This is a genomic window from Mucilaginibacter sp. 22184 (genome assembly GCF_052045695.1).
In the GTDB taxonomy this organism is placed as follows: Bacteria; Bacteroidota; Bacteroidia; order Sphingobacteriales; family Sphingobacteriaceae; genus Mucilaginibacter.
In genome coordinates this window covers 1-57671 of sequence record NZ_JBQEPI010000010.1, presented here as the reverse complement: position 1 = coordinate 57671, position 57671 = coordinate 1, and the positions used below count along the sequence as shown (strand labels likewise).

45 protein-coding genes and 1 riboswitch (1 of these 46 running past the window's edge) are annotated in these 57671 nt (G+C 43.2%); of the genes, 13 read left to right on the top strand and 32 right to left on the bottom strand.

Going from position 1 to position 57671, the window contains the following annotated elements; translation table 11 throughout:
- Positions 1 to 489, top strand: the 3' end of a protein-coding gene (locus ACTJKG_RS21675) for a DUF885 domain-containing protein (protein WP_440740402.1). Its footprint begins 1305 nt before the window's first position; the window shows 489 of its 1794 coding nt (coding positions 1306-1794); the start codon falls outside the window, past its left edge; its stop codon occupies positions 487 to 489.
- 218 nt (positions 490 to 707) lie between these two features.
- Here ACTJKG_RS21675 and ACTJKG_RS21670 read toward each other — a convergent pair whose 3' ends face one another.
- Positions 708 to 965, bottom strand: coding sequence for a hypothetical protein (locus ACTJKG_RS21670; protein WP_172336482.1), 258 nt, complete (start codon positions 963 to 965; stop codon positions 708 to 710).
- A gap of 142 nt (positions 966 to 1107) precedes the next feature.
- Here ACTJKG_RS21670 and ACTJKG_RS21665 point away from each other — a divergent pair, with 142 nt between their 5' ends.
- Positions 1108 to 2028, top strand: a complete 921-nt coding sequence (locus ACTJKG_RS21665; protein ID WP_440740401.1) for a DUF6263 family protein — start codon at positions 1108 to 1110, stop codon at positions 2026 to 2028.
- Between the two features lie 204 nt (positions 2029 to 2232).
- Here the strand turns inward: ACTJKG_RS21665 and ACTJKG_RS21660 are convergent, their stop codons facing one another.
- Both ACTJKG_RS21660 and ACTJKG_RS21655 read right to left on the bottom strand, forming a co-directional pair.
- Positions 2233 to 2592 (bottom strand): hypothetical protein, encoded by a 360-nt coding sequence (locus tag ACTJKG_RS21660; protein WP_172336484.1) that lies wholly within the window; start codon positions 2590 to 2592, stop codon positions 2233 to 2235.
- An 8-nt stretch (positions 2593 to 2600) separates the two neighbouring features.
- Entirely contained in the window at positions 2601 to 3215 is a 615-nt protein-coding gene (locus ACTJKG_RS21655) for a TNT domain-containing protein (protein ID WP_172336485.1), read from the bottom strand.
- 418 nt (positions 3216 to 3633) lie between these two features.
- On the opposite strand from ACTJKG_RS21655, the gene ligA reads away from it, so the two are divergent.
- From ligA to dapA, 4 genes are all read left to right on the top strand, one after another.
- Positions 3634 to 5649, top strand: a complete 2016-nt coding sequence (gene ligA, locus ACTJKG_RS21650) for an NAD-dependent DNA ligase LigA (protein WP_172336486.1) — start codon at positions 3634 to 3636, stop codon at positions 5647 to 5649.
- Between the two features lie 138 nt (positions 5650 to 5787).
- On the top strand, positions 5788 to 6015 hold the full coding sequence (locus ACTJKG_RS21645) for a hypothetical protein (RefSeq protein WP_440740400.1): 228 nt from the start codon (positions 5788 to 5790) through the stop codon (positions 6013 to 6015).
- Between the two features lie 121 nt (positions 6016 to 6136).
- Positions 6137 to 8590, top strand: a complete 2454-nt coding sequence (locus ACTJKG_RS21640) for a DUF5686 and carboxypeptidase regulatory-like domain-containing protein (RefSeq protein WP_172336488.1) — start codon at positions 6137 to 6139, stop codon at positions 8588 to 8590.
- A 582-nt stretch (positions 8591 to 9172) separates the two neighbouring features.
- Positions 9173 to 10051 carry a 4-hydroxy-tetrahydrodipicolinate synthase gene (dapA, locus tag ACTJKG_RS21635; RefSeq protein ID WP_172336489.1) on the top strand — a complete coding sequence of 293 codons (879 nt, stop codon included), beginning with the start codon at positions 9173 to 9175 and terminating at the stop codon, positions 10049 to 10051.
- Positions 10052 to 10120: 69 nt separating this feature from the next.
- On the opposite strand, the gene ACTJKG_RS21630 is transcribed toward dapA, so the two are convergent.
- The 4 genes from ACTJKG_RS21630 to ACTJKG_RS21615 all read right to left on the bottom strand — a co-directional run bounded on the left by ACTJKG_RS21630 (position 10121) and on the right by ACTJKG_RS21615 (position 15061).
- Positions 10121 to 10303 carry a histone H1 gene (locus ACTJKG_RS21630; RefSeq protein WP_172336490.1) on the bottom strand — a complete coding sequence of 61 codons (183 nt, stop codon included), beginning with the start codon at positions 10301 to 10303 and terminating at the stop codon, positions 10121 to 10123.
- 311 nt (positions 10304 to 10614) lie between these two features.
- Positions 10615 to 12048: a glycoside hydrolase family 125 protein gene (locus ACTJKG_RS21625; protein WP_172336491.1), complete on the bottom strand. Its 1434-nt coding sequence runs from the start codon at positions 12046 to 12048 to the stop codon at positions 10615 to 10617.
- Between the two features lie 263 nt (positions 12049 to 12311).
- Entirely contained in the window at positions 12312 to 14048 is a 1737-nt protein-coding gene (locus ACTJKG_RS21620; RefSeq protein ID WP_172336492.1) for a phospho-sugar mutase, read from the bottom strand.
- Positions 14049 to 14281: 233 nt separating this feature from the next.
- Complete coding sequence (locus ACTJKG_RS21615; protein ID WP_172336493.1) at positions 14282 to 15061, bottom strand: heparin lyase I family protein; 780 nt, start codon at positions 15059 to 15061, stop codon at positions 14282 to 14284.
- Between the two features lie 174 nt (positions 15062 to 15235).
- Between ACTJKG_RS21615 and ACTJKG_RS21610 the strand changes: the two genes are divergently transcribed.
- Entirely contained in the window at positions 15236 to 16279 is a 1044-nt protein-coding gene (locus ACTJKG_RS21610) for a LacI family DNA-binding transcriptional regulator (protein ID WP_440740399.1), read from the top strand.
- A 183-nt stretch (positions 16280 to 16462) separates the two neighbouring features.
- On the opposite strand, the gene ACTJKG_RS21605 is transcribed toward ACTJKG_RS21610, so the two are convergent.
- The 17 genes from ACTJKG_RS21605 to ACTJKG_RS21525 all read right to left on the bottom strand — a co-directional run bounded on the left by ACTJKG_RS21605 (position 16463) and on the right by ACTJKG_RS21525 (position 40133).
- Entirely contained in the window at positions 16463 to 17707 is a 1245-nt protein-coding gene (locus ACTJKG_RS21605) for an aminotransferase class I/II-fold pyridoxal phosphate-dependent enzyme (protein ID WP_172336495.1), read from the bottom strand.
- 260 nt (positions 17708 to 17967) lie between these two features.
- Positions 17968 to 19572: a cell division protein FtsZ gene (gene ftsZ / locus ACTJKG_RS21600; RefSeq protein ID WP_440740398.1), complete on the bottom strand. Its 1605-nt coding sequence runs from the start codon at positions 19570 to 19572 to the stop codon at positions 17968 to 17970.
- A 215-nt stretch (positions 19573 to 19787) separates the two neighbouring features.
- A complete protein-coding gene (gene ftsA / locus ACTJKG_RS21595; RefSeq protein WP_172336497.1) occupies positions 19788 to 21128 on the bottom strand; it encodes a cell division protein FtsA in 1341 nt (446 codons plus the stop codon).
- Between the two features lie 4 nt (positions 21129 to 21132).
- Positions 21133 to 21999, bottom strand: coding sequence for a cell division protein FtsQ/DivIB (locus tag ACTJKG_RS21590; RefSeq protein ID WP_440740397.1), 867 nt, complete (start codon positions 21997 to 21999; stop codon positions 21133 to 21135).
- Entirely contained in the window at positions 21992 to 23350 is a 1359-nt protein-coding gene (gene murC / locus ACTJKG_RS21585) for a UDP-N-acetylmuramate--L-alanine ligase (protein ID WP_172336499.1), read from the bottom strand. Before murC ends, ACTJKG_RS21590 begins: the two co-directional genes overlap by 8 nt.
- Positions 23351 to 23404: 54 nt before the next feature.
- Positions 23405 to 24514: an undecaprenyldiphospho-muramoylpentapeptide beta-N-acetylglucosaminyltransferase gene (gene murG / locus ACTJKG_RS21580; RefSeq protein ID WP_172336500.1), complete on the bottom strand. Its 1110-nt coding sequence runs from the start codon at positions 24512 to 24514 to the stop codon at positions 23405 to 23407.
- 80 nt (positions 24515 to 24594) lie between these two features.
- Positions 24595 to 25740, bottom strand: a complete 1146-nt coding sequence (locus tag ACTJKG_RS21575; RefSeq protein ID WP_440740396.1) for an FtsW/RodA/SpoVE family cell cycle protein — start codon at positions 25738 to 25740, stop codon at positions 24595 to 24597.
- Between the two features lie 102 nt (positions 25741 to 25842).
- Entirely contained in the window at positions 25843 to 27219 is a 1377-nt protein-coding gene (murD, locus tag ACTJKG_RS21570; protein ID WP_172336502.1) for a UDP-N-acetylmuramoyl-L-alanine--D-glutamate ligase, read from the bottom strand.
- A gap of 59 nt (positions 27220 to 27278) precedes the next feature.
- A complete protein-coding gene (gene mraY, locus ACTJKG_RS21565) occupies positions 27279 to 28520 on the bottom strand; it encodes a phospho-N-acetylmuramoyl-pentapeptide-transferase (RefSeq protein WP_172336503.1) in 1242 nt (413 codons plus the stop codon).
- Positions 28521 to 28694: 174 nt separating this feature from the next.
- Positions 28695 to 30155 (bottom strand): UDP-N-acetylmuramoyl-L-alanyl-D-glutamate--2,6-diaminopimelate ligase, encoded by a 1461-nt coding sequence (locus tag ACTJKG_RS21560; RefSeq protein ID WP_172336504.1) that lies wholly within the window; start codon positions 30153 to 30155, stop codon positions 28695 to 28697.
- Positions 30152 to 32263 carry a penicillin-binding protein gene (locus ACTJKG_RS21555; protein ID WP_172336505.1) on the bottom strand — a complete coding sequence of 704 codons (2112 nt, stop codon included), beginning with the start codon at positions 32261 to 32263 and terminating at the stop codon, positions 30152 to 30154. Before ACTJKG_RS21555 ends, ACTJKG_RS21560 begins: the two co-directional genes overlap by 4 nt.
- Positions 32253 to 32666 carry an FtsL-like putative cell division protein gene (locus tag ACTJKG_RS21550; RefSeq protein WP_172336506.1) on the bottom strand — a complete coding sequence of 138 codons (414 nt, stop codon included), beginning with the start codon at positions 32664 to 32666 and terminating at the stop codon, positions 32253 to 32255. Before ACTJKG_RS21550 ends, ACTJKG_RS21555 begins: the two co-directional genes overlap by 11 nt.
- Positions 32663 to 33565, bottom strand: coding sequence for a 16S rRNA (cytosine(1402)-N(4))-methyltransferase RsmH (rsmH, locus tag ACTJKG_RS21545; RefSeq protein WP_172336507.1), 903 nt, complete (start codon positions 33563 to 33565; stop codon positions 32663 to 32665). The genes ACTJKG_RS21550 and rsmH overlap by 4 nt, the downstream gene beginning before the upstream one ends.
- The gene (gene mraZ / locus ACTJKG_RS21540) at positions 33558 to 34022 is read right to left on the bottom strand and encodes a division/cell wall cluster transcriptional repressor MraZ (protein WP_166090265.1); all 465 of its coding nucleotides are present in this window, start codon (positions 34020 to 34022) and stop codon (positions 33558 to 33560) included. The genes rsmH and mraZ overlap by 8 nt, the downstream gene beginning before the upstream one ends.
- Before the next feature lie 219 nt (positions 34023 to 34241).
- Positions 34242 to 35900 carry a vitamin K epoxide reductase family protein gene (locus ACTJKG_RS21535; RefSeq protein WP_440740395.1) on the bottom strand — a complete coding sequence of 553 codons (1659 nt, stop codon included), beginning with the start codon at positions 35898 to 35900 and terminating at the stop codon, positions 34242 to 34244.
- A gap of 472 nt (positions 35901 to 36372) precedes the next feature.
- Positions 36373 to 37590, bottom strand: a complete 1218-nt coding sequence (locus ACTJKG_RS21530) for a PepSY-associated TM helix domain-containing protein (protein WP_440740394.1) — start codon at positions 37588 to 37590, stop codon at positions 36373 to 36375.
- Between the two features lie 74 nt (positions 37591 to 37664).
- Positions 37665 to 40133, bottom strand: coding sequence for a TonB-dependent siderophore receptor (locus tag ACTJKG_RS21525; protein WP_440740393.1), 2469 nt, complete (start codon positions 40131 to 40133; stop codon positions 37665 to 37667).
- A gap of 186 nt (positions 40134 to 40319) precedes the next feature.
- Here ACTJKG_RS21525 and ACTJKG_RS21520 point away from each other — a divergent pair, with 186 nt between their 5' ends.
- Positions 40320 to 41633, top strand: coding sequence for a polysaccharide deacetylase family protein (locus ACTJKG_RS21520; protein WP_440740392.1), 1314 nt, complete (start codon positions 40320 to 40322; stop codon positions 41631 to 41633).
- On the opposite strand, the gene ACTJKG_RS21515 is transcribed toward ACTJKG_RS21520, so the two are convergent.
- The 5 genes from ACTJKG_RS21515 to thiD all read right to left on the bottom strand — a co-directional run bounded on the left by ACTJKG_RS21515 (position 41634) and on the right by thiD (position 47286).
- A complete protein-coding gene (locus ACTJKG_RS21515; RefSeq protein WP_172336512.1) occupies positions 41634 to 42056 on the bottom strand; it encodes a hypothetical protein in 423 nt (140 codons plus the stop codon). It lies immediately after the preceding gene.
- A gap of 51 nt (positions 42057 to 42107) precedes the next feature.
- Positions 42108 to 42563 carry a DUF2314 domain-containing protein gene (locus tag ACTJKG_RS21510; RefSeq protein ID WP_440740391.1) on the bottom strand — a complete coding sequence of 152 codons (456 nt, stop codon included), beginning with the start codon at positions 42561 to 42563 and terminating at the stop codon, positions 42108 to 42110.
- A 417-nt stretch (positions 42564 to 42980) separates the two neighbouring features.
- Positions 42981 to 43319, bottom strand: coding sequence for a cupin domain-containing protein (locus ACTJKG_RS21505; protein ID WP_172336514.1), 339 nt, complete (start codon positions 43317 to 43319; stop codon positions 42981 to 42983).
- A 442-nt stretch (positions 43320 to 43761) separates the two neighbouring features.
- Entirely contained in the window at positions 43762 to 45627 is a 1866-nt protein-coding gene (locus ACTJKG_RS21500) for a CocE/NonD family hydrolase (RefSeq protein WP_440740390.1), read from the bottom strand.
- Between the two features lie 825 nt (positions 45628 to 46452).
- Positions 46453 to 47286 carry a bifunctional hydroxymethylpyrimidine kinase/phosphomethylpyrimidine kinase gene (thiD, locus tag ACTJKG_RS21495; RefSeq protein ID WP_440740389.1) on the bottom strand — a complete coding sequence of 278 codons (834 nt, stop codon included), beginning with the start codon at positions 47284 to 47286 and terminating at the stop codon, positions 46453 to 46455.
- A 58-nt stretch (positions 47287 to 47344) separates the two neighbouring features.
- A riboswitch (TPP riboswitch) is annotated at positions 47345 to 47437 on the bottom strand.
- 409 nt (positions 47438 to 47846) lie between these two features.
- Between thiD and ACTJKG_RS21490 the strand changes: the two genes are divergently transcribed.
- The 5 genes from ACTJKG_RS21490 (at position 47847) to ACTJKG_RS21470 (ending at position 54286) form a co-directional block, all read left to right on the top strand.
- Positions 47847 to 48794 carry an endo-beta-N-acetylglucosaminidase H gene (locus ACTJKG_RS21490; protein ID WP_172336517.1) on the top strand — a complete coding sequence of 316 codons (948 nt, stop codon included), beginning with the start codon at positions 47847 to 47849 and terminating at the stop codon, positions 48792 to 48794.
- Between the two features lie 31 nt (positions 48795 to 48825).
- Entirely contained in the window at positions 48826 to 50058 is a 1233-nt protein-coding gene (locus ACTJKG_RS21485; RefSeq protein ID WP_440740388.1) for an endo-beta-N-acetylglucosaminidase H, read from the top strand.
- Positions 50059 to 50193: 135 nt separating this feature from the next.
- Positions 50194 to 51525, top strand: coding sequence for a glycoside hydrolase family 18 (locus ACTJKG_RS21480; protein WP_172336519.1), 1332 nt, complete (start codon positions 50194 to 50196; stop codon positions 51523 to 51525).
- Positions 51526 to 51872: 347 nt separating this feature from the next.
- Positions 51873 to 53177: an EndoS/ChiA family endoglycosidase gene (locus tag ACTJKG_RS21475; RefSeq protein ID WP_440740387.1), complete on the top strand. Its 1305-nt coding sequence runs from the start codon at positions 51873 to 51875 to the stop codon at positions 53175 to 53177.
- A 140-nt stretch (positions 53178 to 53317) separates the two neighbouring features.
- Positions 53318 to 54286 carry an EndoS/ChiA family endoglycosidase gene (locus ACTJKG_RS21470; protein ID WP_440740386.1) on the top strand — a complete coding sequence of 323 codons (969 nt, stop codon included), beginning with the start codon at positions 53318 to 53320 and terminating at the stop codon, positions 54284 to 54286.
- 257 nt (positions 54287 to 54543) lie between these two features.
- Here ACTJKG_RS21470 and ACTJKG_RS21465 read toward each other — a convergent pair whose 3' ends face one another.
- The 3 genes from ACTJKG_RS21465 to gap all read right to left on the bottom strand — a co-directional run bounded on the left by ACTJKG_RS21465 (position 54544) and on the right by gap (position 57391).
- A complete protein-coding gene (locus tag ACTJKG_RS21465; protein WP_440740385.1) occupies positions 54544 to 55734 on the bottom strand; it encodes a phosphoglycerate kinase in 1191 nt (396 codons plus the stop codon).
- Positions 55735 to 55835: 101 nt separating this feature from the next.
- The gene (locus tag ACTJKG_RS21460) at positions 55836 to 56270 is read right to left on the bottom strand and encodes a GNAT family N-acetyltransferase (RefSeq protein WP_440740384.1); all 435 of its coding nucleotides are present in this window, start codon (positions 56268 to 56270) and stop codon (positions 55836 to 55838) included.
- Between the two features lie 116 nt (positions 56271 to 56386).
- Complete coding sequence (gene gap / locus ACTJKG_RS21455) at positions 56387 to 57391, bottom strand: type I glyceraldehyde-3-phosphate dehydrogenase (RefSeq protein ID WP_440740383.1); 1005 nt, start codon at positions 57389 to 57391, stop codon at positions 56387 to 56389.
- Positions 57392 to 57671 lie beyond the last annotated feature (280 nt).

Sequence of the window (57671 nt, the reverse complement as noted above, 5' to 3'; positions counted from 1 at the left end):
GGTGTTTACGCCAATAAAGCGCCAAGCATCATCAAATCGGTATTTGGTAATGGCGCCATGAACGAGGGCTGGGCGGTATACTCCGAGGAAATGATGCTGGATAACGGTTACGGCAACAACGAGCCCGAAATGAGGCTGATGTGGTATAAGTGGCACCTGCGCTCGGTTTGTAACACCATATTGGATTACAGCGTGCACAGCAGCGACATGACGAGGGAACAGGCCATCAAATTACTAACCGCCGAAGCATTTCAGCAGCAGGCCGAAGCCGAAGGTAAATGGAAAAGGGTTAGCGTGAGCAGCGTGCAGCTCACCAGCTACTACACCGGCTACAAAGAGATCATTGACTTGCGCGATGCCTACAAAATAAAAATGGGCGATAAATATAAACTGAAAGACTTTAACGAAAAATTCCTGAGCTACGGCAGCGCCCCGGTTAAGTTTATCAAAGAAGCCATGCTGGCCAAACCGCCGGCGAGTAAGAATTGATTGCCCCTTTTGTCATGCTGAACGTAGTGAAGCATCTATTGTACGCTGTGCATATTGAAGAAGATCCTTCGCTATCGCTCAGGATGACAACTGTTGTAGTGGAGCCGCCAATGTTGGTATACACTCCTAAAAAAAGAGATAGCCCATGAATAATAAAAACTCATGGACTATGAACCATAAGCCATCACCCATGAACTATCAAATTCTTGTATGCTTTACTATGCGTAATGATTTTCGTAATAACGTATGATCTGATGCTCCAGCTGGGCTAATACATTATTTTCCAGCTTGCCCTGGCAGCAAACCAAATTATGCTTGCTTTTTTCCAGATCAACCTCTGCAATAACTTTACCCTGATCAACCACGCGGAATCGTCCTGCTTCATTTGGTAAAACGGCTACAATGCGTTCATCGTCCTTAAAATCGATCAACACATGAAACTGGTGTTGTGGTATAAATGCTATTGGCTGTAACATAAAAACCCCCTTTCCGTTGTTAAAATATACTAATGAAATATAAAGAGCATTGATTACTATAAAGTTAACGAAATTACTTTTAAATAATTGTTATGTTTTGCTGCAATTTTTTGTAATAACTTTAGCCTGCAATAAATACACTATGAAATATCTTTTCAGCCTGCTTTTAATCCTTGGCATAAATCTGTCATCACAAGCGCAAAAAATAAAACTCGCCCTGCACCTGTTGAAAGGCAATACCTACAATATGGTTACCAACACCACATCGGCCATTAAGCAAACCGTTAACGGGATGGATAACCATATCGAGATCAATATTAGCGGCACCACCTCGTTCAAAGTATTGAATGCCGATGATTCGCTGTATTATATGGAGGTTAACTATAAAAGCCTGGCCCTAAAAATGCAGCTCCCCAACGGTCCGGTGAACTATGATTCGAAGAAAAATGATCCGAACGATTTTATGTCGGGTATCCTGGCCGGCCTGGTCAACAAACCTTTTACCGCGACATTTACCAAAAGCGGCCGGGTAAAGTCGGTGGAGAATGTGGAGAACATGATCTCGTCGGTACTGGATAGTTTTCCGCAGGTTCAGGGTCCGCAGAAAGAGCAGATTAAGGCCCAGTTTCTGCAATCTTTTGGCGCCAAAGCCATCAAAGGCAGCATTGAACTGGCGATAGCCGTTCTTCCCGAAACACCGGTAGCTAAAAACGATAAGTGGACCATTAACACCAGCCTGGAAAGCGCCATGTCGGCCAAGGTAAGTACGGTTTATCAATTAACCGATATCAGCCCAACCAGCTATGTAATTCATGGCGAAGGAAAACTGGCTACCAACGCCACCGACGATTTTAAAAGGGTAGGCGATATGCCCATGAAATATAACATGACCGGCACTATGACCGCCGATATTAAGGCCGATAAGTTTACTGGCTGGATCAGCGAATCAAAAAGCAAACAGGTGATCAGCGGTACAGTGGATATCAAAGACAACCCCAAAGTACCGGGCGGTGTCAGCTTCCCGATGAGCGTGGTCAATGAATCGGTAACGACGGATAAGTAATGGTTTAAGCTCTATAAACAAGCCCTTGCAGGTAATCCTGCAAGGGCTTGTTTATATAAAATGGCTGTCATGCTGAGCTCCGTCGAAGCATGGAGGGCTGGCCTCTGCGCGCGCGCCTTCGACAAGCTCAAGGTGACAGACCCTTTTTTCCTCCCATACCCTCAGGCTCCCTTTCTGGAGACCCTGAGGTTCGCAGGTCAGGTTTTACTTAATCACCCACACCCCTTCCAGGTACAGCTTATAGCGCGTTGGCTGAAACTCGCCGTAGGCAAAAACAACTACGGTTTTACCTCTTTTGAAATAATACAGCTTCAGGTTATCGCTGCCCCGGTATTGGTGTAAAAAGCCACCATCGGGTGTAAAATCACCGGTTTTGATGATCGATTCAAAATCATCATCGCCGATAACGCTGCGCAGATCCTCAAAATCATGTTTAACAGCATCATCAAATGCAATGGCGTCGCCAAGGTCTGTTTCGGCATCCGGTTGGAAGGAACGGGACACAACATCCTGCTCGGCTCCGTCAAAGATCAGTGATCCTATCTTTTCATATTTTGTGATCATGGCTTGTGTTATTTAGTTTTTTGCTCCTTGATGTATCCTTCTTTTTTAAGATCATTAATGATATATGGTGTCTCGAACTGAACACCTAAACCCGGTTTACCGAACCATGGTATAATTACACCCCGCCTTACATTAGGTATAGGTTTTATAATTTTATAAACCCGGTAAGGCGAATTTAGTGTTTTATCTGGTAAAGCGCGCTTCGGAAAAGGTACGCCTGTTCTGGATACAAATGTACCACGATCCTGGAACACGCTGTCGGCATCAAAGTAGCCTCCGTAGCGGTCAATGAGTATCCCGGCAGGCAAGGTTATAACTTTCAGATCGACCGCGCCGCGGTTTGGCGGCCAGCCGCCATTGAGACTGTTAGCGGTAAAAAACTGTTCGAGTTTGGCCCACTTTTCTTGTTTCCAAAGCATCCAGGCGGTGTCGGCTAAGGGCTTCTTGGTACTGTCAGCAAAGTCTGATACTGATTTTACAAAATCATCATAACTGATGCCCCTTACTTTGGCATTTTTTGCAGGGACTTTGGCTTGCTGTGCGGGATGTTTTTTGGCTACCTGGGCCTGTGCCAGGAAAGGCATCAGGAAAACCGCCAGGAGCAGTAGTCTAATTTGTTTCATTGGTGCTTTGGTTTAAGTTAAATAATAATTAAACAAGTCGCAATTATTGCGCAAAACGAAATTAAACATTTAACATTAAGCAATAATTGAACTTTTTATTCATTTTGTATGGGTTGAAAACAGCGTTTAAGTCGGCTCACCTTATCTGCGCTTTGCTGGACAGCCCTTCTTCGCCTGCGGAGGAAAGAGGGTGGAAAAAAACAGGTTTGTCATGCTGAACGCAGTGAAGCATCTATTATTGAACTTTTCAATTGTAGAATAGATCCTTCGTTCCTCAGGATGACAAAAATCCCCCTTTCCGCCACAGGCGAAGAAGGAATATTGTCGGGGGTGAGTCTACCCCGTACTAATTTGAATTTCACTATGGAGTTTATAGTTTGTAAACTATGGAATAAAGTAATTTCTTAACTTCGCATCTATGTCACCAGCGGAAGCCAAAAACCAGATCAAGGCCTTAACAACCGAGTTAAAACAGCACAACTACAACTACTATGTGCTGGCCATGCCTACCATTGCCGATTTTGATTTTGATAAAAAATTAGAACAGCTGAACAAGCTGGAAAAGGAGTTCCCGGAATTTGCAGATCCGGATTCACCCACGCAAAAAGTTGGTGGCGACATTACTAAAGAGTTTGTGACCTACCGTCACCGCTGGCCCATGCTATCATTAGGCAACACTTATAACGAACAGGAACTGCTTGATTTTGATCAGCGCATCCGCAAGGCTATTGGCGATAATTTTGAGTATGTATGCGAGCTGAAGTTTGATGGCCTGTCCATGAGTTTAACTTATGAGGATGGTAAGCTGACGCGCGCCGTAACCCGTGGCGACGGTGTACAGGGCGACGAGGTAACCACTAACGTGCGCACCATTAATACCATACCCAAACGCCTGCATGAGGGTACCGACTACCCAAGCTACTTTGACATACGCGGCGAAGTTTTTATGCACCGTAAAGCCTTTGAGCGCCTCAATAATGAACGTTTGGAGAGCGGCGAAGTTGCGTATGCCAATCCACGTAACTTTGCATCTGGCACCATTAAAATGCAGGATTCGGCCGAGGTTGCTAAACGCCCGCTGGATTGTTTCCTATATTTCCTGTATACAGAAAAACTTGTATTTCAAACCCACTGGGAAAGCCTGCAGGCAGTTAAAAGCTGGGGGTTCCATACCAATGAGCATAGTCGCCTTTGCGGTAATATTGATGAGGTGTTTGAGTTTATAACCAAATGGGATAAGGACCGCTTTGGCCTGAGCTATGATATCGACGGTATTGTGATCAAGGTAAATAACTATTCGCAGCAGCAGGAGCTTGGCTTTACAGCCAAATCGCCGCGCTGGGCCATAGCCTATAAATTTAAAGCCGAGCGAGTAGAAACCGAACTGTTGAGCGTAAGCTATCAGGTTGGCCGCACGGGTGCGGTTACACCGGTGGCTAATTTAAAACCGGTATTGCTGGCCGGTACCACAGTTAAACGGGCCACTTTGCACAATGCCAACGAGATTATCCGACTGGATCTGCACGAAGGCGATACCGTTTTTGTGGAAAAAGGCGGCGAGATCATCCCGAAGATTATCAGCGTAAACCCCGAGAAAAGGGCGCAGAATGCTGTGCCTGTAGTATATCGTACTACCTGCCCTGCCTGTGATACCCCATTGGAGCGCAAGGAAGGCGAGGCCGCTTTTTATTGCCCAAATGATGAGGGCTGTCCACCGCAAATTGTGGGTAAAATGCAGCATTTTATCGGCCGTAAAGCTATGGATATTGACGGCTTGGGCGATGAGACCATAGAAACCCTGTATTCACGCGGGTTTATTAGTCATATCAGCGATATTTATAAGCTGCATGAGCATGCCGATGAGCTAAAAAAGATGGATCGCTTTGGCGATAAATCCATCACCAACATGCTGGATGGTATCGAAAAATCCAAACAAATGCCTTTTGAAAAAGTGCTGTTTGGCCTCGGTATCCGCTATATTGGCGAAACGGTTGCCAAAAAACTGGCCATCCACTTTAAATCTATCGACGGACTAATGGCTGCTACCACGGAAGAGCTGGTAACCGCCGATGAAATTGGCGAGCGCATAGCCCAAAGCATTATTGACTATTTTGCAGATGAAAAACACCGGGAAGAAATTGAAAAATTAAAAGCCCTGGGACTGCAATTTGTAGTGGAGATAAAAGAAGTAAAACTGGCCAGCGAAAAACTGAGCGGGCAAAGCTTCATCATATCAGGTGTGTTTGAAAAATTCTCCCGCGATGAACTGAAGGATATGATAGAGCAGAATGGCGGTAAAATTCTGAGCAGCATATCGTCCAAACTCAGCTATGTGGTTGCCGGCGACAATATGGGGCCAGCCAAACTGGAGAAAGCGCAAAAGCTAAATATCCCCATCATCAGCGATGATGAATTATTGGCTATGATAGGCTAATTTTGTTAAAACTTTACCCATAGTTATTGGTTTATAAAATAAGATTGGTATATAATTAGCTTTTATTCAACATAATAAACGCTGATTATATATTTTTTTCGTAATTTCATTAACCATTACCAATAAGAGCCAGTCATCATGGGAGCCATCATTCCTATACAGGAAAATATTTTTTGCGAACCCTGCAAAGACTGCGGTGCCAGACCAATTATTGAACAAATAAAAGGAGCATTTACCGTTCGTTGCCCAAATGACAAAACCCACTATAAAACCAAACTTGGCCTGGTAAATATTGAAGACTGGAACCTGAAAAATAAAACGTATCCTCCCCTGGGCAATACAAAAAATCCACAAAAGGCATCCTGATCAATCATTCCCTATCGGAACCTCCGTATTATTTTTATTTTTTAGATTTCACATTATTTAACAAAACTGTGTTGTAACATTTAGTAATTAAGCTTCATCTTAGTACAAACTACCTTACTACATGAAATTTACATTACTATCTATCTTGCTTTTTATATCGGGGATTCCTGTATTTGCCCAGCAACTTACCATCAGTGGTAAAATAACCGATGAGCAAAACAAACCAGTTCCTTTCGCATCCATTTATATCAAAAATACTTCTAAAGGCACCTCGGCCAATAGCGAGGGCGTGTATCAGCTGCAACTAAGCGCAGGCAATTACGAACTACAATACAAAGCGGTTGGCTATGGACAGCAAAGTCGCAAGGTAAACCTTACTGCTAACCAGGTGATCAACATCTCGCTCCCAACCGAAACTTACCAGCTTAAATCGGTAGCCATTCATGCCGGCAGCGAAGATCCTGCCTATGCTATTATCCGCAAGGCCATCAAAAAACGCAAAACTTATTTAAACGAGGTTAAAGCCTACACTTGTGATATTTATATCAAAGGCCTGCAAAAGCTATTAGCCGCACCCAAAAAGTTCCTGGGCTTTGATGTACAAAAAGCCACCAACGAGGCTGGTCTCGACTCCAACCGTACGGGGATTGTTTATCTGTCCGAATCCGAATCAAAATACAGTTTTGTACGCCCCAACAAGGTACATGAAGTGCAGGTATCCTCCAAAGTATCGGGCCAAAACAGGGCATTCAGTTTTAACCGGGCATCAGATATGGCGGTTAATTTTTATGAGAATTTCGAAACCTGGGACGGCCTGAGCAACCGCCCGCTGGTATCGCCTATTGCCGACAATGCCCTGTTCTATTATAACTATAAATGGATGGGCCTCACTGTTGAGAACGGCGAAACCATCAATAAAATACAGGTAACCCCCAAGCGCGCGCATGACCCTTGTTTTGAAGGCTACATTTATATACTGGATGATAGCTGGCGATTATCGGCCCTGCAGTTGTTCATCACCAAAAAGGCCAATATCAATCTGGTTGATACCCTTAAGGTGAACCAGCAATTTTATCCCGTTAATAATACCGCATGGATGCCTGCCAGTGTTAAGTTTGAATTCACCGGCGGCTTGTTGGGTTTCCGTGTGGGCGGATATTATATTTCGATATATAAGAATTATGATCTGGAACCAAATTTTGCGAAAACCAACTTTGCCGAGGTTTTGCACATTGATAAAGGCACCAACAAAGATTCGACCTATTGGAACCAGCAGCGCCCCATCCCACTCACCGGTGAAGAACAAATCGACTATATCAACAAGGGCAAACTCGCCCGCAAACGCGAGTCGAAACAATATCTCGATTCGTTGGATAAAGCCAATAATGAGGTAAAACCCCTGGGTGTATTGGTTACCGGTGTTGATGTACGCAACCGTTATAAAAAAGAAACTTTCCATTATGATGGATTATTGGGTTCGGCGCTTTACAATACCGTAGAAGGTTTTGCTATCAACTACGGCTTATCCTACACCAAAGTGATCGATACGCTTAATCACCGTTCGCTTGCGCTGGACGGGCATGTGCGTTACGGCTTTTCCAATCATTTACTCAACGGTACCGCAGGCGCGGCTATACCCATAGGCCAACGATTCACATTAGGCATCCGCGGCGGATCTGACATTACCGACCTCAACAACCAGCAACCGGTTTCTACCCTGGTTAACTCTTTGTATACCTTGTTTGAGCGGCAAAACTACCAGAAGCTTTATCAAAAACAATTTGCATCGGCTTCCTTTTCCGGTCGTGTTGTGGGTGGATGGCTGGCCAGCGCAACGGTAGAATGGGCCAACCGTAAATCACTGACTAACAGCACTACCTACAGCTTTTTTAGTCCGCAAAATCACCAGTTTACCTCCAATAACCCGTTAAGCCCGGCGCAGGATAGTCCCTTGTTCCCGGAGAACCAATCGTTCAAAATAGCTTTGCGTACCAGCTATAATTTTAGCGATCAGTATGAAACTTACCCATCAGGTCGCAGGTACCTGCCATCAAAATATCCTACCATCGGGATAAATTATACCAAGGGGATAAAAAACGTACTGGGATCTGATGTAGATTATGCCCTGCTGAGTGCCGATATATCCAAATCAAACATCGATATGGGCTTTTACGGCAAAACCTCCTTTTTTATAGGCGCGGGCAAATTTCTGAACGCCAATAAATTATACTTCCCCGATTATAAACACTTTGACGGCAACCAGTTATTAGTCTATACCCCGGGCATCAACCGGTTCCTGCTGCTGGATTATTATAATTTCAGCACACCTGATAAATATGCCGAAGGTCACCTGGAACACAATTTCATGGGTTTTATCACCAATAAGATACCGATCATCCGCAAGTTAAAGCTGCAAGAAATTGTCGACGTAAATTATCTGTACACCCCTACCCTTAAAAATTATACCGAACTGGGTTTCGGTCTGCAATATTTAAATATCAGGCTGATGTACGGCAAATCATTCAACAGCGGCAGCAATACCAATTCGGCAGTAAGACTGGGGGTTTCTTTTTAGTGAGTGTGAGTGTGAGAAAAAATAAAGGCCCGGTTTTACCAGGCTTTTATTTTTATCATTTTTTCTTTTCCTGTCAGCAGAACAGCTTCGGGCGAAAGCGGGCAGAACAATGGTAGACTGTGCGGCTGCGGGGCACAGCAAGTTTTTGCTGAAGCGCAAGAGTGTGCGAACGCAGTAGCGCAAAATAATTGCAGCCCTGGTTCTGTCTGATTTGCAGGGCAAAGGCCAAGTGCGGCAAAGAAGCATTTCTGGTGAAAGCCTTTTGGTTACTTTGTGGCTACAAAGTAACTGGCCCTCCCGCGGCCAAGAGCGGGTATACGCTATACAACGCGAAGAATAGATCCTTCGCTACGCTCAGGATGACAAACTTAAATGAGATTATTAATGATGTGTTTGTTTTTTGGTATTAATGAGCTCCCTCTGGTCGGTTGTCTTCGTTCGTTCGAGATGACAATCTGAATAGATAAAATGTGTAAAAACATGGTTTAAATCACGTAGGCATATTTTTCATTACTCAAAACTCACCAATCACTACTCACTACTCACCACTAATCACTATATTAGCGTCCTTTAATTTTACTCATGAATATATTTTACGGAACAGGGGTAGCCATGGTGACCCCTTTTCAGGCGGATGGTCAAGTTGACTACGAGGGTTTGAGAAACCTTATTGAACATTTGATTGATGGCGGGGTGCAATACCTGGTATCATTAGGTACAACCGGCGAAAGTGCCACATTGAATGCCGCCGAGCGAAAGCAGGTTTGGGCATTTACCGCGGAGGTTGTCAAGAAGCGCGTAAATTTGGTTGCCGGTATAGGTGGCAATAATACTCATGAGGTAGTGGAGCAGATCAAAGAGTTTAATGTTACTGGCTACGATGCCATACTATCATCAAGCCCGCATTATAACAAACCTACCCAGGAGGGTATATACCAGCACTATAAAGCCATAGCGCAGGCAGCACCACTACCGGTAATTTTATATAACGTACCCAGCCGCACCGGCAGCACCATTGCTGCGGAAACAACCGTGCGCCTGGCCCGCGATTTTAAAAATATCATTGGTATTAAAGAAGCATCGGGCAATTTCGATCTGTTTAACCAGTTGATGCGCGATAAGCCGGAAGAGTTTTTAGTAATATCGGGCGATGATCCGGTTACCCTGCCGATGATGGCGATGGGAGCTGTGGGCGTGATATCTGTTATTGGTAACGCCTTGCCAAAACCATTATCAGCCATGATAGGCCTATTGCTGAATAATGATTACAAAGCCGCGCAAAAAATAAATGCCAGCCTGGTTGAGTTTACCCGGCTTATGTTTGTGGAAGGTAACCCCGCCGGTGCCAAAAACGCGCTGAAACATTTAGGGGTTTGTGGTGAAACTTTAAGATTACCACTTGTACCGGTAAGCAGCAAAACAGCTGATGCTATTAAACTGGAAACAGCCAGGCTTTCCTAAAATAAAATATGTTGAATAAAAAAACCCGGTTATTGGATAACCGGGTTTTTTATTGGAATAAGAAAAACCTTACTTAGCTTCTTTATTTTTAGCTTCCTGTACTTCCAGACGGATAGCCTGTGCCAGGTTTTTAAGATCTTGCATACCTTTACGAACACGTGTTCCGGCAGCGCTGTTTCCTTTGTTGTAGAATTTGTCGGCGTCGGCCTCCAATGAAGCTACAAGCTCTTTTACTTCAGTAAATTTTTTCATTTAATTACTCCTTTTAAAATTATTGAGGTTTATTGTTTTAACTAAAGCTAATCTATAATGTTTTTTTTTAATTAAAAATTTTTAAGGCAGAAAAATACTGCCTTAAAAGTGGTTTTTTTCCACATTTTAAAGGCTTAATGAATATTTAAGCAGCTATATATTATATTAAAAACAAACATTAATAAAATATATTCTATAATATTTTATTAATAAAACATATTAAATACAAAATAACTTTAAATAATAATATTTTATATGATTTTAGTTAACAAAACTCGTATTTTAATACCATCCATATATTAAAAATCGTATTAAATGATTTTCTGCAATATATCCGGATAATGTTGATGTGTTTTGATGATCAATTCGCCAAATAAGGTATTGGCCCAGGCAAACCATTTACGGGTAAAATCATCGGCATTATCTTTATTGAACGACTCATGCATAAAGCCGGTACCGGCATGAGTGGTCTTTAATAATCGTAGGCATTCGGTGATCTCGTCTTTATGTGTAGACGTTAAGCCCCGCATAATAATAGCCATAGGCCATATATAACCAATGCCTACGTGCGGGCCACCAATACCTTCGGCTACCTTGCCTTTAAAAAAGTAAGGGTTATTTTCGCTCAGCACAAATTTCCGGGTGTTCTGGTACAACAGATCGTTAACTGGCAATGAATCGAGGTAAGGCAATGCCAGCAAACTGGGCACGTTGGAGTCGTCCATAAATAACTGGTTACCGTAGCCATCAACCTCAAAAGCTAATATTTTGCCATACTCCGGGTGTTGGGCCACCGCGTACTTTTTAAGCGCAGCCTCCACTTCGGTGGCCAAGGCACGGCAAGCAGAGGATGTTCCGCTATCATTACCAATAGTGGCATACATTTCGGCCATTTGATTTAAGCTGGTAACCGCGAAATAATTTGACGGGATCAGGAATGGATAAATGGTGGCATCATCTGAAGGACGGAAGATAGAACAGATCAATCCTACAGGCTTAACCGGGTTACCGTAGCCCCTGTTGGGCGCGGTATCACTGGCTACTTCGGTTTTCCGTTGAAAATGATAAGGACCTTTACTCTCTTTACGCTGCTGCTCCTTAAAAGTTTTCAGGATGATCTTACCTGCTTTTTGCCAGCTTTCATCAAAAAAGCTGCTGTCGCCGCTGATCTTCCAGTAGTTATAAGCCAGCCTTACAGGATAGCAAAGCGAATCGATCTCCCATTTGCGCTCATGCAGTTCGGGTTTCATATCGGTATTGTCGGTATCCCACTCGCTGCCGGTTGGGCCCTGGTTAAAGGCATTGGCATAAGGGTCTATCTGCACACACTTAGCCTGACGGCTCAATACACCCAATATCAGCTTTTGCAGCGCCGGATCATTTTTGATGAGTGGCAGATACGGCCAAACCTGAGCGGATGAATCGCGCATCCACATGGCGTTAATATCGCCGGTAATCACAAATGTATCAGGCTTGCCACCGGCTTCGGAATAGTTTACCGTAGTATCCAGAGTATTGGGATAGCAGTTTTCAAACAGCCAGGCCAGTTCCGGATCTTTAATATCTTTTTTCACCTTTTGAATAATGGCCTCAACCGCCTTACTGGTAAATTTACGATCGGCCAGTTTAGGTCGTTTACTTTCAAAAGCAGGCAAAGTGCTGGCAAATAATGACGGTGTAACACCCAGGGTAATACCCGCGGCGGCCACGCCGTTCAGTTTGATAAAATGTCTTCTGGTGAGCATAAAGATTTTTTAATGGTAACTGTAAAAATATAAAAGCCTTTGATTATCCGAAAGACATTGGGATTTTATTTTAAAAGGTTTTAGCAAGGGGGTATTTCGCCACCACGTCATTGCGAGCGCAGCGTGGCAATCCCCTACTTACAGAGCGGCTCTGCTTATTGGGGATTGCCACGCTGCGCTCGCAATGACGCGTGTATTTATTAAACAACAAAAGGCGCCTAAGGCGCCTCTTGTTGTTTGGATATACTTTATTCAAAGAGTACTTAAACTCCCAAGTCCTTCATAATGGTATCAATCTTTGCTTCCAATTGATGATCCGTTTCATGATAAGCGGCTTTGCTGGCCAGCTTGCCGTTTACGCTGCAATAGAATTTGATCTTAGGCTCGGTGCCTGAAGGACGGGCAGAGATGATGCTTCCGTCTTCGGTGATGAACTGTAGCACATCTGATTTTGGCAATTCCAGTGCTTTGGTGGTATTATTGTTCAAATCGGTTTCGATTCCTTTTTCGTAATCTTTCAGCGTGATCACCTTTGAGCCCCCCAAGGTAGCCGGCGGGTTATTCCTGAATTTATCCATCATCGCCACGATCTCTTCGGCACCAGTTTTACCTTTTTTGGTGATCGAGATCAGCTTTTCTTTATAGAAACCATACTGTACATACGTATCAATAAGCGCCTCAAACAAGCTACTGCCCTTATCTTTATAATAAGCAGTCATTTCGGCAATAAACGCGCTGGATACAATAGCATCCTTATCGCGTACCAGCTCACCTACCAGGTAGCCGTAGCTTTCTTCGCCGCCACCAATGAAGGTTTGCTTGCCCTGCAGTTGGGTCATCAGCTCGCCAATATATTTAAAGCCGGTAAGCGTATTATAATAGGTAACGTTTTTGGCTTTGGCTATCGCCTCGATGAGGTTGGAGGTTACAATCGTTTTAACGATGTACTCCTTACCGGTAAGTTTGCCTTTATCCTGCCATGCGGTCAACAGGTAATTGATGAGCAAGCTACCGGTTTGATTACCGTTAAGCAGTATAAATTCGTTCTGATCATTTTTTACGGCGATACCTACACGGTCGGCATCCGGATCAGTGGCCAATACCAGGTCGGCATCGGTTTCCCGTGCCTTTTTCAGAGCCAGCGTTAATGCTTCTTTTTCTTCGGGGTTTGGATATACTACCGTTGGAAAATTACCATCGGGCGTGGTTTGTTCATCAACCAGTATCACATTCTCAAACCCAAAAAGCTCAAGAGCTTTGGGTGTTAAGGTGATACCTGTTCCGTGAATGGGCGAGTACACGATCTTAAGATCTTTCTGCCTTTTAATCGCCTCTGGCGATACAGAAAGCTTAACAATTTCGGCCAGGTATAAGTCGTCTATGTCTTTACCTATCGTTTCTATATTTTCTTCAACACGGTTAAATTTAACCTCATCAATACTTTTTATAGCTGCTACTTCGTCCATTACAGCTTTATCATGCGGGGCAACCAGTTGGCCGCCGTCATCGCCGTAGGCTTTATAACCATTATATTCTTTTGGATTGTGCGATGCGGTAAGCATTACCCCACTTTTGCAACCCAGGTGACGTACTGCAAAGGATAGCTCTGGCGTTGGGCGCAGCGCTTCAAAATAATATACGTGGATTCCATTTGCCGAAAAAACCTCGGCCGTTGTAGATGCCAGAAGATCGGCATTGTTACGACTGTCATGCGCGATGGCTACTTTAATTTTTTCGCCGGGGTAAGTCTTTTTAAGATAGTTGGCTAAACCTTGAGTAGCGGTACCAATGGTGTACTTATTAACGCGGTTTGAGCCCGGGCCCATGATGCCGCGAAGACCACCTGTTCCAAATTCCAGGTCTTTGTAAAACGAGTCTGTTAATTCTGTATATGCCTTATCATCCAGTAATTTTTGTATCTGTTGTTTAACATCAGCATCGTAGCTGCCTTGAAGCCATGTATTTACTTTTTGTAGTACGGAGGGGTCTAATTCTTGCATGTGCACCTTTATTAATGGATAATTTGTTAAAATCAGTTTGATAACAAATATGGCAATAAAATGTGTGCGTGCAATTGAACAATAAAATATTTTATAACGTCATTGCGAGCGTAGCGTGGCAATCCCCAACTTACAGAGCGGCTCTACTAATCGGGGATTGCCACGCTACGCTCGCAATGACGTACGGACGGAGATCAAAAAGAAGCCCCGGTAAACCGGGGCTTCTTTTTGATCTATTGAGCTACATCTGCATAACTCGTACCGATACGTATCTTTTTAACAATATGAGTGGCCTGTGAAGCATCACCGCCATATACGCCCCATTTCGGGTCGCAGTAATCGCTGTCAAAAGTACGGCAATAGTATCGCTGACTATTATTGGTAAATGTTTGTTTCACCCCATTATACCACAATTCAATATAGCCATCGGTGGCATTATCTGATAATTTGATACGTAAAACAAAAGATTGCCAGGTGCTCACCGAAAGTGGGATTGACCATGGCACACTGGCCACATGATTGATATCAAAGTATTGTAGCTCCAGGTTGCCGTTATTGGTGCGCAGCATTAATGGATGGTTGGCTGTATTACTGGTAGGGTATGATTTCCACTGGAATACGGCATCCGTTTTTAATGTGGTAGGCATATATAGTTTGTCTGTCCACCCGATGTAAAACTCGGAGCCTATTTGTGCCTGGTAGTTTTTGGCGCCGTGACCCTCGGTGCGGTGACTGCCCTCCGGTTTGGTGAATTGCCAGCAAAGTGTATTAGTCTCGTCATTCACGGTTGTCATCGCGCCCGAACCTTCGATGTTTACATCCTTCCACACATTGCTTGAACCAAGGGAGGCATCCCCATTAAATAACAGCGACATAGTGCTCAGTTTCCCGTTACTTTGCGTAGCATTGCCTCCATTACTTACTGGATTGGTCTTTACATCTTTGGTACATTGCGATAGCAATAGCATGCAACCAGCCCCTAAGGCAGTTGCCATTAGTTGAATTTTTCTCATTCTTCTTTAGTTTATAGATGGTTTATAATATATTTACGCAACCGGTTGTGTAAATATATAAAATTAATTCACAAAAGAATTTTTATTGTAATTTATTGTGTACCTGAAAGATTATTTATAGCGGGAATAAATGATAAATTAGATGCTTTTCCGCAACATACGTACAATGCAGGCATGAGTATAGAGGATCGTTATAAATTAAATAAAGAAATTACTTTAATTGATATAGCCAATGAATTAAATGTTTCTAAAAGCACCGTATCCCGGGCGCTCCAGAATCATCATTCTATTGGCGCCGAAACTACGAAAGCCGTGCATGAACTGGCCAAAAAATACCATTATCAACCCAACGCTATTGCTGCCAGCTTATTTAAGAAATCCACCAAAACCATTGGGGTGATTGTCCCCATCCTATCCCATTACTTTTTTTCGACGGTTATTGCCGGAATTGAGGATGTGGCCTATAAAGCCGGGTATAAGGTGATCATTTGCCAGTCGCACGAGTTGTACGAAAGAGAAGTGATCGTATCCAAAACATTGTTATCGGCGAAGGTAGATGGACTGATCGTGTCCGTTTCAAAAGAAACCGTCAATATGGATCACTTTCAGCAATTCCTGGATAAGAACATCCCTTTGATCTTTTTTGACAGGCTGCCTACAGGCATTCAAAGCAACAGCGTATCGGTTGATGATTATGAAGGCGCCTTTAAAATAGTTGAACACCTGATTGAGCAGGGCTGTAAAAGAATAGCCCACTTTACCGGGCCATTGAATATCGCACTGGCACAAAACAGATTGCAGGGGTACAAAGATGCACTACGAAAGCACCACATCCCCGTAAATGATGAACTAATATACGAATGTGGTTTTGAAAGAACCCAGGGAATAACCACTACAGAAAAGTTACTCACCGATCAGGTTTCCGTCGATGCCATATTCGCAGTCTGCGATCCGGTGGCTATAGGGGTAATGCTTACCTTAAAGCAAAAGAGTATCAAGATACCTCACGATATCGCGGTTGTTGGTTTTAACGATGATCCTACTGCTACGGTTATAGATCCTCCCTTAACAACTGTTGCCCAACCAGCATTTAAAATTGGCGTGGCCGCAGCTGATATTTTCTTAAAACAAGTGATTGGGCCAAGTAGGAGCTATATCAAAGAAGTATTAAAAACGAATTTGACTATCAGGCAATCGAGCCTTCGGAAGAATAGATAAATAAGTAAATTCGGATAAGCAACAAGCAAAGACATGTCATTCAGTGTAGCATGACAATCCCCTACTTATGAGGCGGACCTTCTTTTTGGGGATTGCCACGCTGCGCTCGCAATGACGCGCTTTAACAAACAAAGGCCACAGTTTCCTGTGGCCTTTGTTTGTTTTTATGTTTCAAGAAAAAACTTAAGCTATTTCCAGCTTGTTCTCTTTGTAATAACCAGATTTTAGTTTTTCGGCCATTTCGCTGTAGGCGTCAAGCGTGCGTTGTACATCCTCTAAAGAATGCACAGCGGTTGGTATAATACGCAACACAATTAATCCTTTAGGGATAACCGGGTAGATCACGATAGAGCAGAAGATACCATAGTTTTCGCGCAAGTCGCGGGTTAAGCTGGTGGCTTCATAAAGATCGCCCTTTAAAAATACCGGGGTAACCATACTATTGCTTTGACCAAGATCAAAACCACGCTCTTTTAAACCTTTTTGAAGCGTATTAGCTATCAGCCATAGTTTTTCGCGCAGCTCAGGTTTTGATTTTAATAGTTCAAAACGCTTTTTCAAACCTATAACCATTGGCATTGGCAATGCTTTGGCAAATGTTTGGGAGCGCATATTATAACGCAGGAAATGGATGATCTGCTCATCGGCGGCTACAAACGCGCCGATACCTGCCATCGATTTGGCAAAGGTTCCGAAATATACATCAACACCATCTACACAATCCTGCTCTTCGTGGGTACCGCCACCATTTTTACCCATGGTACCAAAGCCATGCGCATCATCAACCAGTAAACGGAAATCGAATTTCTTTTTAAGCTCAACAATTTCTTTTAGCTTACCCTGAACTCCCGACATACCAAAAACACCTTCGGTGATCAGCAGGATACCTCCGCCGGTTTGCTCCACCAGACGTGTAGCACGTTCCAGTTGCTTTTCGCAGCTTTCCACATCGTTATGCTGATAAACAAAACGTTTTCCCATGTGCAGGCGCACACCATCAATGATACAAGCGTGCGATTCCGCGTCATAAACAATAACGTCATTCCTGTCAACCAGCGCATCTATAATGGATACCATACCCTGGTAACCGTAGTTCAATAAAAAAGCGGCTTGTTTGCCAACAAATGCAGCGAGGTTATTTTCCAGCTCTTCGTGATGGATAGAGTTACCAGACATCATGCGTGCACCCATCGGGTAAGCCATGCCGTAATCCGCAGCCGCTTTCGCGTCCGCTTCTCTTACTTCGGGGTGATTGGCTAAACCCAGGTAATTGTTCAGGCTCCAGATCAAATGTTCTTTGCCATTAAATTGCATATGCGGGCCAATCTCTCCTTCCAGTTTAGGGAATGAAAAATAACCGTGCGACCATTTTTGATGCTGACCGATAGGGCCGCCAGAGTTTTTTGTTATTTTGTCAAATAGATCCAAAATAGTATGCTTTTGAAGATAGTATTTTAAAATACAAATATAGCCCTTTATCCTGCTTGCAGCAATAGCTATAACTTTTTAGAATAGGTTATAACTAAAGTAATAGAGTCAAGACTATTAGAGTCAGGAATCAAGACTTGAAAAAAACGTATTATTTTAAACAAGAACAGGAAAGTTATCTAAGATTTATTCTTTGATAGCTTTCCTGTCTTTAATTATTGTGGTCTTGTATCTTGACTCTTACTTCTTGATTCTACTTTTTAATCAGCGTTATCATGCAGGAAAGAGTTGTTTTTGCGGATTTCGGTATTGCCTTCGTTATCCGGCATCAGGCTGAACCTGGAAATCTGGCTTTCGTCAGATTGCGGGGTTTCCTGCAGCGCTATTTCCTTACGTTTGTAGGCAGGTACATTTTCCAGTTCCTGTATGTTGCCGCTGCGCAGTTTCATGCTCAGATCTTTCAGCCTCATGATACGCTCGCGCGATTTTTTCAACTGCTCTTCGATAGATTCATTTGTTTTATGATCATCAGCACCAACTACAGGCTCTGGCTCGGGAGCTGGAGCCGGTGGCTCTGGCATTCTTTCTTCCCTAACCGGTGCGTATGATTCAGGTTCGTTCATTTTAAAAGTAAAGCCCGCGGTATCCGGTTCGTGATCTTCTTCGGCTTCTTCCTCGTCCAGATTATAACGCATTACCACCTCTTCTTTTTCTTCAGAACGGCCGGCAGCAAACATATCAAACAAGCCGGTTTGTTTTGGCTCATCCTTTGGTTTAATATAAGGCTCGGCAGTAGCGGTGGCTTTAACCGGGTTGATAAATTCATTCACCGGTTTTACCAAAGGTTTAACTTCGGGCTCCAGCATCGAGATGATCTTTTTATTGCTGTTCTCTTTTTCGCGCTCATCCTTGGTTTGGAAACCGGTAGCGATAATGGTAACCGATAATTGGTCGCCCAGATTATCGTCCACACAATTACCCCATATCAGGTCGGCCGCTAAGCCTGCTTCTTCCTGTATGTAATCGGTAATAATGCTTACCTCGTCCATGGTTACTTCATGTATACCAGAGCTGATGTTGAGCAATATATAACGTGCACCCTCAATCTCATTATCTTTTAACAATGGCGATGCCAAAGCACCTTCAACCGCTTTTAAAGCCCGGTTCTCGCCTTCGGCAGAACAGCTACCCATGATAGATACACCGCTGTCTTTCATTACGGTGCGCACATCCTTAAAGTCAACGTTGATATAACCCGGTAAGGTAATGATCTCGGCTATGCCTTTAGCGGCAGTTGTTAATATATTATCGGCCTGTGCAAAAGCAGAGCTCATGGTTAAGTTGCCGAATATCTGGCGTAACCTATCGTTTGATATTACCAGGAACGAGTCGACATATTTTTTCAATTCTTCCAAACCGGCATCGGCCTGCATTTTACGGCGTTTACCTTCAAATGAAAACGGCGTAGTAATGATACCTACCGTTAATATATCCATTTCGCGGGCCGCTTTGGCAATGATAGGGCTTGCGCCTGTACCTGTACCACCACCCATGCCTGCTGTAATAAACAACATTTTGGTATTTACACCCAGCATCTGCTTAATATCGTCGATATTCTCAATAGCTGAGTTTTTGCCCACCTCGGGTATTGAACCGGCACCCATTCCTTCAGTAAGACTAGCGCCCAACTGTACCTTGTTTGGTATAGGACTTAGCTCCAGCGCCTGGGCATCAGTGTTGCAAATTATAAAGTCAACACCGGTAATTCCCTGCCTGTACATATGGTTCACCGCGTTACCGCCGCCACCGCCAACACCAATTACTTTGATGATAGACGATTTTTCTTTTAACATCTCAAACTGCATAATCTTCGTTTTCAGCTATATGTGATTCAACCAATATTTAGATTTTACCATCGTAATAATAGTACTTTTTCCACAAAGGTTTTCCACAATTGTCAATAATGTGGAAAAGTTGCTTTATGTGTAAAACTTTGGTATCAAGTATCAAGACCGCTCTTTTTTATTCGACTTCCTAAAAAGTCTTGATACTTGATACTAATTACTTGATACCATAAAAACTACTTCAAAAAGTCTTCATCATTTATATCATCTTTTATAAATGTGATACTTTTTTTCAGCAACCTGTCAAACAAGCCACCTTCCTTTTTGGGCTCGTATTTTGGTTTTTCTGTTCTTGTATCTGCTACAGGTGCCGCGGTCATATACTCCGTTTTTTGGATACCTTTTATCAGCAAGCCAATACCTGTTGCAAAAGTCGGGCTTTGCAGCTCCTCATAAATATTTTTTGGCAGCACTTCGTTTTTGGCCAGGTGCTCTGTTGGGTAACCAACGCGGCAATCTAAACCGGTAACAAACTCTACCAATTGACGCAGGTGTTTCAGTTGCGCACCACCACCGGTTATTACAATACCGGCTATCAGTTTTTTCTCGTAACCTGACGATTTGATCTCGTAGTACACATGCTCTACAATTTCTTCCATACGGGCCTGTATTACGTAGGCCAGGTTTTTCACCGAGATCTCTTTTGGCTCGCGACCACGTAAACCCGGTACGCAAACAATCTCGTTCTCTTTATTTTCATCAGCCAATGCCGATCCAAACCTTACTTTTAACTGCTCGGCTATGTTACGCATTACCGAACAACCTTCTCGGATATCCTCGGTCACGCTGTTACCACCAAATGGAATCACGGCAGTATGACGAATAATACCTTCGTGGAATATGGCCACGTCGGTAGTACCACCACCAATATCTACCAGTACTACACCAGCTTCTTTTTCCTCTTCGCTCAATACCGATTCGGAAGAAGCCAGTGGCTCCAAGATCAGGTCCTGGCTATCCAGGGTGGCTTTGTTAACACATTTTACAATGTTTTTGATAGCCGTAACCTGGCCGGATATGATGTGGAAGTTGGCTTCCAAACGCACACCAGCCATACCTATAGGGTCTTTAATACCCGGCTCGTTATCTACCGTAAACTCCTGCGGCAATACATGGATGATTTCCTCCCCCGGAGGCATCACCAGGTTGTACATATCTTCAATGAGCTTATCAATATCCTTACGACCAATTTCTGATTGCAGGTCGCGACGGGTTATCAAACCGCGGTGCTGCAGGCTTTTTATATGCTGGCCCGCTATACCTACAAACACAACTTTAATATCTACATTGGATTGCGCACCGGCTACATCAACCGCCTGCGAGATCCCTTGTACTGTTTTATCAATATTTGATACCATACCACGGGTAACACCCGCAGACTCGGCCTTGCCAATTCCTAATACCTCAATCTTCCCGTTCTTGCTCCTGCGCCCAACAATGGCGCATATTTTAGTCGTTCCGATATCCAATCCTACTACAATTGGCGAACTTTTTTCTTGAGTTGAGCTTTTGTCCATATTCCTAATTTATTTGAGATGTATCCTTTTCCATTTTTGCAGAATCGGTTTTGAGACTTTTGGCCTTGCTTGCCCTGATTGAATCTGCTTTCATATTTTCATTTTTAACACCAACCACCTGGCCGGAGTATTTGATATTTATAGTACTGTACTTATCCCAGCCTACTTTGGGCAATACCTGTTTATAAAACGCTATCAGGTTAGCAAATTTTACCTGCAGCGAATCGGCATTCCCGATCAGTATCCTCTGGCTCCCCACACGCGGGATCAATTCAATTTCGTGGTCTTTATTCACGTACAGCTGTGCTATCTGCGCATCCCAAAGGGAATCCTTACGGATAAAATCGGCCGTCAGGAACAGATCCTTAGCCAGTTTGGTATGCAAGGAGTCTACATGGTTGGTAAACAGCTCGTCGATAAAACCATTGGCCACCAATACCCTTGCAGTAAAATTGGGCGACAGCGGAATCTTTAAACCATGCTGATCTACATAAAAATCCATATCATAATGGTTCATGATACGCAATATGGGCTGGCGCTGACTTACCTCGACCCGTAAAACACCGTTCATTTCGGTATAGACCTTGGCAAATTCAATAAATGGATTCGCCTTTAATTTATTTTCCAGATCCTGTATATCGATCCCTTCCAGTTTGCGCCCTATCAGTGTATGACTGGTAGTTTGCAAAATATGATCAACTTCCTGCTTATCAATAAAATACTGACTACCGGGTATATTAACCTTTACCGCCGTACAAATAACACTACCCTTTTTTGCTTCAATAAAACTCATGAGCGTGATGAGGCCACCCAGGCAAATTACCCAGGCAGATATGATCAACACACGCTTCCAAATGAGTTTTCTATTCATTACTCAATATTTCTTTTAAAGAATGAACCAAAGTATCAATATCACCAGCACCTACGGTAAGCAATAACTCTGGCTGCTCATTGGTTACCGCATCCAGCGCCTCTTGTTTGCTTAGTTTCCGTTTGTTTTGCAGCTCCATCCTGTTCAGCAACATTTCTGAGTTAACGCCCTCTATAGGCAATTCACGTGCCGGATAAATATCCAGCATGATCAATTCGTCAACCATATCCAGCACCTCGGCAAAACCTTCAGCAAAATCACGTGTGCGCGTATATAAATGTGGCTGAAAAATGGTGGTCAGCTTTTTGTTGGGGTACAGCTTTTTTACTGAGGATATACATGCCCGTAATTCTTCAGGGTGATGCGCATAATCATCAATATAAATATGCTGTGGTGTTTTCACGATGTATTCAAACCTACGTTTAACACCTCTGAATGACCCCAGCGCGCTTTTTATAGCACCGGTATCAACATCTAATCGCAAAACAGCTTCTATGGCTGCAACCGCGTTTTCCACATTGTGTGTTCCGGCTATACCCATTTTGATGTTGGGGATGGTGACGTCAGCATTCACAAAATCAAAGTAAAAATCGCCGTCTTCAATACGTACGTTGGCTGCATGCGCATCGGCTGTAGCATCATTGAGCGCATAAGTATAGCCCGTATCCAAAGGCAAGCCTTTTTTATGAACCAGTGTACCGCCGCTTTTTATTTGTGAGGCGAACAGTTGGAACGACTCGGTTAAATGCGCGTGATCGCCGTAAATATCCAGGTGATCGGCATCCATCGAAGTGATGATAGCCACATCCGGGAAAAGGGTAAGGAACGAACGATCGTACTCATCGGCCTCCACCACCATCACATTGCTTTTACCATACAGCACATTACTTTGGTAATTGGACGATATACCACCCAAAAATGCCGAGCAATCATTACCAGAATCTTTAAGGATATGCGCCACCATGGTTGAGGTGGTTGTTTTACCATGCGTACCCGCAACCGCTATAGTGAAGGAACTTTTACTGATCAGCCCCAAAACCTGCGACCGTTTGAACAGCTCGAATCCTTTATTTTTAAAATAGTTTAATATAACAGAATCTTTAGGAACAGCCGGGGTATAAATAACCAGGGTATCATCGCAAAGCTGTTGGAAACTCATCGGGATCCAATCGGCCCGGTCATCAAAGATGATCCGGATACCTTCGTTGTGCAGATCATTGGTCAAATCCGTCGCCGTTTTATCATAACCGCAAACAACACACCCTAAATGATGGAAATAACGAGCCAGGCCGCTCATCCCGATGCCGCCTATACCTATAAGGTAAACTCTTTTGATGTTATGCAGTTCCATTGTTTTAATTTTAAAAAAGGCCCTCCTCTTTTGGGGAGAAGGAGGACCATAATTTTAATTGTTGTTGTTTATTGTTATTTTTAATAATTCGCGTGCAATAACTTCGTCGGCATCAGGCATGGCCATTTTGCCAATATTAGTGCTTAGTTTCTTTTGTAAGTTTCTGTCGTGTAACAATTCAAGCGCTTTATCAACCAGCTTTTCTTCGGCGTCCCTGTCGGCCAAAAAAACAGCTGCGTCTTCCTCAACCAGCGCCAGCGCATTTTTTGTCTGGTGATCTTCGGCTACATTAGGTGATGGTACCAGGATCACCGGTTTTTTAACCATGCACAACTCGGCAATAGTACCGGCACCGGCACGTGATATAATGATATCGGCAGCAGCATAAGCAAGGTCCATTCGTGTTAAAAACTCCCTGATCTTCACATCAGGATGATGGTCTTCACCTAACTTCGCAATAATCTGTTTATAATAATACTTGCCGGTTTGCCATATAACCTGAACATCGGCAGCAATCAATTTATCTAAACCGGCGGCTATGCTATTGTTTAACGTAAGTGCCCCAAGGCTACCACCAGTTATTAATACCGTTTTCTTGAAGGCCGAAAGCTTAAACAGCTCCAACGCCTGCATATGTTTACCGGCCACGTTCACCGAATCGCGGCGGATGGGATTACCCGTTTTAATAATTTTTCCGGCAGGGAAAAACTTGTCCATGCCGTCAAAGGCCACGCATATTTTTTGGGCATTTTTACCCAGCCATTTATTAGTGATACCCGCGTAAGAGTTTTGCTCCTGTATGAGGTAAGGGATATTTTTTAACGATGCAGCATACAACAACGGCCCCGAAGCATAGCCACCAACGCCTACAGCGGCATCGGGTTTAAAATCCTTAATAATTTTAAGTGCCCGGCGTACACTGTTTAACAGTTTGACAGGGAACATCACGTTTTTCCAAACAGACTTGCGTTGTATACCCTGGATGTCCAGACCAATAATCTTATAACCGGCAGCCGGAACTTTCTCCATCTCCATACGGCCATTAGCACCCACAAACAATATCTCGATAGCCGGATCAATATTTTTTAAAGCATTGGCAATAGCAATAGCCGGGAAGATGTGTCCTCCTGTTCCGCCACCACTGATGATTATTCTCTTTGCCATTTTTTTAACTTTAAAAACTAAATTCTAAACTCTAAATCCCAAAACTCCGTCTCACTAAATCACTCATTCACTAATTAAGCTCAGGCCGTCCTGATCTCGCCCACCACTACTTTTTTAGGTTCTTCAATATCACGGCTAACCGACAGTATGATACCAAACGCCACACTGGTAAATAATATCGATGTACCACCCATACTCACGAACGGTAGTGGCACACCCGTTACCGGCCCTAATCCTACCGCCACCGCCATATTGGCAAATGCTTGTATAGTTAAGCTAAAACTTAAACCACAAGCCAGTAACGCGCCAAAAGCCTTCGGGGCCTTCGTCACAATTTTTATGCACCTGTATAGTAAAAATAGGTAAATGCCTATCAGGGCAAGTCCGCCTATAAGTCCATACTCCTCAATAATAATGGCGTATATTTCGTCGGAGTAGGACTCTGGCAGATAATTTCTTTCGGTACTGTTGCCCGGGCCTTTGCCAAATATGCCGCCACTGGCAATAGCTATTTTGGCATGATCTGATTGAAACGACTTATCGGGCTTTGCCAGTTCAGGATGTAAAAATGTTTTCACCCTGGAAATACGTGTTTCACGCCGTGGGCCTAAAAACAAAACTGCCATTAACAATATAAATCCGGCTACACAAACCATTGATATTTGCTTAATACTGATACGCCCTATGATGAGCAATAAAATGCTTACCCCAAACAACATCAGCGCAGTTGATAAGTTGGCTGGTGCTATCAATACAAATACCAGGCAAACTGCGCCCATAATTGGTAAAAAGGATTCTTTGACATCCTTAATGTTTTCCTGCTTGCGCGAAAGGGTACGTGCCAGGTAGGTGATCAAAGCCAGTTTAGCCAAATCCGATGTCTGGAAACTAAGTCCTATCACGGGGATATTTATCCACCGGCTGGCCTCGTTTATGCGTGCGCCAAATAATAGTGTATATAGCAACAACGGTATGGTCACAATCATCATGATCTTGGAGATACCTGCATAGTAACGATAATCGAGCTTGTGCGAAATATACATCAGCGCGATACCGCCCACCACCATAGCGAGATGTTTCATCAGGATCGACTCGACCCCAACGCCACGCTTATAAGCCAGCGTACCGGTTGAACTGTATACCGCCAACAGGGATATAACAGAAAGCAATATGACTATAAGCCATATCCAGCGGTCGCCTTTTGTATTACTGAGTATCCTGTGCATTTCTTAACTTTTTACTTTTTTTGTCCATGGACCATAGTCAATAGTCCTTAGATCTTATTTTCTTTTTCCATGGACTATTGACCATAGTCTATGGACCTCATTCTATAATTCCCTTACCGCAGCTTTAAACTGATTGCCGCGATCTTCATAATTTTTAAACAGATCAAAACTGGCACAAGCAGGTGATAACAATACGGTATCGCCTTTTTCGGCCAGGTGGAATGATACCTGTACCGCTTCGGCAGCTGAGCCTGTATTCACGATCACTTCTACATCATCCTCAAAAGCATCGTGGATACGTTTATTGTCTTTACCCAGGCACACTATAGCTTTTACCTTTTGCTTTACCAGCTGTTTCAACATATTATAGTCATTGCCCTTGTCAACACCACCAAGGATCAATACCACATCAGTAGTCATACTTTCGAGCGCATACCACGTTGAATTAACATTGGTAGCTTTAGAATCATTGATAAAGCTGATACCGGATATTTTGCCAACCGACTCCAGCCTGTGCTCGATATTTTTAAAGTTGCCCATACTCTCCCTCATCGATTCATTGCGCAATTCGAGCACTTTTGCAACAATACCTGATGCCATGGAGTTGTAAATGTTGTGCTTACCCTGCAGGGCTAATTCTTTAATTGACATTTGAAAATGTTCTTGTGTTGTGTTAATGACAATATTGTCGTTTTCGAGATATGCTCCCGGTTTAATCGTAGTTTCAATTGAAAAGGGTAACTGCTGTGCTTCAAACGTCCGCCCGGCCATCCCTTTGATGGTTTCCGGGTCATCGGCACAGTAAATAAAATAATCGGCCGCTGTTTGATTTTGCGTTACACGAAATTTTGATGCCGCGTAATTTTCCAGCTTATAATCGTACCTGTCTAAATGATCAGGCGTAATATTGAGCAAAACAGCAATGTCAACCTTAAACCGGTACATGTCATCCAGCATAAAGCTGCTTAGCTCCAACACATAATATTCAAATTTTTCGGTGGCCACCTGGTAAGCAAAGCTTTTACCAATGTTGCCGGCCAAACCCACATTTAATCCCGCGTTCTTTAGGATATGATAAGTTAAGCTGGTGGTAGTGGTTTTACCATTTGAACCGGTAATTCCTACTATTTTAGCATCGCAATATCTTCCTGCAAACTCTATCTCCGAAATAACAGGGATACCTTTTTCACGCAGTTTTTTAACAATAGGCGCTTTCTCTGGTATGCCCGGACTTTTGATCACTTCAACAGTGTTCAGTATTTCTGCCTCGGTATGCTGGTTCTCTTCAAAGCGAATGTTCCAGTCCTGTAGTTGTTTTTTATAATTATCAGCAATGGCACCAAAATCCGAAACAAAAACATCATAACCCTGCTGTTGAGCAAGATACGCCGCACCTACACCACTTTCACCCGCGCCGAGAATGGCGAGCCTTTGAGTGGCGAGTAGTGAGTTTTGAGTTATGTGTTCCGTCTGATTCATTATTCTATTGCACTATATATTTTTTTGTCCTGTCTCTTGATTCTTATTTCTTGATTCTCTTATCTCAACTTCAATGTTATAATGGTTATAATGGCCAGTATGATACCAATGATCCAGAAGCGGGTAACAATCTTGGCTTCGTGGAACCCTTTTTTTTGATAATGATGATGTAGCGGCGCCATTAAAAATATCCGCCGGCCCTCGCCCGATCTTTTCTTGGTGTATTTAAACCAACCTACCTGCATAATAACCGATATATTTTCGATCAGGAATACGCCACATAGCACCGGAAGCAATAGCTCTTTTCGTATTACGATAGCAAAAACAGCGATGATGCCGCCTATGGCCAAACTACCTGTATCGCCCATAAATACCTGGGCCGGATAGGAATTGTACCATAAAAAGCCCACACAGGCCCCAACAAATGCGCCCGCAAATATTACCAGTTCGCCCGAGTTGGGTAAAAACATAATGTTCAGATAATCGGCCATGGCAATGTTACCGGATACATAAGCCAGTATGGCCAGCGTAATACCAATAATTGCTGAAGTACCAGTGGCCAATCCGTCGATACCATCGGTAATATTTGCTCCATTGGATATAAAAGTGATGATCACAATAACAAAAAACAGGAACACGACCAATCCGTATTGCTCATAACCAGGTCCCAGGAATTTGAGCACTTTGGAGTAATCAAACTCATTGTTCTTATAAAAAGGCATAGTGGTTTTTGTTGACCGCACATCCTGGGTATAAACCGGCACATCCCTTTTCATATGAAACTCAACCGGGGCATCAACTTTTACAGGTAGTTTAACTTCCTGCCTGATCACAATATCCGTATTGAAATACATTGTCCAGCCGATGATCAGTGAGAGACCTACCTGCCCGATGATCTTAAATCTTCCGGCAAGGCCTTCTTTGTTTTTCCTGAAAACTTTGATATAATCATCCAAAAAACCAATTGCGCCCAGCCATACTGTGGTAATCAGCATCAGGATAATATAAACGTTACCGAGTTTAGCAAACAGCAAAGTAGGAATCAGGATACCTAATAAAATAATGATACCACCCATGGTAGGCGTACCCGATTTTTGCATTTGGCCTTCCAGACCCAGGTTTCGTACCGTTTCGCCCACTTGTTTAAAACGCAGGTAATCGATAAGCCTACGGCCATAAACCGTAGTGATAATCAACGATGTTATTACAGCCATAGCGGTACGGAAAGTGATATACTGAAATACCCCTGCCCCCGGAATACTGAAGTTTTTACTTAGATATGTAAATAAATAATATAACATCCCTTTTTAAATGTGCTGATGTGCAGATTTCAAATGTGCAGATATGCTGATGTGCATATGTGCGGATTATCGATGTGCAGATCGTGGTTTATGTTTTGATTACTTCTACTCGTTTATTTATATTAATTGGTTGTTGAAATTATCTTCCCTAAAATTTTAACTATTGACTCTTATTTATGACAATAACTTAAACTGCTCTTCTAACTCCTCCATATCATCGAAGTGATTTTTCACTCCTTTTACTTCCTGGTATTTCTCGTGCCCTTTACCTGCTACCAGAATAATATCTCCCGGACTGGCCAGCATACATGCCGTTTTAATAGCTTCACGACGATCAACAATACTCACTGTATGTCTTTTGAAAGCCGGATCAACACCCTCCTCCATATCCTTAATAATCTGGCCTGGATCTTCCGACCGTGGGTTATCCGCAGTCAGTATCACTTTATCGCTCCATTCGCTGGCTACGCGAGCCATTACAGGGCGTTTGGTTTTGTCCCTGTCGCCTCCGCAACCAATTACCGTGATCACCTTCTCGTTGCCTTTGCGGATATCATGAATGGTGCTCAACACATTCTGAACAGCATCCGGTGTGTGGGCATAATCAACTATCCCTATAACCTTATTAGGTGCTACGATATATTCAAAGCGACCTTCGGCACCGGTCAGTTTGCTTAAACTGGTTAATACTTTAGCCTTATCCTGATCGAGCAGCATAGCCGTAGCATAAACCGCCAGCAGGTTATAGGCATTAAATGTGCCTACCATTTTAAACCAAACTTCTTCGTTATCAATATGCAGCAGTAAGCCATCAAACTGGTTTTCCAGAATGCGGGCCTTATAATCGGACATTGATTTTAGTCCGTAGGTTTTCTTATGGGCCTGTGTGTTTTGCAGCATCACGTTACCATTTTTATCATCGCTATTGGTTAGCGCGAAGGCTGCTTTTGGCAAGCCATCAAAAAACGCTTTTTTGGCTTTCAGATAACTGTCGAATGTTTTATGATAATCTAAATGGTCATGCGTAAGGTTAGTAAATATCCCACCTGCAAATACCAGGTTGGCTATACGATGTTGGGCTATAGCGTGCGAACTAACTTCCATAAAGCAATAATCACATCCCTGCTCTACCATCTCGGCCAGTAAACTATTGAGCTCAATAGGATCTGGGGTGGTATGGGTTGACGGGATCACTGTATCATTGATCTGATTTTCGACAGTTGACAGCAATCCGCATTTATATCCCAGATCGCGAAACAATTGATACAACAAAGTGGCTACCGTAGTTTTGCCATTGGTACCGGTTACCCCTACCAGCTTAAGTTGCTCAGACGGCCGACCATAAAAATTAGCAGCCACGATGCTTAATGCTTTGCCAGAGTCGGCCACCATCAGAAAGTCGACCTCGGCTACGGTACGCGCTGGCAGATCTTCGCAAATAACAGCGATGGCACCGCTTTTAATAGCCTGATCAATATAGTCATGGCCATCAACCAGCGTACCTTTTACGGCAACAAACAATGAACCGGGCTCAACTTTGCGCGAATCAAAGGTTACAGACGTAATTTCCACATCAGCGCTTCCCTGTAATTCAGTAAAAGCCAATCCATCCAATATATCACTTAAATACATCATTGTAATTCAATTGTTATTCGTGATCCTTTTGGTATCAGGCTGCCGCCGGTAACCGATTGTGTGGTTACCACGCCGCTGCCGCGTACCGTTACTTTATAACCCGCGTTACCCAATACATACAGGGCGTCACTAAGGCCCATGCCGGTAACTGCCGGCACAGTGCCATTTTTATATTTTACATCCTCAAAAGGAATTCCATTGCTGGTATCAATCCCGCCCACATCGGCGTTTGCCGATGCGTACAGTGGTTTTACACCCAACTTGGTATACACCTTTTTTAATGCTTTTAAATTACCCTGCTTTACTTTTGGCATGCTGGTATTACCTACCAAATGTGTAGCCGGACTTTGGTTTATTTCCATATCATTAGCATAAACCCTATCTGCAACCTCTCTGAAAACCGGACCAGCAACCAGGGCTGCCAGGTAATTACCTTTTGTTGGGTTATTGATCACCACGATCATGGAATATTTAGGATGATCGGCGGGGAAATAACCGCAAAATGAAGCCTGGTAGGTTTTGTGAGCAGTATAACCTTTTCGTCCGTCGGCTATTTGTGCGGTACCTGTTTTACCTGCCACACTGTAAAGCTTGTTTTTGATTACATTTTTACCCGTACCATTAAGTACCACACCTTCCAGCATACCTTTTAACTTGCCGATGGTGACATCTGAACATACCTGCTCGTTGATAACCCGTGCCTGGAATTGTTCAATAGGATTGCCCATGCGACGTATCTCGCGTACAAAAATGGGCGATATGAGCTTACCATTGTTGGGTACCGAGTTATAAAAAGCCAGCATTTGCAGCGGCGTTAAATTCATTTCATATCCATAAGCCATCTCAGGCAAACTGTAATTTTTATTCCAGCTTCGGTTCGATGGATTTTTGATTACCGGCTGCCCTTCCCCCCGGATTTGCAGTTGTAATTTTTGGTTTAAATGATAACTATACAGCTTATTGATATACTCCCATGGATTACCACTATAATAACGAGTGACCAGTTTAGCTGCTGCTACGTTTGATGATTCTTCGAACGCGCGTTTAACGCTCATTTCATAATTATCATGCTCGGTATCGGTAATGGTTGGCCCTTTCGGAAATTTGTATTTACCTCCCTCAGCATTTACTATTGTACTGGTATCTATTTTATGCTGATCGAGCAGGGTCATGTACGATGCCAGTTTAAACGTTGAACCCGGATCAATAGCGTTACTGATAGCATAGTTCATTCTTTCCTCATAGTTGCCTTCTTTGGTACGGGTAAAGTTGGCAATAGCTCTTACTTCGCCGGTAGCTACTTCCATTAATACTACACAACCATGATCGGCCTCACTTTTGATCAACTGTTTCATTAAGGCATCCTGGGCTACATCCTGAAAATTCACATTGATGGTAGATATAATATCTGCACCATCTTTAGCGGCTATCTCCTCGTCATCATCAACGGGCATCCATGTTCCGCCTGGAATGCGCTGCATTAACCTGCGTCCGTTTTCGCCATTGATATAAGACGAATAGGCCCCTTCAAGGCCTACTGCATTTTTAACATTTTCATTCTTATAGCCGATAGTACGTGCGGCAAGCGAATGGAAAGGCCGTATACGTTTATTCTGTTGCAATACGATCAGACAATTCCGGGTCTTCCTTTTTTTGAAAATTGGAAATTCCTTGATCTTTTTTAGCTCCTGATAACTCACCCGACGCCTTAACAACTGATAGCGCGAACCTTCTTTACGGGCATCGCGGAATATCCTGGAGTATTCACGGGAAGATCTGTCGCCGTACATTTTTGACATGCTGGAGGCTAACTGATCAATGTTATCATTAAACACGCTATCCTCGGCAATACCACCCGCCATCATATCCATGTGCAACTCATATTCCGGAACAGAGGTTGCTAACAGACTACCATCCACAGAAAATATATTACCACGGGCAGCCTCAACAGTTTGATACTGAGCCGAAAGACTGGCGGCCATATCTTTCCATTTTTTGCCCTGTACAAATTGCACCCGGCACAACTGCACTACTACAGCAAAAGCAAATAGCAATATCAGCCCGAAAGCGATATATACCCGCAGCAGAATGTTGGTTCTAATTCCCATCCTGATCCTCCTTTACTGTTATTTTTTGTGGTGGCTCAACAGATTGCCTCACCCCCAGGGTATCGGCACGTTTAGCCACCTCGGTTAATGTACTTTTAAAGGCCATATCAGCCTTGGCGGTTTTATAATCCCAACCACGCTCTTTTACTTCTTTATTCAGATCATCAATGTCACGTATCGTTTTTTCAGCCAGGTGCATATTACCAATATATACCATACCTAAAAAAGCTATATACATCACAAAGGGAAGGGCACCCGTGGCTTTTTCTTTGGAGATAAAACCCTTGGCAAAAAGCTGGGTAAAAAGATTGTCCTGGATCTCTCGCGCAGGTTTTTCCTCCACGATGATATCCTGTTCCAATTCTTCTTCGTCCTGAATTTCTGTACGTAAACGATTCGTCATTTTTTTACAGCTATCCTTAGTTTAGCGCTCCGTGCCCTATTGTTATTCTTTATCTCTTCGTCTGATGCTGTTATAGCCCCTCGGCTTACTGCATCCAACGGTTTATTATTATTACCGTAAAAATCCTTCTCCACCTCGCCACTAAATTTGCCTTTGGCAATGAAATTTTTCACCAGCCTGTCTTCCAGCGAGTGGTATGACATCACCACCAGTCGGCCACCAACGGCTAAAACTTCTGCCGACTGAACCAAAAACTCTTTCAAAGCTTCCAGCTCCTGGTTAACTTCAATGCGCAATGCCTGGAACACTTGTGCCAGGTATTTATTTTCCTTCCCCCGGGGGATACGGTTACTGATCGCGTTTTTCAGATCGGCAATGGTCACTATCGGTGCATTTAAACGAGCTGTCGCGATGGTTTCGGCCAGCGATTTCGCGTTCTGTATTTCACCGTAAATGCCAAAAATGCGGTGCAACTCAGCAACAGTATAGTTATTAACCACATCCTTAGCTGTAAGCTCGCCCAGTTGATTCATACGCATATCCAACTCTGCATCAAAGCGAATAGAAAACCCACGCTCGGCCTGGTCAAACTGGTACGATGAAACACCCAGATCAGCCAGGATACCATCAACCGGGATAGCGCCATGCAAACGACAAAAGTTTTTGAGATAGCGAAAGTTTTGATCAATAAAAACAAAACGCTCATCCTCAATCAAATTCTGCTGCGCATCGGCATCCTGATCGAAAGCCAGCAAAGTTCCTTCGGGACCCAGATTCTTTAATATCTCGCGCGAATGACCACCACCGCCAAAAGTCACATCCACATATGTGCCGTCCTTTTTAATGGAAAGCCCTTCAATACATTCACTGAGCATTACCGGTACATGATACTCACTCATCACCCCTCCTTGCTTTATTACCCATAACCCTTTGTGCCAGCGCGCTAAAATTCTGAGGCTCATTGGAGAACGCGGCTTTATGCGCCTCGGCATCCCAAACCTCAATTTTATTTAACTGACAGGCCAGTACTACATCATTTTTTATACCTGCATAATCCAACAAAAACTTCGGCAACAACACCCTGCCGGCAGCATCAAGCGAAAGCTCGGTAGCGCCACGGGTGAAATATCTGATAAACTCTATGTTATCTTCCTCGTATTCGTTAAGTTTGCTCAGTTCATCAAGCCGTTTGTCCCACTCTGTTTTTGTATAAATAACCAGGTAGTTTTTGAATCCGCGATTGATCACCAGGCCTTCAGTTTCAGCTTCAGGAAGCTTTTTTTTGAGGCCAGCAGGTATCATCATCCTTGATTTAGGATCCAGCTTACATTCAAATTCACCGGTTAAATAGGACATTTTGAGACTATGGCATAATTCAATGAGTAAAAGTAATGTACTTTTACCACTTTCTACCACTTTTTACCACCAAAAAGTTTTCAACATTTTTGGAGGGTATTCTGCTATACCCCTAAAAAGAAAAATCCGGCTGCCGCCGGATCTTTAAAATCAATTATTTTTTTTCTTATAAATCTCTATAAAATACTGTACCTAAAAACGCTTATTGAAGATTCATTTTTACACAGCAAAAAAATATTTTAAATCAATTACGCTGTATATAGATGGTAATTGATAGTATATTGTTTCATTATTTTCATTCGGCATGGAAACAAAAAACGTGGGTGTAAATTCTATTCCCGTTGTATCACACCAATTTTTCATAGCTTCTATTTTAGCATTTTGTTGTTTCAGCTCTCCATTCATAGGATATTTAGCTGCAAATGTCTCATAATCTTTCTTTTCGGCCAGATACCAGTCATCCAGTGCTTGCTTCACAATAGGCTCTTCGTTTTTCTCGGCAATGGCTAACAAATGTTTTACCGGCGGCGTTTTCATGTCACCTTCGCTATTTGTGGCAGTAAATAATATCTGTACCTGAACATCTGGATTATTCTCCAGCAGATCTTCCATCGGTTGATGCGCTTTGGCACAAGGGCCACAATAAGGATTGCACACCTTGATCAGTTTATAACTGGCATTAGGATTACCCAAAGTTATTCCGAGACCATCGGGAATATTAGCCACCATTTTTTGCTTTTGAAGTAATGCTTCAAATATCTCCTGGTTGTGCTTCAGCTTTTGCAGTTCGTTACTGGTTTGTTTACCCGCCTTAGCTTTTTGAAAAGCTGGCATTAACAAAGTGGTAATGATAAACGGAACAACGAGCGCTGTTAAAGTTGAAATGATCAACCCTGGTTCAATGGTATTAAATGACAACAAGGTATGCCAGCCCCCCAAAAGTGTTGTTACCAACTGCAATACTAATAATACTTGCACGCATAAACATAACACACACCATTGTTTGGCTATGCGCCATTGATAATAAATGGAGAATACCACATAGGGTACAGCAATTACGTTTAGCCAGGATGCTACAAACAACGCGGCAGGATTAACTATACCCGAAAATAGCAACAACAGCAAAACACCCATGAAATAGCTAAAGCCGATAGCGCTCCAGCTGATACCTCCAATTTTAGCCGCTTTAGATTGTAATATAGCTCCGCAGTTTACCTTTTTACCGGCACTGCAAATCTGCTGTAATACAGGATTATGTTGATCAAGCTCATACCAAAGCAGTAATGCACCGGTAATAGCTCCCGCAAGGGTTAATACAGAAAAGACAAACGGAAGCAAGGCGCTCGCCCCAAACTGCATCAAGGTTATTAAGCCGGTAATAATAACTATAGCAGGTATACAAAGAGCACTTAAATATTGAATGGTATTTTTTCTGCTTTCTTCTTTTAGCTTTTTGTTATAATCCTTCTCTCCGGCATCCTCTTTAGCTTCAGCTAATAATACAACTCCCGACCAGCCTTTTAGGAAATCCTCTTTAGCCAATGAGGTCCACCTACGTTTTTCTTCATCAAAAAAACGAACAGCATTTTCACCCACCTCCTTTACAACCGTAAAAAATTCTGTTTTGTCTTTTACTCCTCTTATTTGAGTAATAAATGGACAGGGAAGTTCCTCCAATTTTTGGCGATCAACCCGTATACCCATATTTTCGACTCCATGATTATTCAATACATCGCTTATACTTAACAGACTCGGATAATCTGGATGCTCTTCTATTTCACGGGTTAACGTAGTGGCTGTTACTTTAACCTGCAAAAGATCAAGTAAAAGTTTTGCCGCATTTGGGCCATTCGTTTTTGATTCAAAAAAAGAAAGCATAACTAGAGTATGTTAATGTTTTTAGGCTCGATCGGTTTATCAGGTATATGTTAGTCCAATTATTTAGAACAAAAAATCATGGACGGCATTGGTTGATGTTAATTTATTAAAAAGAGAACATTATTATAAAAATATCTATTTCTATAATTGTAAACCCAACCACTATTTCAATATTTTACTTCAAAATAGCTATAATCCGTTCTTTATCTCATTGAATAATCAATCTGAAATACAATGTGAAAGTTCATTAAAAAAAATATAATAAAAAAGATATCTCACTATTTATTTCTAATAATATTTTATAATCATTAAAATGGAGACAGGCCTATCATAAAAGCTAAACGCCGTATTAGAAAGGTGACATAAATAGCTCCACCTGTAAAGGAAAAGGGATATGCTTATACTCAAAAAAAATGCCCTTATTTATCCAAAGGGCATTATTAATGAAAGAACTATTAATTCTTCGAATAATTTAAGCGGCGACCAGCGCCTTTGCCCGGGGCTTCTTTTTCCTGGTACGATTTAACCACATCATTACCCCGGTTACCGGAAAGATCAATGATACCAGGCAAACAACAAAGCTGATTATTTGAGTAGGCAAACCATATACCGCCCCGGTGTGTACCGGTTTCATATACGCCCTTACTCGTTGCCCTAAGCTTTTAGAAGCAAACGTGACCGAACCAGCTACGCGACCACTATACTGATCGATATAATATATATCCGCATTTGTTTCAATCAGTTCTTTTGACCACACGCTAACAGTATAGGTAGCTGAAGAATCACGCGGCAGGCGAACACTATAATAGCTGGCGTTTGTGAGGATTTCTCCCATGCCGCTTAAAGCCGTTTCGGGAGATAAAGCAACCGCATCGGGCTTATATATTGATAATGGCGGCTTTGGCAATTCCTTACCTACTACTTTTGAACCAGTTAAGGAAAACAGGGTGGCATTTGCCCACTTAAAGGTCATAGTTAAACCGGTTAGCACCACAACTATAAGGAACACCGAGGTGTAAAATCCGGTCACAATATGCAAATCATGCACTAATCTTTTAGTACTGCCTCCCCACTTTATTTTGAGGCGCTGTTTCATGATCTTTTTTGTTTTGGGCCACCACAATATCACCCCGGTAATTAATATAAACAGAAAGAAGAATGTCGATAAAGATATCACCCAGTCCCCAACACTGTTTTTAGCGCCCAGCAAATACCGGTGAAACATCTCTACCTTATACAGAAATGTTTGACGACGGTTAAATTGATCAAGCACCTGCCCTGTATAGGGGTTTACAAAAAGCGTGAGATTAGATCGCTCATCTGTTTTAGGCTTTTTAAGGTCATGCCCAGCGGCCTTTTTCCCCTTGTCGGCTTCTGGTATAGCCGCCCCGGCACCTTTTTTATTTTTCTTTTCCGGAACTATTATCGCTATTTCTGTAGCTCGCTCTGGATCGTTATACACAATAACCGACGAGAGCTTTGCCTTGGGCACTTGTTTTAAGGCACCGGGAATTAGGTTAGCCAAAGCCATTCTTCCCCCCTGCGGTTTTACAAAATAACGATGCGGATTAACGGTGTGTTGTATTTCCTTTTCAAAAACCAACATGGTACCTGTAAAACACGAGCAAAAAATAATAATACCAGCCGCAAGGCTCAGGTAAAGATGTATGGTGCGAAAAAAAACCTTCATTGCCGCTGTATCTGTAAAAACCGGTACGCAAAAGCGTAACCGGTTCTTATATTTTATAGTGTTGATTAAAAATCTTAAAACTTATAAGCCAATGTGGTTAAAAACTGTCTTGGTGGTATTGGGTTTATGCTGTAATTTTCGTGTACATTATAATTAAGCACATTCCCTATATTTGATATTTTACCAATAATGGATAATCTTTTATAACTATATCCCACCGATGCATCAACTGTTGTAAATCCAGAAACGTTAACCAACCTTGATAGAGTTTGTGTTTGGCCAACGGTATTGGCATTCCCAGCAACACGATTACCCAGGTAATAAACAGATGCACCAACTTTAAACCCTTTCAGATCGCCATTATAAAAAGTGTAAAACACACTGGTATTTGCTGTATGCTTAGGCACATTCAATAACGGCTGACCTGCAATATTACTACCTATTGTTGTTGGTGTTTTGGTATACTTAGCATTTGTATAGCTATAACCAGCTAATATATCAAGGCCTTTTACAGGATGACCGGCAATGTCCAGTTCAACGCCATCGCTTTTGGTTTGCCCGGTTAATGTTTTGATGTTGGTATTGGTATTGGTGGTTACCCCATCGGCCAGGAAGGGTGCTGTTTGAGCCAGGTTATTATTCAGGATGCGATATGCCGTTACATTGACTGACAGGTTACCATTCAGAAAATCATTTTTAACACCAAACTCATATTGATCAATCAGCGATGGACTCAATGGCTTATTGTTAACATCTGTACCTGTATTGGTAACAAAAGAGTTTGAATAGCTGGCAAACAAAGCTGTAGTAACCAATGGCTTATAAACGATACCCACTCTTGGTGAAAAGGCTTTATCTTGCTTACCGGCTGCGGGTTGTACCAATGCGGGTGCTGTATTATAATAAGTATTAACCGTTGTAGGTGATATATATTGGTATGACCATCGCAAGCCAGCCAACACCTTTACTTTTTCCGATAAGCTAATCAAATCATTAAAATAAGCGCCAAAACGGTTTGTTGGTGTTAAAACATTATAAAAAGGATTCATTGTAGGCTTATCAGTGCGCAAAGGGTATTTGTTAACATCGAAAATGTTGATCTTATCATAAACCGCGTTTTGCAGTGCGCCGTTTTGATCAAGGTAGCTTGATACTTTATTTACGGTAGCTACATAGGTATAACTGGTGTTTTTGTACCAATCGGCATCAGCACCAACTAAAATATTATGTTTGATAGCACCGGTATTGAACTGGCCGGTTATGTTAAACTGACCGGTGTAGTAATCTTCTAATGTTTTGGCCCTGTTCAGCGTACGGCCCCAATCGCCGTTAGAGTCGGGAAGCACGCGTTCTGTTGTTTGATACTGACGATCAAAGTGCTGATAGGAAAACCCTCCACTTAACTGCCATAAACTATTGATCTGATGATTAATAGTGGCCGTGGCTGTTGTTTGCTTGGTATTACCTGTTGACCATGATGCACCCAGGTAACGGTTACGGGGCACTTTGGCAATTACATTATTGATTTGTCCGGTTCCAAAATCAGGTGTAAAATCATAGTTCAGATAATCACCTTCAACAATAATTTGGGTTTTATCACTGATCTTATACAAGAATGATGGGTTGACGTATTCACGTTCTGATTTTACATTATCACGAAAGCTCTTTGCATTCTCATAGGTTCCGTTTACGCGGTATGCCAATTTAGATGATATAGGGCCATAAACATCAAATACCGGCTTATACAGATCATAACTGCCATAAGTCATGGATACCTGGCCGCCTTGTTCAAATTTGGGTTTTTTGGTAACCAGGTTCAGTATACCGCCTGGCGCAACGTTGCCATAAAGCAATGCAGCACTGCCTTTTAAAACCTCCACCTGCTCAAGCGAACTGATCTCTGGCATTACGCCTGAGTTTATACGGAAACCATTTTTAAACATGTTGGTGCTTGAAAAATTGTATCCGCGCGCTCCAAATGTTTCCTGAGTATTACCGCGGGCACTATACAAATAAACGCCGTTGATATTTTTAGTTACATCACTTAATCGTAATGATTGTTGCTGGTCAAGCACATCGCGACCTATAATGGTAACACTTTGAGGCAGGTCTATGGGCGATACATTCATTTTACCTACACTTAGCTTTTTACTGTTGATGGTTTTTGTAGAAGACACAACCACCTCATTAAGTTGTGCCGAACTTTCACTCAGAATAAAACTAACAGTAGTAGTTTGTTTAGCCAGTACCTCGACCGTTTTCTCCTCGCTTTTAGTACCGATATACGATGTTGTTAATAAATAAGTCCCAGGTTTTATATTGGTAAAGATGAAAGACCCATCGCCAATAGTCATCGTGCTTTTATTTAAACCCTTTATAGATACATTAACAAATGCTGCCGGTATATCGTCGCTTGTTTTAACAAATCCGGATATTTTTCCGTTAACGCCTTCATCATCGGCTTTTGCTGTTAAAATAGTTATGAATAGAACAAAGAGAAGAAAAGAATTTTTTTGCAGTGAATTGTGTAAGTGTTTTGCCATTTAATTTAGATTGAGTCTAATTAAGCGCAAAAATAACAACGCAATCCTGATTTGCAAACATTATTTAGAATTAGTTTAAATTAATAATAATTTGATCGCCTCATCATTAACTATTTCGTTACAATAGCATTATTGCAGTACATCGTTGCACAAGTGTGTTATATTAGCTACATAAACCTTTTTATCATGAAAAAACTGCTTCTGCTAATTGTTATCACCCTGCTTTTAAGCCCTATAGTAAAGGCTCAACCGGGTAAAACTCAGATAACCAAATGGCAATACGGACGTAACGGAGCGGTATCTATTACCTGGGATGATGGCTCCATTAACCAATTCAAAGTGGCATTACCTATACTTAACAAACTACAGCTACCTGCTACCTTTTTCATTATTACCGGACAAATACCAGGTTCGCAATATCATGGCAAATTCATTGGACGGCCGGTAAAGGATATCATTAAGGAAACGGCTACTATACCAACCAATAAAGATAATTTCTTTGAGCGGGCTTCGGCAGCGGGGTATCTTGGACTGATCGGTCCGCTGGATTATCATTATAAAGCAGGCTCATTGGTAGATGCAGGTAAAACCGAAGCCGCCTATAAAGCTATTGATGAATGCTATGCTAAAGTTCGTAACGGTGAATTTAAACCCGGCATACAGCATAACGACGAATATAAAGACGCTCATGGCACTACCTGGGCACCGATAAAAGCTTACGCGGCGCAGGGCCATGAATTTGCCAGTCATATGGTAACCCATCCCCGCCTGGCCGCCCTTGATGAAACCAATTTAATGTACGAAGCCGAAAAAAGCCGGCTGGATGTTTTAAACCATTTAGGCCTTGCTTATACCTTTAGCGCCGAAGGACCGTTTGGTACCGAGAATGAGCGCGCCGTTGCTTATTTGTCCAAAGTTTACCCTGCCCTGCGCAATCGCATGCCCGAACCCTGGCTCAAAGAAATAAGCCGTGGTAACAAGGATACTCCCGGCAATACGGATAAAGAGTATGTACAATACCAGCGCGGCGCTACTACCAAAACGCCATTACCGATGATGAAAGCCTGGGTAGATACCACCATGAACAGGAAAGATACCTGGCTGGTACTTACCCATCACGGTGTTGACGGTATAGGCTGGGAACCCTTGCCCCACCAGGAGTTGGATGAATATTTCACCTATATCAAAAACCATCAGGATAAACTCTGGGTAGCCACTTTTGGCGATGTAACCAAGTACATGCGCGAAAGACAAAGTGCCAAAGTACAAAGCAGTTTTAAAGGTGATAAGATAACCGTAAATATCACCCACCCGCTCAGCAAAGTTTTTTACACCATCCCGCTTACGCTTAAAACCTATGTTCCAGCAGACTGGAAAAACATCAACGCGGTACAGGGCAATAAAAAGCAAACGCTTAAAGCGCTTACAGATGCTAATGGCTCTTACGTATTATACCAGGCTTATGCAAATGTTTCACCGGTAACTTTATCGGGTAGCTGATCAGTCGAACACCATTTTATCCGGGCCTGATACTTTTTTAACGTGACAATTGCAACCTCCGGCGATGGTGATAATTGTACTCAAGGTTTGATGGGTAGCCGCGTTAGTAGCTGTTATTTTTATATCATCCCCATCGGTTGAAAAATCTTTGATGTTATCGTCTGTAGCCAATAGTGTAAAGCCTGCCACAAAATCAACATTAGGCGGGTATTTTACCGGTGTCAATGGTTTGTTGGTGCGCACATTAATAGCCGAAAAACCGGTGATAGCAGGATGCGTATTTTGCTTATCGGTTATAACAATTCCCAGGTAGGCATACTCCAGGGTGCAGGTTTGTACACCGCAGCCGTTTTTTTGTTTGTTCCCTTTGCAGGCTGTAAAGCCAGCAATTATCAATAGCAGGAAAGATACTTTCTTAATCATTATAAGGTTTTTATATCCTTTACGACGGGAAAGTTATAAATGCTACAGCCGCTACTGTTTGGTATTCAAATATTTCTCAGAAAACTCTCCGGTTATCTTCTTGGTTCTCAGGTCATGAACGGCCCAGTCTTCCACATCGGCTTGGTTGATACTGATCTTATCGCCAAGCTTAATATTTTTAAGGGTAAAAGGTGAATCGATAAATATTGCCCTGAAAATGCCATTGCTGTAGCCAATCACTTCCGACCACATATGCTCATGGTTACTGCCCTCTACAAAGTCGGATTTTACTACAAACCGGTAGCCCTCCGTATCCCTTCCATGCTTTTGCAGGCTATCTATAAACTGGGGTAAATATTTTTGAGCAGTACGCTTTAAAGCCAGGAACCGGGCATCATCCTTTGGTAAGGATACCGATTTATACAGCACATTATTTTCGACCTTGGTTTGTTGCCCATAAGCGCCGGTTATTACCAACAGCAACAAAATAAACAATAGATTTTTCATGCGTATTTCACCGATAAAGTTTGGATCTCCAGGTTTCAACTTCAAAACTATAGATTAGTGCAAATTCTGCATTACACCACAACCGTTATTTTTACATTAACCTCTGATCGCTCCGTCGGCCCCTAAAACTTTTTAAAGTTTTATTTTAACACTTTTTTAACCAAAAGCAGGGTAGAAATGGGTTAAAAACCACCAAAAATTCATTTAAAAAACCCCATTTTAACACTTTTTAACAAATTTCAGTGTGGTTTTTGAAGGTTTAAAAAGTATTAATTCATTGATCTTCAAATACCTAAATACAAACAGCTCATTTTTTTGAGGTATTTTTCCCTTAACCAAACAGCCCGGCTTTCTCCTTTTCGGGGAAAGCCGGGCTGTTTATACAATATACAAAATATTTGTGGGTTATGCAAAAGTCTAACCCATTACCGTTTCTGTTTGCTTATGTTCGATGGTTAGATTTACCGACCGCTCTCCGCCGGGACGGGTACGGTGACGCATATTTTTGGGGATAGTTAACAATTGCCCGGGCTGTAACTCGATGGTGCCGGTTTCCAGGTCGATGAGCAGGGTACCTTCAAGTACCAGAAAGGTTTCGTCGGAGTTGGGGTGCAGGTGCCAGAAATAAGGCTCCGTCATGATCCCTATCCGCACGATATGATCGTTCACGCTGCTCAGAATGGTATTGAAATAATCTTCCGGATGTTCTGCCGAGATCACTTTTGTATCGATAACCGTTGGTTGTAATGGCTCCATATGCAATAAAACAGATTTATATAAAATTTAATAGTTGTTCGCAAATACTAAATATCGACCACAGGCTAAAAAGTGGGTTTACATGGTTTACACTTTTCGTGGTTGAAATTTTTATAAAAAATTCATTTTCAATATATTATAAAAATAAAACTGCGATTTACCAGATTTTATGTAAACCCATGTAAAAATACTAAAACCAGCTAAAGATACGCTGAAGAAATAAAAGGCTTTGTCGAAAAAAAGCGGGCTGTCACCCCACAGTCGAAGGGTAGCGTGTAGAGGCCAGTTCACCATGCTCCGACGGAGATCAGCATAACACCCATCAAAAGAATCAGGGAATTGTGCTATTACTCCATTTTTTAATTCATCCTTACATCAGATACTGAGTAACAAAACCATTCTATATTCATTTTTCAACATCCGGTGTTCGATATTTGCTAGTCTATTCTATCACCCTTACTTTCAACAAGCTGTTTCCGCCGCCGGTATACACCCGGTGGGTTGCTTTTTTAAAGTCGGTATCTTTCGCTTTCATGATATCCTGGAATTGCTGGGTGTTTCTATCAGTGAGCGGGAACCAGGTGCTTTGCACCTGCACCATTAAACGGTGACCTTTTTTAAAGGTATGCAGCACATCCTGCAGTTCAAAATTCACCGGGCTAACCTGTCCTGGTACAAATGGCTCCGGTTTATCAAAACCATTGCGGTATTTGCCGCGCATGGCCTCGCTGCGTACCATTTGCTGATAGCCCGACAGGTAAACCTCCTTGCCTGTCCATTTATTATTTTTGGCCGAATCGGGGTAAACATCAATCACCTTCACCACCCAATCGGCATCGGTGCCGGTGGTTGATACTTTTAAATTAGCCCAGATGTTGCCCGCAATGGTCATATCTTTGTCCAGCACATCGGTTTGATAGGTTAATACATCGGGCCTGCGGGCGGCAAAACGCTGATCGCCGGTCATGTATTCCCGCTTCATATCATTGGTAATATCGTTGGTAAAAGGTACCGGTTTGTTAGGGTCTGATACAAACTCGTCAAAGCTGCCTTCTGTAACTGCTGAGGCATCGAAAGACAGTTTACCGCCAGGCAACAGGTATAGGCTCTTTTCCGTAGCTTCTTTTGCCGGCCAGGTATTGTAGTTTTTCCATTGATTAGTGCCGGTTTCAAATACGGATACCGGTGCCAGGTTCAGGTCGGTACCTTTAAGGTAATGACTAAAAAAGGCGAACTCTATCTTTTCGCGGTAAAACGGACCCGTTGGGCCGCCAAAATCCACATCGCCTAAATGGTCGCCATCACCGCGGGCCCAGCCGCCATGCACCCAGGGGCCCATAGCAAAGTAAACCGGTGTTTTAGGGTTTTCCTTAACCAATGTTTTATAGGTGTTGATAGCTCCGTACAGATCCTCGGCATCGTACCAGCCGCCGGTAACCAGCACAGCGGTTTTAATATCGTGCAGGTGGGTTAATACGTTGCGGTCTTTCCAGTGCTGATCATAGTTGGGATGATCCAGCATCTCGTTCCACAGGCGGATGGTATCCTTATAATATTTATCGTTGGTATTTTTTACGGAACCCATTTTCAGGAAAAAATCATAGCCATCTTCGGTACCGAAATCAAATCCCGGTGCACGGCGCTGCGTGGGTTTACCATCCTGTCGGTTGGTAAAAAAGGAGTAGAAACCAAAATTGGCCACCAGCATAAAGGCGCCGTTATGAAAAGCGTCATCGCGATACAAATCGGCAATAGGTGCCTGCGGCGATGCGGCAACCAATGCGGGGTGACGGCTTAGCAGTGCCGTGGTGGTATAAAAACCGGGATATGATATGCCCCACACGCCCACTTTGCCATTATTATTGGGGATGTTTTTAAGCAGCCAGTTGATGGTATCATACGTGTCGGTGCCTTCGTCAACATCGTTTTTGGTTTTGTGCACCTCTTTTTCGGGTGTCATTTCCTCATAAACGCCTTCACTCATCCAGCGGCCGCGTACATCCTGGTAAACAAAAATAAATCCATCATGCACAAATGCCGGTGATGGGCCCAGGCTGCCTTTATACAGATCGGTTCCGTAGGGTGCAACGCTGTAGGGCGTGCGATCCATCATAAATGGGTATTTTTTGGATTTATCTTTAGGTACGTATACCGAGGTAAACAGCTTTTTACCATCGCGCATGGGTATCTGGTATTCGTATTTCTGGTAATTAGCCTTGATGTATTCGGCATCGGGCGGTGGGGTTTGCGCGTAAACGCTGATAACTGTTATGGCCAGCCATAAACAGGTAAATAAAGTTTTTTTCATTTAATTAGTCAATCAAGCCCTAAATGTACCTCAATAAAATAAAATGGGCAACTGGTGATGAGTTTTGAGTGGGGGGGTGGTGAGGAGTGAATGGGCAGTTTGCAGAAATCAAGGCGACGATGTCCCCCAGGGATCTTCTGAAAAGGATCCTGAGGGATCAAAAGGGGCTGTCACCCTGAGCTCCGTCGAAGGGTAGAGCGCAGAGGCCTGCCCACCATGCTTCGACGGAGCTCAGCATGACACCTTTTTGGGATAGCAGCCTCTTGTGTTCCCTCGGGGTCTCATGAAAGGGACTCTGAGGTTTTCTATAGGGGAATAGAGAACAGCTAATAACTCAGGGCCCTCTGCGAGAGACCCGGAGTGGACAAAAATTAACAAGCCCTTAGCATTTAGCTAAGGGCTTGAGAGGGTATTAATGTAGAATAACAAAACTTACTTTATTCCATTATAAGTATGTCCTCTAAAACTGCTGGCGTTTAGCCATAAGGCATGTGTGGCATGCCTTACCAATTGCATGGAGTTTTTGACCTCCATTTTTTCGGGCAGGGGCATTTACGCGATCGGGACTTTACGCGATGTAGAGAACGTAAAATCCATCGGGTATTTGAGGTTTAACGGGGTGGATTTGCGATAAGGATCGAACGCGGGGTATCGACTCACCCCGACATCGCTGCGCTCGTCACCCCCTCTCTCCGCTTCGCGCATAGAGGGGATTTATTTCATTTTTGTCATCCTGAGGAACGAAGGATCTATTCTACAATTGAAAAGTTCAACAATAGATGCTTCACTGCGTTCAGCATGACAAATCTATTTTTTTTACTATTCTTAGGAATTGATAATGAGTTTCTGCGGATCAAAAAAATGATTCAGCGGACCGTTGCCTCTGCCCACGTGCGCATCTTTCCCATTCAGTATAGCCTGGTGAACATACTCTTGCGCCAATGCTACCGCATCCGACAGTGAACTTCCCCGGGCGATATAGCTGACTATGGCCGATGACAGGGTGCACCCGGTTCCACGGGTGTTTGGCGTATCTATTTTTTCAAAACTGAATTCTTGTATCTGGCCATCGCCGGTAAAATATAAGGAGGTTAATTTTATAGCATTTAGATGACCTCCCTTGAGCAATACCGACCGGGCTCCGAGCTCGATGATCTTTTTACCGGCTGCCTGCATATCATCTACAGTGTGTATGGATACCCCGGTCAAAACAGCGGCCTCATCCAGATTCGGGGTTATAACGGCAGCCAGCGGAAACAGTTTTTTAACGATGACGGCTATGGTGCTATCCTCCAGGAGCCGGTGCCCGCTGGTGGATACCATCACCGGGTCAAACACTACCGGCACTTTTGGATATTGCTGCAGCGTATTTACAATGGAGTCTACAATAGCCGTAGTATGTACCATCCCTATTTTGATAGCATCCGGGAAAACATCATCCAATACGGCACGCAGCTGCGCCTCTACTACATCAGCAGGAATAGGATAAACAGATTGCACCCCACGGGTATTTTGTACCGGCAGCGCGGTAAGCACCGAAGTAGCGTAGCAACCCAATGCCGAAATAGTTTTGATATCGCCCTGGATACCCGCGCCGCCAATGCCATCAAACCCGGCTATGGTTAATACGGATGGATAACTATGTGTTTTTTTATTCATGATTTATGCTTTTCATAAAAACAGGGCTTACAGGGCTCGGGACTGAGCAAACGGGCAGAAATAGTTCCCGACTTTTCCCTACGCCGGTATCAGCCGGATCAGGTTCAAAGGGTTTGTCTCAATTCTGTACAGAATACCCCTAAAGCCATAGCAAATGTAGTTTTTCTTGTTCATTTATGCCGGTATATCATGATCAGATATATTATAGAAAAACATATCGAAATAAAAATATTAACTTGTACAATAAAAATTTTAAAACCTTGTAGGCAATTCCTGATTATTGCTTGTCTATATCACTGTAAACCAATTAAATCATCACGCATATAAAACCTGCCTATATGCCTGCTACAATATTGAAAAACAAAAATGATATCATATTTATGAGATATTTAACTACGCGTATCATATTGCTAAATCGTTTAACACCGACTCATCCCCTATTAACTTATTCCCATTAATTTTTGCCGTTACCTATAAAAATAGCAGATGCCTATGGATAAAACACCGCTTTTGAACTTACAACCTATTAAAAATTTATAAAACCAATTTAACAACCGACCATGAGAAAAACATCTAATTCAATTACCAAAGCATCTGTTGCTTTATTAGGCCTTTCGCTGCTATTTACAGCAGCCTGTAAAAAAGATCTGTCGCCCACCCCGAAAACCGACAATGACGCATCAAAATTAAGCACCAACGCTATTGGTGTTAGCGGTCCTAAGGGCGTTTGCTACGTAGAGGTGAACAGCAATGATATTTTGAATGTGGGCAAGTATACCTTATCAACCGGGCAGCCGCTTTTTGATATCGGTATTATTTTCGCAGCCAATATCAATTATAACACCAGCACCCAGAAAGCCGAGCTATTTTTTAATCCGCAGGTAACTACTGTATTAAATAATAAAGCCACCAAGATACAGCCCTTACAGGCTAAAGGCATTAAGGTATTGCTATCTATTTTGGGTAATCACCAGGGCGCGGGTATTAGTAATTTTCCCAACCAGGCAGCCGCCCAGGCATTTGCCCAATTGCTGGCCAACGCGGTAAACACCTACGGGCTAGACGGTATTGACTTTGACGATGAATATGCCGATTACGGCACCAACGGTACCGGGCAACCTAACTCCAGCTCATTTGTGTACCTGGTAACCGCCTTACGACAGCTGATGCCCAACAAGATCATCTCTTTTTACTTTTATGGCCCGGCAGCATCGCGCTTAAGCTTTAATGGCGTAACCGTAGGCTCAAAAGTTGATTACAGCTGGAATGCTATTTATGGTTCGTACTCCGTACCTAATGTACCAGGGTTAGCCAAAAGTAATTTGGGCCCTGCCGCTATTGATATCCAAAGCACCAGCTCATCAACCGCGGCTTCGCTGGCTACGCAAACCGTTAATAATAGCTATGGTATATACCTGTATTATAACCTGCCCAATACAGATGTGCATACTTACCTGAGCAGTGTATCAAACGCGCTGTATGGTAAGGCTACCGTGAAACTACCTTAACATCTACCCTAAAAAAACAATAGTAACCGACATGAAAACATCTATCAATTTATCCTTTAACAGGATAGCTGTGGCCTCATTGGGCTTCGTGCTACTGTTTACGGCAGCTTGTAAAAAAGATCTGTCGCCCGCTGCAAAAACAAACAATGCCCCCTCAAAACTGGGCACCAACGCTATTGGTGTTAGTGGCCCCAAAGGCGTTTGTTATGTAGAGGTGAACAATAACGACATCCTGAATGTGGGCAATTACAAGCTATCAACCGGGGAGCAGCTTTTTGATATCGGCATTATATTCGCCGCCAATATCAATTACAATACCAGTACCCAAAAAGCCGAATTGTTTTTTAATCCGCAGGTTACCGCGGTGCTAAACAACGCGGCCACCAAAATCCAGCCATTACAGGCCAAGGGTATCAAGGTGATGCTATCCATCCTGGGTAATCACCAGGGCGCGGGGATCTCCAACTTCCCGAGCCAGCAGGCCGCGCAGGATTTTGCCCAGTTACTGGCCAACGCTGTAACCACTTATGGTTTGGACGGTATCGACTTTGATGACGAATATGCCGACTACGGCACCAACAACACCGGGCAACCCAACTCCAGCTCGTTTGTTTACCTGGTAACAGCCCTACGCCAGTTGCTGCCTACCAAACTGATCTCTTTCTATTTTATCGGTCCGGCGGCATCCAACTTAAGCTATAATGGGGTAACCGTAGGTTCAAAGATCGACTATAGCTGGCAAGCCTATTATGGCAGCTATGGCGCTCCCAACGTACCGGGATTAGCTAAAAGCAACCTGGGTCCCGCTGCTATTGATATCCAGAGCACCAGTTCGTCAACCGCAGCCTCATTGGCTACACAAACTGTAAATAATGGCTATGGCATTTACCTTTATTATAATTTGCCCAACACCGATGTGCATACTTACCTGAGCAGTGTTTCCAACGCGCTGTATGGCAAAGCAACGGTATATGGCAGCAGCACCACGCCAACTACTGGTGTTACTTTTTACCAGGATATCAATTATGCAGGCACGGCTACCAGCACCATTGCCAAGGGGAATTACACCCTATCGCAGTTACAGGCGCTGGGCTTTGTGAACGATTGGGCATCGTCGGTAAAAATACCTTCGGGATGGACGGTGACCATGTACGGTGATGATAACTTTACCGGTACCTCCTGGACGTTAACTTCCAACACAACCAATTTCACCACCCTGTCGCCCAACGCGAACGATGTGGTATCATCTGTTAAAATTCAATAATTAAAAAATGAGAATCAGGAGTTAAGAGTCAGGAATCAAGACTGGAACAAAACCTTCCGGGAATTTGCCAAAGCTCTTGATTCCTCGTTCTTGGCTCTTGATTCTATCAACGCTCTCTTAACCAAAAAAACAATTATGAAAAAAAACGCTTTTTTAACAAGGCTTGGATTGCCTATGCTTTGTCTGTTCGCTCTTGCTGTTACTTCATCCTGCAAAAAGGATAATGGAAACTCCGCCGAAAAACTACAAACACTTGGCGCATCCACAAATAATTTAAAAACCCAGGCGGTAACTTCCAATGCCGACCTGATCGCTTATAAAAACAGCGTGCATAAAATATTTGTAGGCTTTTTGGTGGGTGATGGTGCCGACGCGGCTGCCAGTTTCAATCCGGCCAATGCGCCCGACAGTACCGATTTCCTGGAGTTTTTTGCCGGGAATGATGCCACACGGTCGCACTGGCGCGCTGCACAGGCCAAAGGAACCCGGATTGTGGTATGCCACTTTTTGGGCGACGCCTATTTTGATGGATCTTCCAAAGATCCGGCTACGCCAACTTCAACCAAAACCGTTGCCACTGCAACCAGTACTTATGACCATTGGTCGCAGGCCATGTATAACCAGCACATTGTAGCCGACTCTTTAGACGGCATAGACCTGGATATAGAATCTGGTACTATCGACAACAAAAATGTAACCAGCAGCAGTTACCCGAATTTATTAACCTCCGTTGCCAAATGGTTCGGACCAAATTCTACTTCGGCAGTTACCAAAAGTATGGGTAAAAAACCGGTGTTCTTTTATGACACCGATGGATCCCTGGATAACAACAGTTTAACCGGCACCAAAAGCAATTATGACTATATATTATTCCAATCCTATACTACCGGAAGCCATTTCTGGAGCAGCAGTTCCTTCCCGCTATCCTCAATAGCCTCTACTTATGGAGCGGATAAAACTATTTTGCTGGTTAACGGCGATAGCTTTAAACATGCCGATGGCAGTGAAGACCAATCAGGCGGCGATGCTCAGGCAACGTCAGATCTATACAATTATGCCACCAATTGGGCCAAAGCCAACAAGGTTGCCGGCGTTGGAGCATATCGTATGAGCCGCGATTACAACCATACTCCTCCATTTATTGTTTCCAGGAACGCTATCCAATTGATGAATGGCAGCGGTGGTACTACGCCAACTACGGGTGTAACTTTTTATCAGAACACCAATTACGGCGGTACAGCTACCAGTCTGATCCAGAAAGGTACTTATACCCTGGCGCAATTACAGGCCAAAGGCTTTGTAGATAACTGGGCATCATCGGTAAAAGTACCCTCAGGATGGACGGTGATCATGTATACCAACGATAACTTTGGCGGCACCTCATGGACACGTACAGCCAACACACCCGATTTTACCACCTTATCGCCAAATGCCAATGATAAAGTGACCTCGGTTAAAATTCAATGATCTGAACTCTTTTTTAAGAATAACGACCTGTGAAATAAATAATTAGCCAAAAGAAGGAGTCTCACCCTTCTTTGTGTTAAAATTCAATGATCTGAACTCCTCTTTGGGAGTAACGATCTGTGAAATAAATAATTAGCCAAAAGAAGGAGTCTCACCCTTCTTTCGGCTAAAATTCAATGATCTGAACTCCTCTTTGGGAGTAACGATCTACGAAATAAATAATGGCCAAAGAAGGAGTCTCACCCTTTTTTGGCTAATTATCCTTTTTGAAAAAGTTGCTATACAACCTTCCTGTTAATATTTATGAATCAATTTTATTAAACATAAACCCTTTAAAATCCCTCATTATGAAAAAAAACCTCTTTTCTTTCAAAGCCGGTCTTTTGTTGATCAGCCTCTCTGCGTTGCTTGCAACCCAAGCCTGTAAGAAGGACCATGGCAGCGCTGCTTCTAAACTGCAAACCGAAGGTTCATCTAAAAACAGCTTGACAACGCTATCTGCAGCTTCAGACAGCGCTTTGGTTGCCTACAAGAAAACCAAGCACGAAATTACCGCTGGTTTCTACCGTGTACAGGGCCCTTGTTATGGGGCCGGCGTAAATGGCTCCAACTTTTCGTTGGTGCCGGATAGCCTGGATGTACTCATTCTCTTTTGTTTCGACAAGACCTCGCCTATTGCCGCCAGCGTACCGGCATGGGTAAGCGCCTTACATGCCAAAGGCACCAAAGTGATCATTACCGGTAACCTCAACATTCCTTCGGGCGTACCGCATAACACCGCGGGGTACCAGACAACCGCCAAAATGATCATGGATAGCGTGGTTAACAAATACGGTTTGGATGGCTATGATATTGATGTGGAAAGCAATCCGTCGGGTACAACCCTAACCGATATGACTGGCGTTTACACTGCGCTTTCCGCTTACCTGGGTCCAAAATCAGGCACCGGGAAACTATTGACCTTTGATACCAATCAAACCGGCACCAACAGCCTTTTCCGGAATGTGTATACCATGATCGATTATGTATGGCTGCAGGCTTATGGTCGTGGGTCTTCTACTTTGCAAAGTACCTGGAACACTTTTTCTTCTTATATCACCTCGGATAAATTTGTACCCGGATTTTCATTCTACGAAGAAAACGGCTATCCAAGCAATTACTGGGATGATGTTACTTACCCGGAAAACGGAACAGGCCGCGCTTATGATTATGCCCGCTGGGAGCCAACCTCAGGCAAAAAAGGCGGCGTATTTGGTTATGCCATTGACCGCGATGCACCGCTTACCTCTCTGCACGATAACACTCTTCGTGTTCCGGATTACAAAGTAACTAAGGACCTGATCAAGATCATGAACCCAACCAGCGGCGGTGGCGGTACTACAACAGGGGTGGTTTTTTATCAAAACTCCAACTATGCCGGTACAGCTACCCAAAAAATAGCTAAAGGCAATTATACCCTGGCGCAATTACAAGCCAAGGGTTTTGTGAACGATTGGGCATCATCGGTGCAGATACCTTCGGGCTGGACAGTGATCATGTATTCTAATGACAATTTTGGCGGCACATCATGGACATTAACTGCCAATAACAGTTGGTTTGGCGCGTTGTCGCCAAGTGCCAATGATGTAGTGTCATCGATTAAGATCCAATAACATTAAGAGAGTCAGGAGACAAGAATCAGGACATAAAGGAAAACCTCTGGACATTTTCCTAAATCCTGATTCTTGACTCTTGGTTCTTGATTCCTACTATACCTTTCAACTATTTATCCACCTATCAAAAATCTATGAAAATGAATTCATTAAAAAAATCAAACAAGGTTTGCCATACCAGTATGGTAATTGCAGGCTTATCCCTGCTATTTTTAACCGGTTGTAAAAAGTCGGAGCAGGTATCCCCAACAGGCGAAAACGCACAGTCTGCTACAGCGCGTGCTGTTACTACAACATCTGTTACCGCCGGCCCTCCTTACAAAGTGGCTTATTATGCCTTTGATAATGGCAGCGTTTCGCTGCTGCAGTGCACCCAAAGTGCCAATGTGATGGTATTGTTTGAAGGTACACCATGGCAAATTGTCGATTCTACGCATTACGATCCCAACCACAATGGTATTATGCTGAGCAACCAGTACAAATCATACAAAGCTATTATGGCCGATGTACGAACATTACAGGCCAGGGGAGTAAAGGTGCTGATGAATATTGACGATGCGGCTTCATGGAGCACAACAACACCTTTTACCAATAGCGCCGGTACCAAATTAACCTATACCCAATTTGCTGCTTTTGTTAAACAAATGGTAATTGAATCCTTGCACCTGGATGGTATTGCTTTGGATATTGAACACGGGGCAACGGTAAATACAAATTATAACAACATGCTAAAGGCACTGGGAGGATACTTTGGACCAAAATCATCCAACACCAGCACCATTTACACCGCGGCCATATACAGCGGCGCGCCAGAAGGTGATGCCATAGGCAAAAAAGCAAGCATGGCAGCCTACTTTAATTTTGTGGAGGATATGGGATATTTCTCTGATAATACTTCAAGATTTAACCAATACGCCAAGTACATAGGCAATGCCAAAACCATGATCGGTGTATCATCTCAATATAACAGCCTGGCCAATGCCGAAGCAGCCGCAGCCTGGCAGCCCCCTACCGGCGACCTTAAAGCCGGTATTATGGTTTATGCCGCGAATGGCGCAGGTCAGGCTTATACCGATTCTGTTTTTGCGCACTTGAGTGTTAAACGGTAATGATGAAGTAAGCTCTTGTTGAAATTCAATAGCCTCTTTTAACCCATTGCGTCATTGCGAGCGCAGTGTGGCAATCCCTAACTATACAGAGCCGCTCTACAAATCGGGGATTGCCACGCTGCGCTCGCAATGACGCGTTTTTTTTATTCCGTTTCATACTTCGCAATGACGCGTTTTTTAGCATAATAACTTAGGCCTTAAATAAAAAAGCCTCCTGATATGATCAGGAGGCTTTTTTATTTATAGGAGATATGCTCTTACTCGTTGATCGCTTTTACGCCTGGTAATTCTTTACCTTCCATGTATTCCAGTAAAGCGCCGCCACCGGTTGACACGTAGCTAACTTCCTGGGTCAGGTTAAATTTGGCAACAGCTGCTGCTGAATCGCCACCACCTATCAGGGAGAAAGCGCCATTTTCAGTAGCTTTAACTACGGCTTCGGCAATAGCTTTGGTTCCTACTAAAAACGATTCCATTTCAAAAACACCCATCGGGCCGTTCCATAAAATGGTTTTTGATTCTTCAACCACCTTGCTGAATAAAGTAACGGTTTCCGGACCAATATCCAGGCCCATCCAACCGTCAGGAATCTGGCCGGTTTTAGCAACGCCGGTTTTGGCATCGTTAGCAAAAGCATCAGCAATAACGTTATCTACCGGTAAGTACAATTTTACGCCTTTGTCTTTTGCTTTTTGTTTCAGGCTGATAGCCAGGTCGAGCTTATCGGCTTCAACCAGTGAAGTACCAATGTTACCACCATCGGCTTTAGCAAAGGTATAAGCCATACCGCCACCGATGATCAGGTTATCTACCTTATCCAGCAGTTTTTCGATCAGCTCAATTTTATCAGAAACTTTTGAACCACCCATGATAGCGGTGAAAGGTTTGGCAGCACCGTTTAATATTTTTTCGGCATTGTTCAGTTCGGCAGCCATCAGGTAACCAAAATATTTGGCATCCGGGAAAAACTGCGCGATAACCGCTGTAGAAGCGTGAGCGCGGTGAGCCGTACCAAAAGCATCGTTCACGTACACATCACCCAGTTTCGAAAGCTTTTCGGCAAAAGCCACATCGCCTTTTTCTTCTTCTTTATAAAAACGCAGGTTCTCTAATAAAAGCACCTCGCCTTTTCCTAATTTTTGTGATTTTTCAACAGCGTCGGCACCAATGCAATCATCAGCAAACTGCACCTGCTGACCCAGCAGATCTGATAAATGCGAAACAACATGCTTCAAAGAGTCCTTCTCATTCGGCCCATCTTTCGGGCGCCCCAGGTGCGACATCAGGATAACTTTACCACCATCTTTTAAAATCTTTTTTATGGTTGGCAAAGCGGCCGTCATCCGGTTATCATCAGTAATGTTATAATCCTTATCCAAAGGCACGTTAAAATCAACCCTGATCAGGGCTCTTTTGCCTGCAAAACTTATTTGATCTACTGTTTTCATATTAATTATATGGGTCATTTACTGTAAGGCGCGCAAATTGGGCATTTTATTCTTAATTCTTAACGAAAAAGTAAAAAAGGTGTTTGAAAATACCCCAAACTTCATGATATTTTAACATACATCACATAATGCGGCCCAATTCCGGGCACTTCAAACTCCGGCGAAATGATCTCAAAACCGGCATTATGATAAAAAGCGACCGCCTTTTTACGCGCGTTGCACCAAACATAATTGGCTTTTTGGCCGCGCAGGTACACCAGGGCAAAATTAACCAGTTGGTTCCCCAGCCCTTTGCCCCTGTATTTTTCGGTAGTAGCCATGCCCCGCAATTGGTAGGCCTTGCCTTCAAAACCTTCATAATTCTGGGGATGAAACGAAGCCACACAGGCCAGTTCATCATTTTGATAATAGCCTAAATGAAACGCACCCTCTATCCTGTCTGTCGGGAAAATACATTCATCCAGGGTGAGTTTCCCTTCGCGCAGCACTTCGTTGCGGATAGGCAATAACTCTTCTACAGTTATAAATTTGATCATAGTTTTTTATGAGAGTCAAGAATTAAGAGCCAAGAATCAAGAAAAAAACAATCATTGATTATCGACCCTCTTTCTGGTTAGCTATTTTCTTAACTCTTGATTCTATTCTTTGGGTTCTATTCATTTAGCTCTAACGCAGCTATTTCCTCTACCAGATCGGCCAGGCGGCTGCTGTAGCCCATTTCGTTATCGTACCAGCCAACCACTTTCACCAGTCCGCCTACGATAGAGGTGAGCTGCGCATCAAAAATACAGCTGTGCGGATTATCCAGTATATCGGTTGATACGATGGGATCTTCGGTATACTCCAGTACATTTTTCATGGGGCCATCGGCAGCCTGTTTAAATGCCCGGTTAATTTCTTCAATAGTGGGTTGCTTTTTAAGGCTGCAGGTAAAATCTGTTAATGAGCCATTAAGCACCGGAACACGGATACCGGCACCACCCAAGCGCCCTTCCAGATGTGGAAATATAGCCGTAATAGCTTTGGCCGCGCCTGTTGTAGTAGGTATAATAGAGGCCGAAGCTGCCCTTGCCCGGCGCAAGTCTTTATGCGGAGCATCATGCAAACTTTGATCGCCGGTCATAGAGTGAACGGTGGTGATGTAGCCATCAATAATTCCCCAGTTCTCATCCAGTATCTTCACCATAGCCGCCACATTATTGGTGGTACAGGAAGCATTGGATAATATGGGTGACCGCAGATCGACCAGACCATCGTTGACAGCCAGCACCACGGTAGGTACATTTTTATCTGTTGACGGGGCCGAGATAATTACCTGTTTGGCACCGGCCGCCAAATGCAGTTCAGCGCCCTGCCTGGAAGTGAATTTTCCGGTTGATTCTATCACCAGATCAATATCCAACTCGCCCCAGGGCAATGCCTGGGGATCACGCTCAGCAAATACTTTTATCTGCTGCCCGTTAACGTAAAGATTGCTGGCATCATGCTCAACCGTACCTTTAAATCCACGGTGAACCGAATCATATTTAAATAAATGAGCAAGGGTTTGCGTATCGGTGAGGTCATTGATAGCTACCACCTCGATACCGGGTTTAGCTAAGATATTTCTTAAAAAAATGCGGCCTATGCGGCCAAATCCATTTATGGCGATCTTCATTCTCTCTGTTTTAAAAACAGGTCAAAGTTAGTAATTAAGTCATTGGGGCATTGAGCCATTAGGTCATTTTTTGATAATATAACGCATAATCACTATAAAGTAAATGACTTAATGACTCACGAAGTAAATGACTTAATCTCTTCAAACAAATAAATTTCGCAAAGCCACCTGTTCGCGTTCTTTAGAGCGGATACAGAAAGTGACCATCCAGTTAAAAACAATCGGGATCAGCAGGATCACCGAGATCAGGAAGGTGTTACTCAGATCACTGAACAATAGC

Coding starts and splice junctions, on each gene's coding strand:
- ligA (WP_172336486.1), top strand. CDS start 3,634: ATGTCACCAGCGGAAGCCAAAAACCAGATCAAGGCCTTAACAACCGAG.
- mraY (WP_172336503.1), bottom strand. CDS start 28,520: ATGTTATATTATTTATTTACATATCTAAGTAAAAACTTCAGTATTCCG.
- ACTJKG_RS21470 (WP_440740386.1), top strand. CDS start 53,318: ATGAATTCATTAAAAAAATCAAACAAGGTTTGCCATACCAGTATGGTA.
- ACTJKG_RS21535 (WP_440740395.1), bottom strand. CDS start 35,900: ATGCTTTCTTTTTTTGAATCAAAAACGAATGGCCCAAATGCGGCAAAA.
- ACTJKG_RS21460 (WP_440740384.1), bottom strand. CDS start 56,270: ATGATCAAATTTATAACTGTAGAAGAGTTATTGCCTATCCGCAACGAA.
- ACTJKG_RS21640 (WP_172336488.1), top strand. CDS start 6,137: ATGAAATTTACATTACTATCTATCTTGCTTTTTATATCGGGGATTCCT.
- murC (WP_172336499.1), bottom strand. CDS start 23,350: ATGGAACTGCATAACATCAAAAGAGTTTACCTTATAGGTATAGGCGGC.
- ACTJKG_RS21475 (WP_440740387.1), top strand. CDS start 51,873: ATGAAAAAAAACCTCTTTTCTTTCAAAGCCGGTCTTTTGTTGATCAGC.
- murG (WP_172336500.1), bottom strand. CDS start 24,514: ATGGCAAAGAGAATAATCATCAGTGGTGGCGGAACAGGAGGACACATC.
- dapA (WP_172336489.1), top strand. CDS start 9,173: ATGAATATATTTTACGGAACAGGGGTAGCCATGGTGACCCCTTTTCAG.
- ACTJKG_RS21660 (WP_172336484.1), bottom strand. CDS start 2,592: ATGATCACAAAATATGAAAAGATAGGATCACTGATCTTTGACGGAGCC.
- ACTJKG_RS21610 (WP_440740399.1), top strand. CDS start 15,236: ATGAGTATAGAGGATCGTTATAAATTAAATAAAGAAATTACTTTAATT.
- ACTJKG_RS21505 (WP_172336514.1), bottom strand. CDS start 43,319: ATGGAGCCATTACAACCAACGGTTATCGATACAAAAGTGATCTCGGCA.
- mraZ (WP_166090265.1), bottom strand. CDS start 34,022: ATGTCCTATTTAACCGGTGAATTTGAATGTAAGCTGGATCCTAAATCA.
- rsmH (WP_172336507.1), bottom strand. CDS start 33,565: ATGAGTGAGTATCATGTACCGGTAATGCTCAGTGAATGTATTGAAGGG.
- ACTJKG_RS21490 (WP_172336517.1), top strand. CDS start 47,847: ATGAGAAAAACATCTAATTCAATTACCAAAGCATCTGTTGCTTTATTA.
- ACTJKG_RS21630 (WP_172336490.1), bottom strand. CDS start 10,303: ATGAAAAAATTTACTGAAGTAAAAGAGCTTGTAGCTTCATTGGAGGCC.
- ACTJKG_RS21655 (WP_172336485.1), bottom strand. CDS start 3,215: ATGAAACAAATTAGACTACTGCTCCTGGCGGTTTTCCTGATGCCTTTC.
- ACTJKG_RS21525 (WP_440740393.1), bottom strand. CDS start 40,133: ATGGCAAAACACTTACACAATTCACTGCAAAAAAATTCTTTTCTTCTC.
- ACTJKG_RS21670 (WP_172336482.1), bottom strand. CDS start 965: ATGTTACAGCCAATAGCATTTATACCACAACACCAGTTTCATGTGTTG.
- ACTJKG_RS21465 (WP_440740385.1), bottom strand. CDS start 55,734: ATGAAAACAGTAGATCAAATAAGTTTTGCAGGCAAAAGAGCCCTGATC.
- ACTJKG_RS21480 (WP_172336519.1), top strand. CDS start 50,194: ATGAAAAAAAACGCTTTTTTAACAAGGCTTGGATTGCCTATGCTTTGT.
- gap (WP_440740383.1), bottom strand. CDS start 57,391: ATGAAGATCGCCATAAATGGATTTGGCCGCATAGGCCGCATTTTTTTA.
- ACTJKG_RS21615 (WP_172336493.1), bottom strand. CDS start 15,061: ATGAGAAAAATTCAACTAATGGCAACTGCCTTAGGGGCTGGTTGCATG.
- thiD (WP_440740389.1), bottom strand. CDS start 47,286: ATGAATAAAAAAACACATAGTTATCCATCCGTATTAACCATAGCCGGG.
- ACTJKG_RS21625 (WP_172336491.1), bottom strand. CDS start 12,048: ATGCTCACCAGAAGACATTTTATCAAACTGAACGGCGTGGCCGCCGCG.
- ACTJKG_RS21550 (WP_172336506.1), bottom strand. CDS start 32,666: ATGACGAATCGTTTACGTACAGAAATTCAGGACGAAGAAGAATTGGAA.
- ACTJKG_RS21510 (WP_440740391.1), bottom strand. CDS start 42,563: ATGAAAAATCTATTGTTTATTTTGTTGCTGTTGGTAATAACCGGCGCT.
- murD (WP_172336502.1), bottom strand. CDS start 27,219: ATGAATCAGACGGAACACATAACTCAAAACTCACTACTCGCCACTCAA.
- ACTJKG_RS21575 (WP_440740396.1), bottom strand. CDS start 25,740: ATGCACAGGATACTCAGTAATACAAAAGGCGACCGCTGGATATGGCTT.
- ftsA (WP_172336497.1), bottom strand. CDS start 21,128: ATGGACAAAAGCTCAACTCAAGAAAAAAGTTCGCCAATTGTAGTAGGA.
- ACTJKG_RS21620 (WP_172336492.1), bottom strand. CDS start 14,048: ATGCAAGAATTAGACCCCTCCGTACTACAAAAAGTAAATACATGGCTT.
- ftsZ (WP_440740398.1), bottom strand. CDS start 19,572: ATGCAGTTTGAGATGTTAAAAGAAAAATCGTCTATCATCAAAGTAATT.
- ACTJKG_RS21530 (WP_440740394.1), bottom strand. CDS start 37,590: ATGAAGGTTTTTTTTCGCACCATACATCTTTACCTGAGCCTTGCGGCT.
- ACTJKG_RS21520 (WP_440740392.1), top strand. CDS start 40,320: ATGAAAAAACTGCTTCTGCTAATTGTTATCACCCTGCTTTTAAGCCCT.
- ACTJKG_RS21665 (WP_440740401.1), top strand. CDS start 1,108: ATGAAATATCTTTTCAGCCTGCTTTTAATCCTTGGCATAAATCTGTCA.
- ACTJKG_RS21560 (WP_172336504.1), bottom strand. CDS start 30,155: ATGATGTATTTAAGTGATATATTGGATGGATTGGCTTTTACTGAATTA.
- ACTJKG_RS21555 (WP_172336505.1), bottom strand. CDS start 32,263: ATGGGAATTAGAACCAACATTCTGCTGCGGGTATATATCGCTTTCGGG.
- ACTJKG_RS21645 (WP_440740400.1), top strand. CDS start 5,788: ATGGGAGCCATCATTCCTATACAGGAAAATATTTTTTGCGAACCCTGC.
- ACTJKG_RS21590 (WP_440740397.1), bottom strand. CDS start 21,999: ATGAATAGAAAACTCATTTGGAAGCGTGTGTTGATCATATCTGCCTGG.
- ACTJKG_RS21500 (WP_440740390.1), bottom strand. CDS start 45,627: ATGAAAAAAACTTTATTTACCTGTTTATGGCTGGCCATAACAGTTATC.
- ACTJKG_RS21515 (WP_172336512.1), bottom strand. CDS start 42,056: ATGATTAAGAAAGTATCTTTCCTGCTATTGATAATTGCTGGCTTTACA.
- ACTJKG_RS21485 (WP_440740388.1), top strand. CDS start 48,826: ATGAAAACATCTATCAATTTATCCTTTAACAGGATAGCTGTGGCCTCA.